The sequence below is a fragment of the Janthinobacterium pasteuri genome, assembly GCF_051380775.1.
GTDB lineage: Bacteria > Pseudomonadota > Gammaproteobacteria > Burkholderiales > Burkholderiaceae_D > Janthinobacterium.
In genome coordinates this window covers 55,067-111,151 of sequence record NZ_JBNYXS010000019.1, presented here as the reverse complement: position 1 = coordinate 111,151, position 56,085 = coordinate 55,067, and the positions used below count along the sequence as shown (strand labels likewise).

The 56,085-nt window shown below is 61.2% G+C and carries 55 protein-coding genes and 1 tRNA gene (2 of these 56 only partly in view); 13 read left to right on the top strand and 43 right to left on the bottom strand.

Annotation, left to right across the window (positions count from 1 at the left end):
• The 23 genes from ACQ4WN_RS18905 to ACQ4WN_RS18795 form a co-directional block, all read right to left on the bottom strand.
• A protein-coding gene (locus ACQ4WN_RS18905) for a 3-hydroxyacyl-CoA dehydrogenase/enoyl-CoA hydratase family protein (RefSeq protein WP_076565389.1) crosses the window boundary here: on the bottom strand, positions 1–1,217 show its 5' portion. It extends 1,183 nt beyond the left edge of the window; the window shows 1,217 of its 2,400 coding nt (coding positions 1–1,217); its start codon is at positions 1,215–1,217; the stop codon falls past the left edge of the window.
• 14 nt (positions 1,218–1,231) lie between these two features.
• Entirely contained in the window at positions 1,232–3,022 is a 1,791-nt protein-coding gene (locus ACQ4WN_RS18900; RefSeq protein ID WP_436552907.1) for an acyl-CoA dehydrogenase C-terminal domain-containing protein, read from the bottom strand.
• An 80-nt stretch (positions 3,023–3,102) separates the two neighbouring features.
• Positions 3,103–3,705 (bottom strand): TetR/AcrR family transcriptional regulator, encoded by a 603-nt coding sequence (locus ACQ4WN_RS18895; protein WP_436552919.1) that lies wholly within the window; start codon positions 3,703–3,705, stop codon positions 3,103–3,105.
• Between the two features lie 257 nt (positions 3,706–3,962).
• The gene (locus ACQ4WN_RS18890) at positions 3,963–4,352 is read right to left on the bottom strand and encodes an RNA-binding S4 domain-containing protein (protein ID WP_077398991.1); all 390 of its coding nucleotides are present in this window, start codon (positions 4,350–4,352) and stop codon (positions 3,963–3,965) included.
• Entirely contained in the window at positions 4,349–5,512 is a 1,164-nt protein-coding gene (clsB, locus tag ACQ4WN_RS18885; protein ID WP_436552906.1) for a cardiolipin synthase ClsB, read from the bottom strand. The genes ACQ4WN_RS18890 and clsB overlap by 4 nt, the downstream gene beginning before the upstream one ends.
• 9 nt (positions 5,513–5,521) lie before the next feature.
• A complete protein-coding gene (locus tag ACQ4WN_RS18880) occupies positions 5,522–6,343 on the bottom strand; it encodes an endonuclease/exonuclease/phosphatase family protein (RefSeq protein ID WP_436552905.1) in 822 nt (273 codons plus the stop codon).
• Positions 6,344–6,414: 71 nt separating this feature from the next.
• Positions 6,415–6,678: a hypothetical protein gene (locus ACQ4WN_RS18875; protein ID WP_133988790.1), complete on the bottom strand. Its 264-nt coding sequence runs from the start codon at positions 6,676–6,678 to the stop codon at positions 6,415–6,417.
• Positions 6,679–6,786: 108 nt separating this feature from the next.
• The gene (locus tag ACQ4WN_RS18870; protein ID WP_436552904.1) at positions 6,787–7,080 is read right to left on the bottom strand and encodes a hypothetical protein; all 294 of its coding nucleotides are present in this window, start codon (positions 7,078–7,080) and stop codon (positions 6,787–6,789) included.
• A 19-nt stretch (positions 7,081–7,099) separates the two neighbouring features.
• Positions 7,100–7,564: a dihydroneopterin triphosphate diphosphatase gene (nudB, locus tag ACQ4WN_RS18865; RefSeq protein WP_436552903.1), complete on the bottom strand. Its 465-nt coding sequence runs from the start codon at positions 7,562–7,564 to the stop codon at positions 7,100–7,102.
• Between the two features lie 85 nt (positions 7,565–7,649).
• Entirely contained in the window at positions 7,650–9,452 is a 1,803-nt protein-coding gene (gene aspS / locus ACQ4WN_RS18860; RefSeq protein WP_436552902.1) for an aspartate--tRNA ligase, read from the bottom strand.
• A 64-nt stretch (positions 9,453–9,516) separates the two neighbouring features.
• Complete coding sequence (locus ACQ4WN_RS18855; protein WP_436552901.1) at positions 9,517–10,158, bottom strand: DUF502 domain-containing protein; 642 nt, start codon at positions 10,156–10,158, stop codon at positions 9,517–9,519.
• 40 nt (positions 10,159–10,198) lie between these two features.
• Positions 10,199–10,507: an FmdB family zinc ribbon protein gene (locus ACQ4WN_RS18850; RefSeq protein ID WP_436552900.1), complete on the bottom strand. Its 309-nt coding sequence runs from the start codon at positions 10,505–10,507 to the stop codon at positions 10,199–10,201.
• Between the two features lie 91 nt (positions 10,508–10,598).
• On the bottom strand, positions 10,599–11,201 hold the full coding sequence (locus ACQ4WN_RS18845; RefSeq protein ID WP_436552899.1) for a methyltransferase: 603 nt from the start codon (positions 11,199–11,201) through the stop codon (positions 10,599–10,601).
• 19 nt (positions 11,202–11,220) lie between these two features.
• Positions 11,221–12,792 carry a ubiquinone biosynthesis regulatory protein kinase UbiB gene (gene ubiB, locus ACQ4WN_RS18840; RefSeq protein WP_436552898.1) on the bottom strand — a complete coding sequence of 524 codons (1,572 nt, stop codon included), beginning with the start codon at positions 12,790–12,792 and terminating at the stop codon, positions 11,221–11,223.
• A complete protein-coding gene (locus ACQ4WN_RS18835; RefSeq protein ID WP_436552897.1) occupies positions 12,789–13,427 on the bottom strand; it encodes a ubiquinone biosynthesis accessory factor UbiJ in 639 nt (212 codons plus the stop codon). The genes ubiB and ACQ4WN_RS18835 overlap by 4 nt, the downstream gene beginning before the upstream one ends.
• A 153-nt stretch (positions 13,428–13,580) precedes the next feature.
• Positions 13,581–14,534, bottom strand: a complete 954-nt coding sequence (locus tag ACQ4WN_RS18830; RefSeq protein ID WP_436552896.1) for a Tim44 domain-containing protein — start codon at positions 14,532–14,534, stop codon at positions 13,581–13,583.
• A gap of 31 nt (positions 14,535–14,565) precedes the next feature.
• Entirely contained in the window at positions 14,566–15,300 is a 735-nt protein-coding gene (gene ubiE, locus ACQ4WN_RS18825; RefSeq protein WP_010394608.1) for a bifunctional demethylmenaquinone methyltransferase/2-methoxy-6-polyprenyl-1,4-benzoquinol methylase UbiE, read from the bottom strand.
• Positions 15,301–15,329: 29 nt separating this feature from the next.
• The gene (locus tag ACQ4WN_RS18820; RefSeq protein WP_436552895.1) at positions 15,330–16,571 is read right to left on the bottom strand and encodes an RNA polymerase sigma factor; all 1,242 of its coding nucleotides are present in this window, start codon (positions 16,569–16,571) and stop codon (positions 15,330–15,332) included.
• A 2-nt stretch (positions 16,572–16,573) separates the two neighbouring features.
• Positions 16,574–16,918 (bottom strand): YciI family protein, encoded by a 345-nt coding sequence (locus ACQ4WN_RS18815; protein WP_436552894.1) that lies wholly within the window; start codon positions 16,916–16,918, stop codon positions 16,574–16,576.
• A gap of 98 nt (positions 16,919–17,016) precedes the next feature.
• Positions 17,017–17,466, bottom strand: a complete 450-nt coding sequence (locus ACQ4WN_RS18810) for a gamma-butyrobetaine hydroxylase family protein (protein WP_436552893.1) — start codon at positions 17,464–17,466, stop codon at positions 17,017–17,019.
• 9 nt (positions 17,467–17,475) lie between these two features.
• Positions 17,476–17,919 (bottom strand): HIT family protein, encoded by a 444-nt coding sequence (locus ACQ4WN_RS18805; RefSeq protein WP_436552892.1) that lies wholly within the window; start codon positions 17,917–17,919, stop codon positions 17,476–17,478.
• Positions 17,916–21,956: a DUF3683 domain-containing protein gene (locus ACQ4WN_RS18800; RefSeq protein WP_436552891.1), complete on the bottom strand. Its 4,041-nt coding sequence runs from the start codon at positions 21,954–21,956 to the stop codon at positions 17,916–17,918. Before ACQ4WN_RS18800 ends, ACQ4WN_RS18805 begins: the two co-directional genes overlap by 4 nt.
• A 268-nt stretch (positions 21,957–22,224) precedes the next feature.
• On the bottom strand, positions 22,225–22,716 hold the full coding sequence (locus ACQ4WN_RS18795; RefSeq protein ID WP_436552890.1) for a YqaA family protein: 492 nt from the start codon (positions 22,714–22,716) through the stop codon (positions 22,225–22,227).
• Between the two features lie 201 nt (positions 22,717–22,917).
• Here ACQ4WN_RS18795 and ilvA point away from each other — a divergent pair, with 201 nt between their 5' ends.
• The 5 genes from ilvA to rapZ all read left to right on the top strand — a co-directional run bounded on the left by ilvA (position 22,918) and on the right by rapZ (position 28,416).
• Positions 22,918–24,453, top strand: a complete 1,536-nt coding sequence (ilvA, locus tag ACQ4WN_RS18790) for a threonine ammonia-lyase, biosynthetic (RefSeq protein ID WP_436552889.1) — start codon at positions 22,918–22,920, stop codon at positions 24,451–24,453.
• A 79-nt stretch (positions 24,454–24,532) separates the two neighbouring features.
• The gene (queF, locus tag ACQ4WN_RS18785; protein WP_436552888.1) at positions 24,533–25,375 is read left to right on the top strand and encodes an NADPH-dependent 7-cyano-7-deazaguanine reductase QueF; all 843 of its coding nucleotides are present in this window, start codon (positions 24,533–24,535) and stop codon (positions 25,373–25,375) included.
• A gap of 333 nt (positions 25,376–25,708) precedes the next feature.
• Complete coding sequence (locus ACQ4WN_RS18780; protein ID WP_034753339.1) at positions 25,709–26,191, top strand: PTS sugar transporter subunit IIA; 483 nt, start codon at positions 25,709–25,711, stop codon at positions 26,189–26,191.
• Between the two features lie 36 nt (positions 26,192–26,227).
• Complete coding sequence (gene hprK, locus ACQ4WN_RS18775) at positions 26,228–27,163, top strand: HPr(Ser) kinase/phosphatase (RefSeq protein WP_034753337.1); 936 nt, start codon at positions 26,228–26,230, stop codon at positions 27,161–27,163.
• Between the two features lie 389 nt (positions 27,164–27,552).
• Positions 27,553–28,416 carry an RNase adapter RapZ gene (rapZ, locus tag ACQ4WN_RS18770; RefSeq protein ID WP_436552887.1) on the top strand — a complete coding sequence of 288 codons (864 nt, stop codon included), beginning with the start codon at positions 27,553–27,555 and terminating at the stop codon, positions 28,414–28,416.
• On the opposite strand, the gene ACQ4WN_RS18765 is transcribed toward rapZ, so the two are convergent.
• The 8 genes from ACQ4WN_RS18765 to ACQ4WN_RS18730 all read right to left on the bottom strand — a co-directional run bounded on the left by ACQ4WN_RS18765 (position 28,417) and on the right by ACQ4WN_RS18730 (position 35,139).
• Positions 28,417–29,502, bottom strand: coding sequence for an enoyl-CoA hydratase/isomerase family protein (locus tag ACQ4WN_RS18765; RefSeq protein ID WP_436552886.1), 1,086 nt, complete (start codon positions 29,500–29,502; stop codon positions 28,417–28,419). It abuts the gene before it with no gap.
• Positions 29,503–29,637: 135 nt separating this feature from the next.
• On the bottom strand, positions 29,638–30,000 hold the full coding sequence (hpf, locus tag ACQ4WN_RS18760) for a ribosome hibernation-promoting factor, HPF/YfiA family (protein ID WP_141171519.1): 363 nt from the start codon (positions 29,998–30,000) through the stop codon (positions 29,638–29,640).
• 69 nt (positions 30,001–30,069) lie between these two features.
• The gene (locus ACQ4WN_RS18755) at positions 30,070–31,548 is read right to left on the bottom strand and encodes an RNA polymerase factor sigma-54 (protein ID WP_436552885.1); all 1,479 of its coding nucleotides are present in this window, start codon (positions 31,546–31,548) and stop codon (positions 30,070–30,072) included.
• Between the two features lie 4 nt (positions 31,549–31,552).
• Positions 31,553–32,308 carry an LPS export ABC transporter ATP-binding protein gene (lptB, locus tag ACQ4WN_RS18750; protein WP_071079722.1) on the bottom strand — a complete coding sequence of 252 codons (756 nt, stop codon included), beginning with the start codon at positions 32,306–32,308 and terminating at the stop codon, positions 31,553–31,555.
• Positions 32,308–32,889, bottom strand: a complete 582-nt coding sequence (lptA, locus tag ACQ4WN_RS18745; RefSeq protein WP_436552884.1) for a lipopolysaccharide transport periplasmic protein LptA — start codon at positions 32,887–32,889, stop codon at positions 32,308–32,310. The genes lptB and lptA overlap by 1 nt, the downstream gene beginning before the upstream one ends.
• 25 nt (positions 32,890–32,914) lie before the next feature.
• Positions 32,915–33,526: an LPS export ABC transporter periplasmic protein LptC gene (lptC, locus tag ACQ4WN_RS18740; RefSeq protein ID WP_436552883.1), complete on the bottom strand. Its 612-nt coding sequence runs from the start codon at positions 33,524–33,526 to the stop codon at positions 32,915–32,917.
• Between the two features lie 45 nt (positions 33,527–33,571).
• Positions 33,572–34,105, bottom strand: coding sequence for a KdsC family phosphatase (locus ACQ4WN_RS18735; RefSeq protein ID WP_436552882.1), 534 nt, complete (start codon positions 34,103–34,105; stop codon positions 33,572–33,574).
• On the bottom strand, positions 34,105–35,139 hold the full coding sequence (locus tag ACQ4WN_RS18730; RefSeq protein ID WP_436552881.1) for a KpsF/GutQ family sugar-phosphate isomerase: 1,035 nt from the start codon (positions 35,137–35,139) through the stop codon (positions 34,105–34,107). Before ACQ4WN_RS18730 ends, ACQ4WN_RS18735 begins: the two co-directional genes overlap by 1 nt.
• Positions 35,140–35,223: 84 nt before the next feature.
• On the opposite strand from ACQ4WN_RS18730, the gene ACQ4WN_RS18725 reads away from it, so the two are divergent.
• Positions 35,224–37,203: a monovalent cation:proton antiporter family protein gene (locus ACQ4WN_RS18725; RefSeq protein ID WP_436552880.1), complete on the top strand. Its 1,980-nt coding sequence runs from the start codon at positions 35,224–35,226 to the stop codon at positions 37,201–37,203.
• Here ACQ4WN_RS18725 and ACQ4WN_RS18720 read toward each other — a convergent pair whose 3' ends face one another.
• From ACQ4WN_RS18720 to ACQ4WN_RS18710, 3 genes are all read right to left on the bottom strand, one after another.
• Entirely contained in the window at positions 37,204–38,364 is a 1,161-nt protein-coding gene (locus ACQ4WN_RS18720) for a GGDEF domain-containing protein (RefSeq protein ID WP_436552879.1), read from the bottom strand.
• 34 nt (positions 38,365–38,398) lie between these two features.
• Positions 38,399–39,250 (bottom strand): MOSC domain-containing protein, encoded by an 852-nt coding sequence (locus ACQ4WN_RS18715; RefSeq protein WP_436552878.1) that lies wholly within the window; start codon positions 39,248–39,250, stop codon positions 38,399–38,401.
• A 128-nt stretch (positions 39,251–39,378) separates the two neighbouring features.
• Positions 39,379–40,473, bottom strand: coding sequence for a type II asparaginase (locus ACQ4WN_RS18710; protein ID WP_436552877.1), 1,095 nt, complete (start codon positions 40,471–40,473; stop codon positions 39,379–39,381).
• A 138-nt stretch (positions 40,474–40,611) separates the two neighbouring features.
• Between ACQ4WN_RS18710 and ACQ4WN_RS18705 the strand changes: the two genes are divergently transcribed.
• The gene (locus ACQ4WN_RS18705) at positions 40,612–41,106 is read left to right on the top strand and encodes a hypothetical protein (RefSeq protein WP_436552876.1); all 495 of its coding nucleotides are present in this window, start codon (positions 40,612–40,614) and stop codon (positions 41,104–41,106) included.
• A 192-nt stretch (positions 41,107–41,298) separates the two neighbouring features.
• Positions 41,299–41,799, top strand: coding sequence for a MipA/OmpV family protein (locus ACQ4WN_RS18700; protein WP_436552875.1), 501 nt, complete (start codon positions 41,299–41,301; stop codon positions 41,797–41,799).
• A 74-nt stretch (positions 41,800–41,873) separates the two neighbouring features.
• Here the strand turns inward: ACQ4WN_RS18700 and ychF are convergent, their stop codons facing one another.
• The 8 genes from ychF to ACQ4WN_RS18660 all read right to left on the bottom strand — a co-directional run bounded on the left by ychF (position 41,874) and on the right by ACQ4WN_RS18660 (position 49,331).
• Entirely contained in the window at positions 41,874–42,965 is a 1,092-nt protein-coding gene (ychF, locus tag ACQ4WN_RS18695; RefSeq protein WP_034778348.1) for a redox-regulated ATPase YchF, read from the bottom strand.
• A 215-nt stretch (positions 42,966–43,180) separates the two neighbouring features.
• Positions 43,181–43,765 (bottom strand): aminoacyl-tRNA hydrolase, encoded by a 585-nt coding sequence (gene pth, locus ACQ4WN_RS18690; RefSeq protein WP_034753275.1) that lies wholly within the window; start codon positions 43,763–43,765, stop codon positions 43,181–43,183.
• Positions 43,766–43,880: 115 nt separating this feature from the next.
• The gene (locus ACQ4WN_RS18685) at positions 43,881–44,492 is read right to left on the bottom strand and encodes a 50S ribosomal protein L25/general stress protein Ctc (RefSeq protein WP_101483612.1); all 612 of its coding nucleotides are present in this window, start codon (positions 44,490–44,492) and stop codon (positions 43,881–43,883) included.
• 168 nt (positions 44,493–44,660) lie between these two features.
• Complete coding sequence (locus ACQ4WN_RS18680) at positions 44,661–45,611, bottom strand: ribose-phosphate pyrophosphokinase (protein WP_034753270.1); 951 nt, start codon at positions 45,609–45,611, stop codon at positions 44,661–44,663.
• Between the two features lie 150 nt (positions 45,612–45,761).
• Positions 45,762–45,838, bottom strand: a tRNA-Gln gene (locus ACQ4WN_RS18675).
• A gap of 88 nt (positions 45,839–45,926) precedes the next feature.
• On the bottom strand, positions 45,927–46,811 hold the full coding sequence (gene ispE / locus ACQ4WN_RS18670; RefSeq protein WP_436552874.1) for a 4-(cytidine 5'-diphospho)-2-C-methyl-D-erythritol kinase: 885 nt from the start codon (positions 46,809–46,811) through the stop codon (positions 45,927–45,929).
• Complete coding sequence (locus tag ACQ4WN_RS18665; RefSeq protein ID WP_436552873.1) at positions 46,808–47,458, bottom strand: outer membrane lipoprotein LolB; 651 nt, start codon at positions 47,456–47,458, stop codon at positions 46,808–46,810. The genes ispE and ACQ4WN_RS18665 overlap by 4 nt, the downstream gene beginning before the upstream one ends.
• Before the next feature lie 82 nt (positions 47,459–47,540).
• Positions 47,541–49,331, bottom strand: coding sequence for a tetratricopeptide repeat protein (locus tag ACQ4WN_RS18660; RefSeq protein WP_436552872.1), 1,791 nt, complete (start codon positions 49,329–49,331; stop codon positions 47,541–47,543).
• Positions 49,332–49,497: 166 nt separating this feature from the next.
• Between ACQ4WN_RS18660 and mutM the strand changes: the two genes are divergently transcribed.
• The 5 genes from mutM to ACQ4WN_RS18635 are packed head-to-tail and all read left to right on the top strand — an operon-like array spanning position 49,498 to position 55,858.
• On the top strand, positions 49,498–50,334 hold the full coding sequence (gene mutM, locus ACQ4WN_RS18655) for a bifunctional DNA-formamidopyrimidine glycosylase/DNA-(apurinic or apyrimidinic site) lyase (protein ID WP_436552871.1): 837 nt from the start codon (positions 49,498–49,500) through the stop codon (positions 50,332–50,334).
• Between the two features lie 35 nt (positions 50,335–50,369).
• Positions 50,370–52,271, top strand: coding sequence for a dynamin family protein (locus tag ACQ4WN_RS18650; RefSeq protein ID WP_436552870.1), 1,902 nt, complete (start codon positions 50,370–50,372; stop codon positions 52,269–52,271).
• Between the two features lie 19 nt (positions 52,272–52,290).
• Positions 52,291–53,454: an A/G-specific adenine glycosylase gene (gene mutY, locus ACQ4WN_RS18645; RefSeq protein ID WP_436552869.1), complete on the top strand. Its 1,164-nt coding sequence runs from the start codon at positions 52,291–52,293 to the stop codon at positions 53,452–53,454.
• Complete coding sequence (locus ACQ4WN_RS18640; protein WP_436552868.1) at positions 53,454–55,247, top strand: sensor histidine kinase; 1,794 nt, start codon at positions 53,454–53,456, stop codon at positions 55,245–55,247. Before mutY ends, ACQ4WN_RS18640 begins: the two co-directional genes overlap by 1 nt.
• Complete coding sequence (locus tag ACQ4WN_RS18635; protein ID WP_436552867.1) at positions 55,244–55,858, top strand: response regulator transcription factor; 615 nt, start codon at positions 55,244–55,246, stop codon at positions 55,856–55,858. The genes ACQ4WN_RS18640 and ACQ4WN_RS18635 overlap by 4 nt, the downstream gene beginning before the upstream one ends.
• Positions 55,859–55,927: 69 nt before the next feature.
• Here ACQ4WN_RS18635 and ACQ4WN_RS18630 read toward each other — a convergent pair whose 3' ends face one another.
• Positions 55,928–56,085, bottom strand: the final stretch of a protein-coding gene (locus tag ACQ4WN_RS18630) for a molybdopterin dinucleotide binding domain-containing protein (RefSeq protein WP_436552866.1). 3,061 nt of this gene lie beyond the right edge of the window; only the last 158 of its 3,219 coding nucleotides appear in the window; the start codon falls outside the window, past its right edge — the gene reads right to left on this strand; it ends in the stop codon at positions 55,928–55,930.

Below are 56,085 nucleotides of genomic sequence, written 5' to 3'. Positions count from 1 at the left end.
ATGTCTTCCTTGACCCAGTTGGCCACTTGCAGCCAGTTCGATGCCTGCCACGTTTCAAACGGACCGACGTTCCAGCCGAAGCCCCAGCGCATGGCGAAGTCGATGTCGCGCGCATTGTCTGCCACGGTGTCTAGGTGGATGGCGATGTAGTGGAAAGCGTCGCGGAAGATCGCCCACAGGAACTGGCCTTGTGGATTCGTCGATTCGCGCAGTGCCTTCATCTTCTTGACCGGATCCTTTTCTTTCAGGATGCGGGCGATGATGTCGGCGGCCTTGGCGCCGCCGGCGACGTATTCACCGGTGGCGAAATCGAGGCGTTGAATCTCCTTGCCGACTTTCTTGTAGAAGCCTGCGCCGCTCTTCTGGCCCAACGCGCCTTTTTCCACCAGTTGCGCCAGCACGGCTGGCGTTTTGTAGACGGCAGCGAACGGATCGTTCGGCAGGTAGTCCTGCATGGTCTTGATGACATGGCCCATGGTGTCCAGGCCGACCACGTCCGCCGTGCGGAAGGTGCCCGACTTGGCGCGGCCCAGCTTGGAGCCCGTCAGGTCATCGACGACGTCCACGGACAGGCCGAATTTCTCGGCTTCGTGCACGATGGCCAGGATGCCGAACACGCCAACGCGGTTGGCGATGAAGTTCGGCGTATCCTTGGCGCGTACCACGCCCTTGCCCAGGGTGGTGGTCAGGAAGCCTTCCAGCTGGTCGGCGATTTCAGGCTTGGTAAACGCGGTCGGGATGATCTCGACCAGGTGCATATAGCGCGGCGGGTTGAAGAAGTGCACGCCGCAGTAGCGCGATTTCAGGTCGGCGTCGAAGCCTTCGGCCAGCTTGGTGATCGACAGGCCCGAAGTGTTCGAGGCGAAGATCGCGTTCGGGCCGATGTGCGGCGCGACCTTTTGATACAGGTCGTGTTTCCAATCCATGCGCTCGGCGATGGCTTCGATGATCAGGTCGCAGCCGGCCAGCAGGTCCAGGTTGTCTTCGTAGTTGGCCACCTGGATCAGCGCGGCGTCATCCTTGTTGCCCAACGGCGCAGGCGACAGCTTTTTCAGGTTCTCGATGGCGCGCAGCACGATGCCATTCTTCGGGCCTTCCTTCGCAGGCAGGTCGAACAGCACGACCGGCACTTTCGCGTTGATGCAATGGGCGGCGATCTGCGCGCCCATCACGCCGGCGCCGAGGACGGCTACTTTTTTAACGATGAAATTGGTCATATTTTCCTCAAGTCTTAGAACAGGTCTGCGTCGAGTGCCATCAGGTTGGCCGAACCGGAACGCGCCTGACGGATCAGGGTTGCCGTTTCAGGCTGCAAGCGGGCGAAGTAGAAACGTGCGGTAGCCAGTTTGGCGGTATAGAACTTGTCGCCGCTGGATTCTTTTTCGAGGGCGATCTTGGCCATCTGCGCGAACAGGTAGCTGTAGATCATGTGACCGACGACGCGCAGGTAAGGCACGCATGCCGCGCCCACTTCGTCAGGATTCTGGAAGGCCTTCATGCCGATTTCCATGGTCAGCTTGGTGACTTTGTCGCCTAGGTCGCCCAGTGGGGTGACGAATTCGCTCATCGCTTCATCGGTGCCGTTGTCTTCGACGAAAGCCTTGATCTTTTCGCCGAGCTTGCGCAGTTTGGCGCCGTTGTCGCCCAGGATCTTGCGGCCCAGCAGGTCCAGCGACTGGATCGTGTTCGTGCCTTCGTAGATCATGTTGATGCGCGCGTCACGCACATACTGTTCCATGCCCCATTCCGAGATGTAGCCATGGCCGCCGAACACTTGCATCGCCTCCGAGGTGGCGATCCAGGCGTTGTCGGTGATGAAAGCCTTGATGACAGGGGTCAGCAGCGCCACTTCGTCGGCCGCTTCCTTGCGCACATCGGCGTCCGGATGATGCAGTTCGCGGTCAATCTGCAGCGCCACGTAGGAAGTGAAAGCGCGCGCGCCTTCGGCGTAAGCTTTGCCCGTCAACAGCATGCGGCGCACGTCAGGGTGCACGATGATGCGGTCGGCCGGCAGTTCCGGGTTCTTGATGCCGGACAGCGAACGCATTTGCGTGCGGTCCTTGGCGTAGATCAGCGCGTTCTGGTAAGCGATTTCCGTCAGGCCCAGCGACTGCATGCCCACGCCCAGGCGGGCCGCGTTCATGAAGACGAACATGGCGTTGAGGCCCTTGTTCGGCTGGCCGATGATCCAGCCTTTTGCGCCGTCCAGGTTCATCTGGCAGGTCGAATTGCCATGGATGCCCATTTTTTCTTCGATGGCGCCACAGGTGATCGGGTTGCGCTCACCGACCGTACCGTCCGCGTTTGGCAGGAATTTTGGCACCAGGAACAGCGAGATGCCTTTCGAGCCTTCCGGTGCGTCCGGCACGCGGGCCAGCACCAGGTGCACGATGTTTTCCGCCATGTCGTGCTCACCGGCCGAGATGAAGATCTTGTTGCCGGTGATGGTCCAGGAGCCGTCTGCTTCAGGCAGCGCTTTCGAGCGCAGCAAGCCAAGGTCAGTGCCACAGTGCGGTTCGGTCAGGCACATGGTGCCTGTCCATTCGCCCGAGACCAGTTTCGGCAGATACACTTCCTTCTGGTGGTCGGTACCGTGTTCCTTCAGGCACTCGTAGGCGCCATGCGACAAGCCCGGGTACATGGACCAGGCCTGGTTCGACGAGTTCAGCATTTCATAGAAGGAGTTGTTCAGCACGACCGGCAAGCCCTGGCCGCCGTATTCCGGATCGCAAGCCAATGCCGCCCAGCCGCCTTCGACGTACTGTTTATACGCTTCCTTGAAACCTTTAGGCGTGGTCACGCTTTTCGTGACAGGATCGTGATGACAGCCTTCGCGGTCGCCGGAGTGATTCAGCGGGAACAAGACTTCGGAAGTGAACTTGCCGCCCTCTTCCAGTACCTGGTTGATGATGTCGGCGTCGACGTCGGCGTACGACGGCATTTGCTTCAGTTCTTCTTCCACTTGCAGGAACTCATGCAGAACGAATTGCATATCCCGGATTGGCGCGACGTATTGACCCATAATTTTTCTCCTGAAGGCGTTTAGCTAAAGTGTTGTACTTGTGAACTGCGTGTGCGTTGTTGCGGATACTGCCTGACGGCTTATTTGCTTGTTACAGAATTCTGGTACGACGCCAGCAAGCGGACAAATCCTGCCTGCGCCCGTTCGATACTGCCTGGCACGCGCAGGAAGCGCGCATCGTGATGCAGGGCCAGGATCAGGCCATACATCTCGTACACCAGTTGCTGGGCGTCCGTGTCCGCTTTCAGGTCGCCCGTGGCGATCGATTGCTCGACACAGCGCAGCAGCGCGCCCTGCCAGGCCTGCACCATGGCCACCAGGGCCTCGCGGATGGGGCCGGGACGGTCGTCATACTCGACGGCGCCGCTGATATAGATGCAGCCGGAAGCGATTTCCACGCTGACCCGCTTGACCCAGCGCGCAAACATCGATTGCAGGCGCTGGATGCCGCGTGGTTCTTTCATGCTGGGGAAAAAGACTTCTTGCTCGAAACGATAGTGGTAGAGCTTCAGCACTTCCATCTGCAAGTCTTCGCGCGAGCCAAAGTGGGCAAACACGCCCGACTTGCTCATGTTCATTTTGTCCGCAAGCAGCCCAATGGTCAGGCCTTCCAGGCCGTCGCGGCTGGACAGGTCCAGCGCCACGTCGAGGATGGCTGCACGGGTCAGTTCGCCCTTGCGCATGAATTTGACTGAAGTATTCAAGATGTCCGTTCTAAATGTGATGTTGCCGATTGGGCGGACTGAAGCGAGGGTAAAAAAAGCACGCTCCGAAAAAATCCGAACGCTCGTACTATTATCCACTACCACGTAAAAGTCAAACGGGAACTTTAGAGCCGGTGTTCTATTGGTGCAGTGCAGCATTTTCAAGCCGCGTGTTTGTATCGATTTCAGGCCGGCAAAAGCGTCGCGCGCCCTTGTCTTACAGCAACAAGCGCCCCTCAGGAAAGGTCGCCTGCCTTGCTCAGTTGACGGCGGTCGCGCTTGGTCGGCCGCCCTTTGATGGTGGTGCCTGGTTCGCGGAACAGCTTGCGCTCCTCGGCCAGTTGCTCGCGGCGCGCGATGCTGGCCGGCGTTTCGCCATACAGCAAGCGCGCCACGGGGGCCGCGCCGCGCTTGTCGGAGAGGCCCAGCACGGCAACTTCCCACGTCTCCGCGCCATTGTCGATGGCCAGCTCGTCGCCCACGCGCAGGCTGCGCGCCGGTTTCACGCGCTCGCCCCCCACTTTCACCTTGCCCGTGTCGACGGCTTCGCTGGCCAGCGAGCGCGTCTTGAAGAAGCGCGCCGCCCACAGCCATTTGTCCAGCCTTACCGTTGTCATCTCGTTCATGCGTACTTGCCTACTGAAAAAATGCGCATCACCAGCCGGTACACGAGGAAGGCGGCTTCGTAGCCGATGCGCCGAAAACGGCCGATGTGCTTGAAATCATCCTGATGAATGACGATGCCGTCCGCCACGCCCTGCTCGATGTGCTGGCGCAGGCTTTGCGCGAAGGCCACGTCCTTGATCACCACGTTCGCTTCCTGGTTCAGGAACAGGCTCAGCGCGTCAATATTGCTCGAACCCACCGTCGCCCAGTCATCGTCGACGACGGCCACCTTGGCGTGCAGCTGCGTCTTGCGGTATTCGACGATTTTCACGCCGGCGGCCAGCAATTTCGGATAAAACGAGTGCGCCACGGCATCTTGCATGCGGAACTCGCCCACGCCGATCAGCAAGACCACGTCGACGCCCCGCTGGGCCGCCTGGGCCAGCGCGTGGCGCAGCTTGTGCCCGGGCGCGAAATACGGGTTGGCCAGCATCACGCTTTTTCGCGCCTGGCCCAGCGCCTGCAGGTAGGCGCGCTGGATGGTGCGGCGGTTGCGCAAGTTGTCGCGCACGACAAAGCCGGCCACGACGGGGTTCTTCGCCAACTCCTTGCTGACGACCCGCATCTTGCGGTACAGCTTGATACGCCGCACCAGATTCATCTTGCCCAAGCGCGCCCACTGGGCCTGCACTTCCTCGTGGATGGCGTCCACCAGCGGGCCCTTCACCTGCACGGCGAAGTCCCAGCGCGGCGCTTCCAGGCTGATACTGTGGTCGTAGTCGCAAAACATGTCATCGTTGATATTGATGCCGCCCACCAGGGCGATCTCGCCATCGGCAACGCAGATCTTGCGGTGCGTGCGCGTGATGCCGCGCCGGAACCACGGATTGAAGATGCGGTGGTGCACGCCGGCCGCTTCCAGCTGCGCATGCATGGCTTTCACGCGGCGGTTGCCCGTGCCGAACCAGTCCGTGATCATGCACACCAGCACGCCGCGCGCGGCAGCACGCTTGAGCGCATCGAGCACCAGGGTGCCCGTGGCGTCGTCGGCAAAGATATACGTTTCGAAATAGACTTCCGAGCGGGCACCATCGATGGCCTTGACCAATGCGGGGAAGTAATCGGTGCCGCAATACAGCAGCTGGATGTCGTTGTGGGCGATGAAATTGACTGTGCGCATGCCGGCAGTCTACGCGAGTTTTAAAGCGGCAACGATCGGCGCGTGGTCCGACAGTTTTGCCCACAAGGTGCCGTGCATCACTTGCGCGCCTTCCACGTGGAAACCGCGCACATAGATGCGGTCCAGACGGAACCACGGCAAGGCGGCGGGAAAGGTGCGCGCCGGCACGGGAACAGGTGTTTTCGTCTGGCGCCGCGCCAACGTGCGCACCAGGTCGCCCAGGGCCGAGTTCGACGCGCGCTGGTCGAACACTTCCACCACGCCCAGCGCATTGCGCAGCTTGTCGCTGAGCGTATTGCGCCAGTCGTTGAAGTCGCCGGCGATGATGACGGGCTCGCCATTCGGCGCCGATTCCATGACGGCGTCGATCAGCGCCTGCGTCTGGCGGCCCCGTCCCGATTCGAACAGGCCCAGGTGAACGACATAACAATGCACATCAGCGTGCGGCGTCTTGAGCACGCAATGCAAAATGCCGCGCTGCTCGTAGGCATGGTCGGACACATCGTGGTTGGTTTGCGAGGCGATGGGAAACTTGCTCAGCAAGGCGTTGCCGTGGTGACCATGGTCGTACACGGCATTCATGCCGTAGGCGGAATGGTGCTCGGCGCCGGCAAAGAATTCATGCTGCGACGCTTCCGGCCAATGCTTGTGGCCGTTTTTCTCTGCGCCATAGCGGGCCGCATTGCGGTCATGCTTGCCTTGCACTTCCTGCAAAAAGACGACATCGGCATTGAACAGGGCGATTGCCTGCTTCAAGGCGTGCACCCTGGGCAAGCCCCGAACGGAGGAGACGCCCTTGTGTATATTATAAGTTGCTACGCGGATTTTCATGCATCGATTCTACTCCCTGACGGGTCTCCTGCGGCGCCAGCATAGGTGCGCGTGCGCACCCAAGGCCCACATTATTTGCCGGCTATCGCTTGCAGCAAACTATCGGCGGCACTGATGCTGCCCACCACAATGCCGATAACCCACAAGCCTTTCACCAGCCTGGGGGCGCTGCTCCAGCTAAAAGCGCCCCGTCCACCGGCAAAGCAACGGGGGTGCAGGAGAAATCCCAGCATCAGCAAGGGCAAGCCTGCCTGCGGCAAGCGCGCATGTGGCTGATCGGGAAAACACACGGCATACAGGGCGCCAAAAATCCAGGACAGGAATATGGCGCCCAAGAGGCGCTGTTGAAAAGAAAGTTGAGCCCAGTTCAGCATGTCAGTCTTGTGCCATCAAGTGAAATTACCATTAAGGCAATAATGCAATATGACAATAGTTGCAGCGGATCAAGCCAGCATGCGCCCCACGCCCGCCGTCACGCTGACGATCGCCGCGGTAATGCCGGCGGCCCAGACGATCTTGACGAGTAAGGGTGCGCCGCGCCAGGCCACGGTGCGCTTGCCCTTGGCAAAGGCGCCCGGATGCAGCAGCCAGCCGATCGCCATCAGCGGCAAGCCGACCGGCGGCGTGCGTTCGGGCGGCGTGTACAGACTGGCCGCCAGAATCACGACCAGGCACAGCGCCAGGCAGAATGTGCCAGCCAGTTTTTGTTGCAGCGATAGATTAAACCAGTTCAACATGGAAGGCTTTCGAATGAGATCAGCTATGGCGCGCCAGGCCCGTCATGGCCGGCAATTGCAAAATCGCTTCCGCGTTGGACGACGAGAAACAGCGGTCGGCCGCCGCCAGATGCGGCAGCCACGCGTATTGCAAGTGTTCGCGGGGACTCAGCGTAATGACCGTGTCGCGCGGCACTTGCACGCTGAACACGTGTTCCGTGTTGCGCGTCACGCCGGGCGCATAGCGGTGGCGCCAGATCGGGTAGATCTCGTACACATTCGACAGCTTCCAGTCGCGCAGCACGATGTCGTGTCCATCGACGACGATGCCGGTCTCCTCGCACAATTCGCGCGCGGCCGTCTGCAGCAGCGGTTCATCGACTGCGTCGACGGAACCGGTCACCGATTGCCAGAAACCGGGCTGGCCCGCGCGCTCGATCAGCAAGACATCCAGATCAGCCGTATGAATGACGACCAGCACGGAAACGGGAATTTTATGAGTCATATCAATAATGAAAAAGGCGCTTCGTCAGCGCCTCTTTTTGCATAGCATTATCAAACAGCGGCCGCCGCAGCGGCCGCATGATGGATTACGCTACTTTTGGCTCGGCGCCGCGCAAACGGATGTGCAGTTCGCGCAATTGCTTCTCGTCCACTTCCGACGGCGCTTGTGTCAACAGACACTGGGCGCGTTGGGTTTTCGGGAAAGCGATTACGTCGCGGATCGAATCGGAACCCGTCATCATGGTCACGATACGATCCAGGCCGAATGCCAGGCCGCCATGCGGTGGCGCGCCGTATTGCAGCGCGTCAAGCAGGAAGCCGAACTTCAGCTGCGCTTCTTCGGCATCGATTTTCAATGCGCGGAAGACCTTGCTTTGCACTTCTTCGCGGTGGATACGGATCGAACCGCCACCCAGTTCCCAGCCGTTCAAGACCATGTCGTAAGCCTTGGCGATGCAGGCGCCCGGATTGGTTTCCAGCATGTCTTCATGGCCGTCTTTCGGCGCCGTGAATGGATGGTGGGTCGCCGTCCAGCGGTCCGCTTCGTCGTCGTGCTCGAACATCGGGAAGTCAACCACCCACAATGGCTTCCAGACGTCCTCGAACAGGCCGGCTTTCTTGCCGAACTCGCTGTGACCGATTTTTACGCGCAGCGCGCCGATGGCGTCGTTGACAACCTTGGCCTTGTCCGCGCCAAAGAAGATCAGGTCGCCGTCTTGCGCGCCCGTCTGCTCGAGGATCGTGGCCAGCACGTCGGCAGGCAGGAACTTGACGATCGGCGATTGCAAGCCTTCAGGCCCCTTGGCTTTCTCGTTGACCTTGATGTAAGCGAGGCCCTTGGCGCCGTAGATGGCGACAAATTGCGTGTAAGCATCGATTTCCGAACGCGGCATGCTGCCGCCTTGCGGCACGCGCAGGGCTACCACGCGGCCACCCTTCATGTTGGCGGCGCCGTTGAAGACCTTGAATTCGACCGACTTCATGACTTCGGTCAAATCCGTGAACGCCAGCTTGACGCGCATGTCCGGCTTGTCGGAACCGTACAGGCCCATCGCTTCGGCGAAATCCATCACCGGGAACGGGTTCGGCAAGTCGATGTTCAAGGTGTTCTTGAAGACGACACGGATCATGTCTTCGAACAGATCGCGGATTTCCTGTTCCGTCAGGAACGAGGTCTCGCAATCGATCTGCGTGAATTCTGGCTGGCGATCAGCGCGCAAGTCTTCGTCGCGGAAGCACTTGGTGATCTGGTAGTAACGGTCGAAGTTGGCGACCATCAACAGTTGCTTGAACAACTGTGGCGATTGCGGCAAGGCGAAGAAGCTGCCTGCGTTCACGCGCGACGGCACCAGGTAATCGCGCGCGCCTTCTGGCGTGGACTTGGTCAGCATCGGCGTTTCGATGTCGATGAAGCCCAGCGCGTCGAGGTACTTGCGCACTTCCATCGTCACCTTGTAGCGCAGGCGCAGGTTGTTTTGCATTTGCGGGCGGCGCAGGTCCAGCACGCGGTGCGTCAGACGCGTCGTTTCCGACAGGTTGTCGTCATCGAGCTGGAACGGCACGGGCACGGACGGGTTCAGCACTTCCAGTTCCGAGCAGACCACTTCGATCTTGCCCGATTTCAGGTTGTTATTGATGGTGCCGTCGATACGGCTGGTCACGACGCCCGTCACGCGCAGGCAGAATTCGTTGCGCACGGCTTCGGCGACTTTGAACATCTCCGCCTGTTCCGGGTTGCAGACGATTTGCACCAGGCCTTCACGGTCGCGCAAGTCGATGAAAATCAGGCTGCCGTGGTCGCGGCGGCGATGCACCCAGCCGCACAGGCTGACGGTTTGTCCCAGCATGGCTTCGGTAACGAGGCCGCAGTATTCAGTACGCATAGACATAAAAATTCTCAGTTCAGGTTAGTGAGTGTTCAATCCGGCCACGTCCCGCGTGGGACGCCTGCCTTTATTCTTTGGCTGCCGGGGCCGGTACAGCAACAACTTCCGCAGGCGCTACCACGCCCATCGAGACGATATATTTGAGCGCCGCATCGACGCTCATGTCGAGCTCGACCACATCGCTGCGCTTCATCATCAGGAAAAAGCCTGACGTCGGGTTGGGCGTGGTCGGCACATACACGCTGACATAGTCACCCACCAGGTGGTTAGCCGCGTCGCCGCCCGGCACGCCGGTCAGGAAAGCGATGGTCCAGGAGTTCTGGTGCGGATACGGCACCAGCACAGCCTTGCGGAAGGCATTGCCCGACGGGGAAAACAAGGTATCGGATACTTGCTTGACGCTTGAATACAGGGAATTGACGATGGGTATGCGTTGCAGCAATTTTTCCCACAGTTTCACCACGTAATTGCCGACCAGGTTATTCGTCAGCAAGCCCGTGAAGAACACGATCAGTACCGTCAATACCGTGCCCAGGCCGGGAATGGTGCTCAGCGCGGGAACCAGGTGGCCGAACCAGACGCTGGGCTTCGTACTGCCGGGCACCAGCAACAGCGACTGGTCCATCGTGCTGATTACCAGATTCAAGACCCAGGCGGTAATGGCCAGGGGCACCAAAATCAGTAATCCGGTAATAAAGTATTTACGCATCGGTTTCTCGGTAATGGATCGTATCGGCGCGGCGCGCTTTTCAGTCCGCTTTCGGCGCAGCAGCAGCCGGGGCGGACGCAGGCGCCGCAGCAGGCGCGCTCTCGGCGGCAGGGGCAGGCTTGGCGTTGTCGGCCGGGCCGGTCGGAATGGCGGTGGTGGGCGCCGTGCCGCCGCGGAAATCGGTCGCGTACCAGCCAGTGCCCTTCAATTGGAAACCGGCGGCCGTCAATTGTTTCTTGAAACTGGGCTTGCCGCACGACAGGCACACCGTCAGTACTGGATCGGAGATCTTTTGCAAGACATCCTTGGCAAAACCACACTCGTCACAACGGTAAGCGTAAATCGGCATCTCTACTCCGAGAAAATCATCAAAAACCCTGAATTATAAAGCTTTTCCGCCATTCCCAGCGGAAAATGCCCGCTCGCTCAGCCTGTCAGGCTCAGTCCGCCCGGCGGCGCCAGCTCATCCAGCGCTCCTTGCCCGCGAAGACGGCAATGGAATCGTCCACGGCTTCATCGGCCAGGCAGTCGAAATGCGGTGCCAGCAAAGCCTGCAATTGCTCACGCGAAATGCCAAATGGCGGCCCCTTGGCATTGTCGTCAAAGAAAAAGTAACCGGCCAGCATGGAGCCCGGCGCCAGCAGCTGCGCCCAGCGGGCCGCCACTTGCGGCCACATGGCGCGCGGCATGGCGCACAGGAAAGCCCGCTCATAGATGAGGTCCAGCGGCGCTTCGGGCTGCCAGGCGAAGAAATCAGCTTCCTCCACCTGCCCTGCCCGCTCGCCTAGCTGCACCCGCGCGGCGGCCACGGCGGCCGGCGAAAAGTCGATGGCCGTGGCATCCCAGCCGTGATCGAGCATGAAGACCAGTTCATAGGCGGAGCCGCAGCCGGGAATCAGGCAGCGCAGCGGCGCCGGGCTGCCGGTAACGAAACTGCGCAGGCGCGCGGGCACGCCGCCCTGGTCCCAGGGCGTAAATTGCTTCTCGAAACGCTCGTCCCAGAAAGCGGGCAAGAGCGGATCGCGGGTTTGAAAGTCAGCCATCACTTACGTCCTCAGCCACTTAAAACGGCAATTGATGCCAGCGCATGAACACTTGCAAGCCCAGCGCGCCGAGCGCGAAGGCGCCCACGAAGTACACGATAAAGCTCAACAAGCGGTTCGTCTGGCGTTGCTCTGCCAGCAAGGTTTTCATCAATTCCACGTCGTTTTCGCGCGGTTCGCCATGCACCGTCAAGGCCTGGTGCAGCAAACGCGGCAGTTGCGGGAAGATATGCGCATAACGGGGCGCCTCGGCGCGCAGGCGCTCCATGAAGCCTTGCGGCCCCACCTGGTTGCTCATCCATTTTTCCAGATAAGGCTTGGCCGTTTGCCACAAGTCCAGTTCCGGGTCCAGCTGGCGGCCCAGGCCCTCGATATTGAGCAGGGTCTTTTGCAATAGCACCAGTTGCGGCTGCACTTCCACGTTGAAGCGGCGCGAGGTCTGGAACAGCCGCAGCAAAACTTGTCCAAAAGAAATATCTTTTAGCGGGCGGTCGAAGATCGGCTCGCAGCAGGCGCGCACGGCCGCTTCCAGTTCATCGACACGCGTGTCTTTCGGCGCCCAGCCCGATTCGATGTGCGCTTCGGCCACGCGCTTGTAGTCGCGGCGGAAGAAGGCGAGGAAGTTTTGCGACAGATAATCCTTGTCGTAGTCATTCAACGTTCCCACGATACCGAAATCGAGCGCGATATAGCGGCCGAACGATTCAGGCGCGATGGAGACGAGAATATTACCCGGGTGCATATCCGCATGAAAAAAGCCATCGCGGAACACTTGTGTAAAGAAAATTTCCACGCCATCGCTGGAGAGCTTGCGCAAGTCGACGCCGGCCGCCACCAGGCGCGCGGTCTGCGACACGGGAATGCCAACCATGCGTTCCATCACGATGACGCTGCTGGAACAGTAATCCCAGTGCATTTCCGGCACCAGCAGCAAGTCCGAGTTGGCGAAGTTGCGGCGCAGCTGGCTGGCGTTGGCCGCTTCGCGCATCAAGTCCAGCTCGTCGTGCAGATATTTGTCGAACTCGCCCACGACTTCGCGCGGCTTGAGGCGCTTGCTGTCGGCCCACAGGCGGCTGGTCCAGTCGGCGGCAATGTGCATCAAGGCCACGTCTTCGTCGATCAGTTTTTTCATGCCTGGGCGCAAGACCTTCACGGCCACTTCACGGCCATCTTTCAGGGTGGCGAAGTGCACCTGGGCAATCGAGGCGGACGCCACCGGCTCGCGCTCGAAGCTGGCAAACAGCTGGTCCGGGTGTGCACCGAGAGACTTGGTGATTTGCGCGATGGCCAGGTCGGAATCGAACGGTGGCACGCGGTCTTGCAGGCGCGCCAGTTCTTCGGCGATGTCGGGCGGCATCAAATCGCGCCGGGTCGACAGCACCTGGCCGAATTTCACGAAAATGGGACCCAGCTCTTCCAGCGCCAGGCGCAGGCGCAAGCCCCGTGGTGACGACAGGTCGCGCCAGAAAATCAGGGTGTCGATCAATTTGGCGGTGCGGGGAACTTGCAGACCAGAAATCGCTATTTCATCCAGACCGTACTTGATGGAAACACGGATGATTTTAAACAGGCGCAGAAATTTCAATATCATGTAGACAAATCCGGTGAGGAGGACTGCGGCTGGACGGCGGCGGCCGCCTTTTCCAGCCGGGCAAGGCGCTTGGCCAGGCGTTCGACATCATCGCGCACGCGCGTCACGCCAGCGGAATACTCTTGCAGAGTAGAAGGACGGATCAGCATGGGCTGTTCGTCGAGAAAATATTCAGCCACGTTTTCCGCCAGCTTTTGCTGGCCCGTGCGTACAAAGGCGGCGGCTTCCTTCGCACCGGAAACAAGGCGCGTAGCCAGCATGGGACCGACTACCTTTTCCAGGTCATGCTCGGCTTCCCAGCGCAAGCCTTTGCTCAGTTGCGAAATCGCATTGGCAAACTCCGCATCGCCTTCGATCTTGACGTAGGAAAACGCCCGCTCGCGGTGTTGCAGGATCAGCGGCACATCGGACAATTTGACGCGGATGGTCACGTTGGCCGGCATGTCGGCCGGCGCCGCTTCCAGCATGCCTGCACTGTCGACGCGCAGGCGCAAGGCCACGGCACCCGTGTCGATGCAGGCCAGTTTGCCGGCATGCACGGCCAGTTGCTGGCGCGCCCACGGCTCCTGCGCCAGCAAATGGTTGATGGTCGCGATGACGGGCGTCATCAGGGAGAGATCGGAAAGTGGTGCCATGTAATATACAGCGCGCCGTGCGCGCCCCTAAAAAGAAAAAACCGCCCGTAAAACAACGTGGGCGGTTTCGATCTTACCAGTTCAGCAGGAAATATCTGTCAAGCATCATGCATTCGGCATGGACTTAAGCCATTATTCAGCAAGTTTTGACAATTAATTCAATTGCTGGATGCCTGCCAAGACCCAGCCGCTATTGCCGCTGACGGGTTTCGACATATTCCACACTTCCGCGAACGGTTCCGCTGCCACACCCGGCGCCGAACGGATCAGGCCCGTAAACTTCACGCTGGCCAGGTAATCGTTGACGCTCGTCTCGATGCCCAGCAATTCGGCATCGATGGTGACGACGTCGGTAAAGTCTGGCTGCGCGCCCCGTTCCTGGATTTGCATGCGCAGTTCCGCATACACTTCCGGCGACGTGAATTCGCGAATATCGTTGACGTCGGCCTTGTCCCAGGCCGCTTGCAGGCGAATGAAATTGCTTTTCGCGTGGCGCAGGAAGGCTTCCTTGTCGAAGTCGCTTGGCACGCCCCATGGCGCGGCGACCGGTGCCGGGACCGGCTTGTCCAGGCCTACGCCGGACGAGACGGGTTGCAGCGGCGGCAACGGTGGGATGCCCGAACCGATGTCAGGCACGTTACCGGCCGGTGCCGGCTGGTTGCCGCCGAAACCGGCGAACGGCGCATTGCCCGCGTTACCGTTGCTGTCGCGCTTGCCGCGCACCATGCGGTAGATGAAGAAGGCCGCACCGGCCAGCAAAGCCACCATCAGCAAGGTGCTGATCATGCTGGCCAGGGCACCGCCCAAGCCGAAATGCGACAGCAGCGCGCCCAGGCCCAGGCCCAGCAAGGCGCCGCCCAGCAAGCCCTTCCAGCGGCTCGGTGCCTTGGCGGCAAGGGCGGGTGCGGGGGCTGGCGCAGGTTGCGCCTGGCGTGGCGTAGCAGCCGGTGCCGGGGTCGGCGCCGGCGCGGGAGCCTGGCGGCCCACGTTTTGCGACTGGCGACCAAACGAACGGCCACCGCCCATCGGACGGGCCAGCGCCTCGCCCAGCATGGATACCGTGGTCGCGGCCAGCATCATGCCAACCATAAATTTCTTCAATTTCATTTCATCTCCTAAAATCACCAACGTTGATGCATTACATCTTGATGCCGGTATGCAAAGCGGCAATGCCTGCCGTCAAATTGTAGTACTGCACGCGCTCCAGGCCCGCCGTTTCCATCATGGTCTTCAGCGTTTCCTGGTCCGGGTGCATGCGGATCGATTCTGCCAGGTAGCGATAGCTTTCCGCGTCGCCGGCGATTTTCTGTCCGAACCACGGCAAGACCGAGAACGAATACAGGTCGTACGGCTTTTGCAGCGGCGCGGCCACCTTGGAAAACTCCAGCACCAGCAGCTTGCCGCCCGGTTTCAGCACGCGGCGCATTTCCGCCAGCGCCACATCCTTGTGCGTCATGTTGCGCAGGCCAAAGGCCACGCTGACACGGTCAAAATAGTTATCGGGGAACGGCAGTTTCTCCGCGTCACACAACAAGGTGGGGGTGAGCAAGCCACGATTCAAGAGGCGGTCGCGGCCCACGCGCAACATCGATTCATTGATATCGGTCAACCAGACTTCGCCGGTAGGACCCGCCTGCCTGGCAAACGCCTTCGACAGGTCGCCCGTGCCGCCGGCGATGTCGAGCACCTTGAAGCCGGGGCGCACGCCCGCGTTGGCAATGGTAAACGTCTTCCACAGACGGTGCAGCCCGCCCGACATCAAGTCGTTCATCACGTCATATTTGGCAGCGACGGAATGGAACACCTTGGCGACTTCGCGCACTTTGTCGTCTTCTGCAACTGTTTTGTATCCGAAATGGGTCGTATTGGTCATGGTAGGCAGTCTGTTTGAACTTGCACGCATTATACAAGCGGCAGGCGCATTTCCCCGTGACGCCGGAGAAGGTATTGCCTTTCCACTGCATTCGCGGCAAGCATTGCCGCCCGCGCGTACGCCGCCAGCGCCCCCTGCCGGTCACCCTGGCGGCGCAGCAAGTCGGCCCTGGCCGCATGCAGATAATGCGATTGCGCCAGGCTGGGCACGGCTTCCAGCCGCGCCAGCCACACCAATCCGTGTTCGGCGCCATGCGCCATCGCACAGGCGATTACGGCATTGAGCAAGATTAATGGCTCCGGCTTGTGCCGCAGCAAGGCGCCATACAGGAAGTGGATCTGGCGCCAGTCCGTCTGGCTGGCCGTGGGAGCTTTGGCGTGCAGGGCGGCAATCGCCGCCTGCAGCTGGTATGGCCCCGGCGAACGCGCCGGCAAAGCCAGCGCCAGCATGGCCAGTCCCTCGGCGATCAAGTCACGCTGCCACAGGCGCCGGTCCTGCTCTTCCAGGGTCAGCAGTTCACCGCCGGGCGAGAGACGGGCCGGGCCGCGTGACGCCTGCAGCAGCAGCAAGGCCAATAGCCCCTGCACTTCCGGCTGACCGGGCAGCAAGGCGTCAAGCAGTCGCCCCAGGCGCAGCGCTTCCGCGCACAGATCCGCGCGCAGCAGGGTGTCGCCGCCGCTGGCGCAATAGCCTTCGCTGAAGACCAGATAGATGACATGCTGCACTTGCGCCAGCCGCTGTGGCCAGTCTTGCGTCCGCGGCAACTCGAAAGCAATGCGCGCTTCGGCGATCTTTCGCCTGGCGCGCAATAAGCGCTGCGACAGGGCCGCTTCCGCCACGCAAAAGGCGCGCGCTATCTCGGCCGTGGACAGGCCACACAGGGTACGCAGGGCCAGCGCTACCTGCGCCTCGGGCGCCAGCGCGGGATGGCAGCAGATGAACAGCAGGCGCAGGCGGTCATCGTCAATGGCGTGCGTTTCTTCCATCGCGGATGCCGGCAGGCGCGACAGCACGGCCTCGGCATCGATGATGCTCTTGCCCGCGCGGCGCACCTGATCGAGGCCGGCATGGCGCGCCACGGCACTGAGCCAGGCGGCAGGATTATCGGGGATGCCCGTGCGCGGCCACAGTTCCAGCGCCTTGCGGCATGCTTCCTGAAACACATCTTCCGCCAGGCCCAGGTCGCCGAAACGCCGCATCAGGCCAGCGAGCACCCTGAGCCGCTCCTGGCGAAAGACCTGCTCGACGGTCGACAGGGCGTCGCCGGCCATGCTCAGGCAGTCACAGGCCGCACTTCGATGGTGCCCAGCGACGCTGCCGGGCAACGCGCGGCCCAGGCCAGCGCCTCGTCCAGGTTGGCGCAGGCTAGCAGATAGTAGCCGCCCAGCTGCTCCTTGGTTTCCGCAAACGGTCCATCCGTGATGACGGGCTTGCCATTGCGCACACGCACGCTGGTAGCGTTGTCCACAGGCGCCAGCTCGGCCCCGCCGCGCAGCACGCCGGCTGCTTCCAGGTCCTGCGTGTAACTGGCAAAGTCCGCCATCAGGCTGGCCATCTGCCCTTCAGGCATTGCGGCATAGCGCGCCTCGTCGGCGTAGATCAGGATCAGGTATTCCATGGTCTCTTCTCCAAAAGAAAAATGCCCGCAAGCGCGGGCATTCATACGACGAACGAACCAGCGGCAATCCGACAAGATTACCGCATTATTTTTTCACCTTAGTGTTTATGCCCGCAGCTCGGACCGTGGACGTGGCCGGAAGATTGCTTGACCGTCATGTCGGCCTTGGCGTCGCGGCCGCTGTCACCGGGGTAGCCAGCTGCCGTCAGTTGGTCAAGGTAGGCTTGCCACAAGGTCGCTTGCTCCGCGCCCAGCTTGTACAGGTAGGCCCAGGTGTACAGGCCGGAATTGTGGCCATCGCTGAAGGTCGGTTGCACGGCGTAGTTGCCGACAGGCTCCAGGCCCGTGATGCCCACCAGGCGCTTGCCTAATTGCAAGGTTTCCTGGCCCTTGCCATGGCCCTGCACTTCAGCCGACGGCGAGTACACGCGCAGGTATTCGAACGGCAACGCGAATGTGCTGCCATCGTCGAAGGCCACGTCGAGCACGCGCGACTGGTTGTGCACGGTCAAGCCGGTCGGTTGGGGTGTTGCTGTTTTTTCAGTCATGACAATACTTTATGCGGATAAACGTTGAATGATGGCGGCGCGCAGGGCCGGCAACAGGGCGCGGCGCGCGGCCAGCACGGCGGGCGCCGTCTCGCGCTGCACCACGGCCCAGCTTGGATTGGGGAAATGCGCATCGTCGCGGTAGCGGGGAATCACGTGCCAGTGCACATGCGGCGTCATGTTACCGAAACTGGCCACATTGACCTTTTCCGGCTGCATCACTTCACGCACGGCCAGCTCGACTTGCCACACGACTTCCATGACGTAATTGCGCTCGCCCGGCGTCAAATCCGTCATTTCTTTCACGTGTTTGTTCCAGATCACGCGGCAAAAGCCGGGATAGGCTGGATCATCAACGGCCACCACGGACAGGCGCTCGCTACGCCACAGCAAGGTTTCACAACCCTGCTTGTTGGCGAAGCTATCGAGCAACTGACATAAATCGCAGGTCACACCAGCACCCGTTCGATGCCGCCGTCATTGGCGCGTTTCACGTATTCCGGCATCCAGTTCTCTCCCAGCAAGTGTTTGGCGATCTCGACGACGATGTAGTCGGCCGTCGTGCCCGAGTCGTCATTGTAGCGCGACAGGCCTTGCAGGCACGACGGGCAGCTGGTGAGGATTTTCACGTCACCAGTAAACCCATCGCCGCGCAGCTTGTCGGCGCCCTTGACCATCTCCTCTTCCTTGCGGAAACGTACTTGCGTGGAAATGTCGGGGCGCGTGACAGCCAGGGAACCCGATTCGCCGCAGCAACGGTCATTTTTCTCGATCTTCACGTTGTCTACCGTGCTGATCAGGGAATTGATGGTCTTGCCCGATTCCTGCAACTTCATCGGATTGTGGCAAGGTTCGTGGTACATATAACGCGTGCCGTTGACGCCTTCCAGCTTGACGTTTTTCTCCAGCAAATACTCATGGATATCCATGATGCGGCAGCCGGGGAAAATCTTTTCAAACTGGTACGTTGCCAGTTGGTCATAGCAAGTGCCGCATGACACGAGCACCGTCTTGATGTCCAGGTAATTGAGCGTGTTGGCCATGCGGTGGAACAAGACGCGGTTATCCGTCATCATTTTCTCGGCCTTGTCGAACTCGCCCGCGCCCCGCTGCGGATAACCGCAGCACAGGTAGCCAGGCGGCAAGACCGTCTGCACGCCCACTTCCCACAGCATCGCTTGCGTGGCCAGGCCCACTTGCGAGAACAACCGTTCCGAACCACAACCGGGGAAGTAAAACACGGCTTCCGTATCGGCCGTGGTCGTCTTCGGATTGCGGATGATCGGGATGACCTTGTCATCTTCGATGTCGAGCAGCGCGCGCGCCGTTTTCTTCGGCAAGTTGCCCGGCATCTTTTTATTGATGAAATGGATCACCTGCGCTTTGACGGGCGGCTTGCCTGTCGATGGCGGCGGCGCCTTGGTTTGCTTCTTGGCAAACTTCTTCAGCAGATCGTGGCCCAGGCGCTGCGCCTTGTAACCCCAGCCGATCATGACCTTGCGCGTGGCGTTGATGGTCACGGGATCGGTGGCGTTGAGGAACAGCATCGTCGCCTTGGTGCCCGGATTAAAGCTCTTCTTGTCCATCTTGCGCAGCAAATTGCGCATGTTCATCGACACGTCGCCGAAGTCGATGTTGACCGGGCAAGGCGTGACGCATTTATGGCACACCGTGCAGTGGTCGGCCACGTCTTCAAACTCTTCCCAATGTTTGATGGAAATACCGCGCCGCGTCTGCTCTTCGTACAGGAAGGCTTCGATCAGGGACGAGGTCGCCAGGATTTTATCGCGCGGCGAGTACAGCAAATTGGCGCGCGGCACGTGGGTCGAGCAGACGGGCTTGCACTTGCCGCAGCGTAAGCAATCCTTGACGCTGTCGGCGATGGCGCCGATATCGCTTTGCTGCATGATCAAGGACTCATGGCCCATCAGGCCGAACGATGGCGTGTAGGCATTACGCAAGTCGGCGCCCATGCCCGGCAGGTTCAGCAATTTGCCCTTGTTGAAACGGCCTTCCGGGTCGATGCGCTGCTTGTAGCTGCGGAATTCGCCGATCTCTTCTTCCGTCAAAAATTCCAGCTTGGTGATGCCGATACCGTGTTCGCCGGAAATGACGCCATTCAGCGAGCGGGCCAGGATCATGATGCGGCCCACGGCCTGGTGGGCGTCCTGCAGCATTTCGTAATTGTCCGAGTTGACGGGCAAGTTTGTATGCACGTTGCCATCGCCCGCATGCATGTGCAGCGCGACAAATACGCGGCTACGCAGGATGCGCGCGTGGATGGCGGTCGCCTCGTCGAGGATCAGTTTAAAAGCCGCGCCATTGAAGATCTGGCGCAGCTGCGCGCGGATCTCTTGCTTCCAGGTCACGCGCACGGTGCGGTCCTGCACCACGTCGAACAGGGTGGCGGTCGGCTGCGTTTCCAGGCGTGCATCGAACACGGGCAGCAAGCGCTCCATGCCCAGCTCGGCCAGCTCACCCTTCACGTCGGCCAGCGGACGGTCCAGTTGGGCCAGCAGATACGTCCAGCGTGCCGTGACTTGCGCCAGCAACTGCTGCGCCTGCTCGGCGCGGTCGCCCAGCATTTCAGCGTCGTCGACCCGATCGTCCGACGCATCGTCGCTCTTGCCAATTGGCAAGTTACCCTTGGCAAAGAATTCACTGAGGGCATCGGCCAGTTGCAGCTTGTTCTTGATCGACAGTTCGATATTGATGCGCTCGATGCCATCCGTGTATTCGCCCATGCGATTCAGGGGAATCACCACGTCTTCATTAATCTTGAACGCATTGGTGTGCTTGGCGATCGCCGCCGTGCGGGCGCGGTCGAGCCAGAATTTCTTGCGTGCTTCGGGGCTGACGGCAACGAAGCCTTCACCCACGCGGGTGTTAGCGATGCGCACCACTTCCGACGCCGCTTGCGCGACGGCATTTTCATCGTCGCCGACGATGTCGCCAAACAGGGCCATCTTCGGCAGCACGCCCCGCTTCGACTTGGTGGCGTAGCCGACGGCGCGCAGGTAGCGCTCGTCCAGATGCTCCAGGCCCGCCAGGCGGATGCTCGTGTATTGCTCGCCCTTGGCGGGCAAGCCATCGAGGTAATCCTTGATTTCCACGATCGACGGGATCGCGTCGCGCGCCTGACCAAAGAATTCCAGGCAGACGGTGCGGGCGAATTTCGGCATCTTGTGCAGAATCCAGCGCGCCGACGTGATGAGACCGTCACAGCCCTCTTTCTGGATGCCCGGCAAACCGGCGAGGAATTTGTCCGTCACATCCTTGCCCAGGCCCTCCTTGCGGAACTTGCGGCCAGGAATTTCCAGGATTTCCGTCTTGAATGGTGCGTTCGGCTTGGTCGCGTCACGCGTGCTCGGGTGACGCCATTCCAACTGGAAACGTGCCAGCGCGATATCGTGGATCTTGCCCAGGTTATGGTCGAGACGCGTGACGTCGAGCCAGTCGCCATTCGGGTCGACCATGCGCCACGAAGCCAGGTTGTCCAGCGCCGTGCCCCACAGCACGGCTTTCTTGCCGCCCGCATTCATGGCGACGTTGCCGCCGATGCAAGAGGCGTGCGCCGAGGTCGGGTCGACGGCAAACACGAAACCGGCCTTTTCGGCCGCTTCCGAGACCTTGTTCGTGATCACGCCCGCGCCCGAATTGATCGTCGCGTATTCGTGGCTCAATCCAGGCAAGACCGTCATTTCGACGGCGCCCAGGGTAATGAGTTTTTCGGTGTTGATGACGGCCGACATCGGCGTCAGGGGAATCGCGCCGCCCGTGTAGCCGGTGCCGCCGCCGCGCGGGATGATGGTCAGCCCCAGCTCGATACAGCCCTTTACCAGGCCGGCCATTTCCTCTTCCGTGTCGGGCGTGAGCACGACGAACGGGTATTCGACGCGCCAGTCGGTGGCGTCGGTCACGTGCGACACGCGCGTCATGCCATCGAAGCGCACATTGTGTTTTTCCGTGTAGCGGCCCAGCACCTTGACCGTGCGCTTGCGCAAATCGTAGGTCTTGCGGAATTCGTCGCCGAAGTCGGCCACAGCCTTGCTGGCTGCTTTCAGCAGCAGCTCGACATTGTTGCTGCGCGTCTGCGCCACTTCCGGCGTTTCGCCACTGACGGCCACATCGCCGCCGGCCGCATCGATGGACAAGCGGCGCTTGTCGACTTCGGCCAGGCGGTGATGCAAGGCATCGATCAAACCCTGGCGGCGCTTCGGGTTATCGAGCAAGTCATCCTGCAGGTAGGGGTTACGGCGCACCACCCAGATGTCGCCCAGCACCTCGTACAGCATGCGGGCCGAACGGCCCGTCTGGCGAGCGCCTCGCAGCTCGTCGAGCAGGCGCCAGGAGTCCTCCCCCAACAGGCGTATGACGATCTCGCGATCGGAAAACGACGTGTAGTTATATGGGATTTCGCGCAGGCGGCTTGCTGCGGGACCATTTGGCGTTTCTGCCAGTAAAGCTTGGAGTTGTGCGGGAGCGTTCATGGAGTGTGGTGACGATGTCGACTGGACCCTAAAGGACCATTTTATCTTATTGCGCCGCAGCATGCGGGAACAGCCTTAGCCCGCCTAAGGTTTAAGCACCTCATCTGCCACCATAGCAAATATGGAAAAGCCTACTTTTGCATGAATAAAAATTCAGTTTTTATGATTTTTTTACGTGGAAATGCCAATAATCAGACTTTGCTTCAAACTATCGAACTGCCCAAAAATAGGGCAAATCGGCGTTGCATTCCGCCCGTTTGCCTGCCGCTTACGCCAGCATTTGTCCAATCCTGTGCCATACGCCATCGGGCACGTACAACAGCAAGCCCGTCATGGTCAGGTAGCGCGCGCACTTGCCGATGGCCATGTAGGCTACGCTGGGCCAGAATGGCAGCTTGAGCCAGCCCGCCAGCGTGCAAAGGGGGTCGCCCACGATGGGCAGCCAGGCCAGCAGCATGGTCTTGGCGCCATAGCGGGCCAGCCAGCGGAACCAGCGCGTGTCGCGTTCCTTGGCGAACGCCTGCTTGGCACGGTAGCCGAGCCAGTAGTCGACGATGCCGCCCAAAGTATTGCCCAGGGTGGCGACGCCGATGGCGGCCCAGAACAGCGCGGGATTGGCCTTGATGACGGCAAACACGGCCGGTTCCGAGCCGAGCGGCAGCAAGGTGGCGGAAATAAAGCTGATCAGAAAGATCGATGTCAGCCCGACTTCCGGTGCTGCGATCAGCTGCAGCAGCCAGGCGATTGCGGATTCGATCATGGAACACTTCGCGATGCAGTAAGGCTCTCCATTATAATGAAGCGCAGCCTGGACGCCGCACAATCCGCGCCGGCCGGCAAAGGCATACCCGCCCGCAGTTCCACAGAGCATGATTGTCGCCAGGCTATCCGCCGCGGCGCCGCCGCTATCGACCGACACGCTCCAGACCCTTTCTGGCCCAGAATCACTTGCTAGCAGACTATGAACATCGACTACCTCAAGAAAATCCTGACCGCCCGCGTCTATGACGTCGCCAACGAAACGCCGCTGGAACTGGCCCCTGCCCTGTCGCAGCGCCTGAACAACCAGATTTACTTCAAACGCGAAGACATGCAAAGCGTGTTCAGCTTCAAGATTCGCGGCGCCTACAACAAGATGGCCCAGCTCAGCGATGCGGAACGCAAGCGCGGCGTCATTTGCGCCTCGGCCGGCAACCATGCCCAGGGCGTGGCCCTGTCAGCCGCGCGCATGGGCTGCCGCGCCGTCATCGTCATGCCTACCACCACGCCCCCCGTCAAGATCGACGCCGTCAAGGCGCGCGGTGGCGTGCATGTGGAAATCGTGCTGCACGGCGAGTCCTACACGGATGCCTATAACCACGCGCTGACCCTGGAAAAAGAACAGAAGCTGACCTTCGTGCACCCGTTCGACGATCCGGACGTGATCGCAGGCCAGGGCACGATCGGCATGGAAATCCTGCGCCAGCATTCCGGCCCCATCCACGCCATCTTCGTGGCCATCGGCGGCGGCGGCCTGATCGCCGGTGTAGCGGCCTACGTGAAACAGATTCGCCCCGACATCAAGATCATCGGCGTGCAAACGGTCGATTCGGACGCCATGGCGCGCTCGCTGAAAGCGGGCGAACGGGTCACCCTGCCCGACGTGGGCCTGTTTTCGGACGGTACGGCCGTACGCCTGGTGGGCGAGGAAACCTTCCGCCTGGCGCAGCAATATGTCGATGACATCATCATCGTCGACACGGACGCCATCTGCGCCGCCATCAAAGATGTGTTTACGGATACGCGCTCCATCCTCGAACCGGCCGGCGCACTGGCCATCGCGGGCGCCAAGGCCTACGTGGAGCGGGCCAGCCTGAGCAAGCACCCCATCGTCAACCAGACGCTGGTCACTATTGCCTGCGGCGCCAACATGAATTTCGACCGTCTGCGCTTCGTCGCCGAGCGTGCCGAGCTGGGCGAGTTCCGCGAAGCCGTGTTTGCCGTCACCATGCGCGAACAGCGGGGCAGCTTCAAGCGCTTCTGCTCGCTCATCGGCGCGCGCAACGTGACGGAATTTAACTACCGCATCAGCGATGAAAAAGCCGCGCACGTGTTCGTCGGCATTCAAATTGCCGACCGGCATGAATCGAGCGTGCTGGCGAAAACTTTCGAGGAACACGAATTCAAGACGCTCGACCTGACCCACGACGAGCTGGCCAAGTCGCACATCCGCCATCTGGTCGGTGGCAAGAGCCGGCTGGCCCAGGATGAGCTGCTGTACCGCTTTGAATTTCCCGAGCGCCCCGGTGCGCTGATGCGCTTCCTCGACAGCATGGCGCCGAACTGGAATATTTCCCTTTGTCATTACCGCAGCCAGGGCGGCGACGTGGGCCGCATCCTGATCGGCTTGCAAGTGCCGCCCGATGAGATGGGAGAATTCGCCCGCTTCCTCGATACCTTGGGCTATCGTTACTGGGATGAAAGCAGTAATCCTGTCTATAAATTGTTTTTAGGGTAAATGGCGAATTCACCCCGGTATTTGCACTGGGGTGAAATAGGCTACCATGCGTGCTTGACTGAATTCACGCCACACGACCATGACCACCACCAACGACCTCGCCGAACTGTCGCCCTTGGGCAAAAGCTCGGCCTACCGCAGCGATTACGCACCGGAACTGCTGTTCCCGATTCCCCGCCAGGGCAAGCGCGATGAACTGGAACTGCACGGCACACTGCCGTTCTTTGGCCTCGATATCTGGAATGCCTACGAACTGTCGTGGCTGAACCAGCGCGGCAAGCCGCAAGTGGCCATTGCCAAGGTCAGCGCGCCGGCCGATTCTCCGAACATCATCGAATCGAAATCGTTCAAGCTGTACCTGAACTCGTTCAACCAGACCAAACTGGACAGCCCGGATGCGCTGCTGGCCCTGCTCAAGCAGGATTTGTCGAACGGCTTTGGCGCGCCCGTACAAGTGGAACTGACCTTGCAGGAAGATTTCGGCAAGCTCAAAATGGGCGAATTCGATGGCGTGCTGCTCGATCGCCTGGACCTGGAAATCACCCAATACTCGCCTTCGCCGCAACTCTTGAAAGCGGCGCTGGACGCAGCACCGGTGGAAGAAAAACTCATCTCGCACCTGTTGAAATCGAATTGCCTGGTGACGGGCCAGCCGGACTGGGGCAGCGTGCAGATCGCGTACGCAGGACCACAGATCGACCAGGAAAGCCTGCTGCGCTACCTGATTGGTTTTCGCGAACACAATGAATTCCACGAACAATGCGTGGAGCGCATCTTTGTCGATATCTTGCGCCAGTGCAAGCCGCAAAAATTGTCCGTGTATGCGCGCTATACGCGCCGCGGCGGACTCGATATCAATCCGTGGCGCAGCAACTACAGCACGGGCGCGATGCCGGGCAATCTGCGTAATGCGCGCCAGTAACACCGCGCAACACCTTGAAAGCATGCCAACAGGAATGTTGGCGTGTTTTAAAACAACGTTACAGTAGTGCTCCAGAGCATGTCAAAGACGCTGAAAAATCGGAAAATCAGCATTCGGCGGCGGAAAAACCGGCGCGCCGCGTGTTTTTAATCAAGAAATAGCCGATACACCCCCAGTGTTGGTATTTTACCAAAACGATGGCGACATGGGCTGTAGCGCCCACTGCGCCCGCAGCGGGCGTATACTGTTGAGAATTGGCGTTACAGGCCGCAGAAACAGGCCTATAATTCGGCTCGCAAGCCCTCTGCGCATTGCACCATTTCATTGAGTGTCATGACTAATCTTAGCAAAATACTATCCCTCGAAAACGTCCTGCTGGACCTGGAAGTCTCCAGTAAAAAGCGCGCCTTCGAGCAAGCCGGCCTGATCTTCGAAAACAATTACGGCATCGCCCGCTCTACCGTCTCGGACAACCTGTTTGCCCGCGAACGCCTGGGCTCGACAGGCCTGGGCCATGGCGTAGCCGTGCCGCATGGCAGAGTCAAGGGCAGCAAAACCCTGAAATCGCCGCTGGGCGCCTTCGTGCGCCTGGCCGAACCGATTCCGTTCGAGTCACCCGATGGCAAGCCCGTCAATCTGCTGTTTTTCCTGCTGATTCCCGATCATGTCACCCAGCAACATCTGGAAATCCTGTCGGAAATCGCCGAAATGTTTTCCGACGATGCCTTCCGCACGGCGCTGGCCACGGATCCGGAACCGAAATCCGTGCATTCGCGCATCGTCAATTGGCAACCCAGTCTGCAAGCGGCGGGTTAAACTTCAGGTATTCCTCCACTCCTGAAGAAGACTGCCATGTTGCAAACGCCGCTGACGATACAACGCCTGTACGACGATAATCGTGAAAGTCTGCAACTGGGCTGGTTCGCCGGCTTCCCCGGCGGCGAGCGCCTGATCTCGGGCGACGTTTCGTCGGCCGCCGACCAGGTGGGCCACTTGAACCTGATCCATCCGGGCCGCATCCAGGTCTTCGGCCACCAGGAAATCAATTACTACCAGCGCCTGAAGGTCAATACGCGCACCCACGTGATTGGTGAACTGATCGCTGGCGGCCCGCCCGCGCTGATCATCGCGCAGGGGCTGGAAACCCCGCCCGACATCCTCGCCATCTGCGACGAGCAAAACATTCCCCTGTTCTCCACCCCGCTGCCTGCTGCGCAAGTGATCGACTTCCTGCGCGTCTACCTGTCGAAAAAGCTGGCGCAGCGCATCATCATGCATGGCGTGTTCATGGACGTGCTGGGCGTCGGCGTGCTGATCACGGGCGATTCCGGCCTGGGCAAGAGCGAGCTGGGCCTGGAACTGATTTCGCGCAGCCACGGCCTGGTGGCCGACGACGCCGTGGAATTCTCGCGCATCGCGCCGAACATGATCGAAGGCCGCTGCCCGCCCCTGCTGCAAAACCTGCTGGAAGTGCGGGGCCTGGGCTTGCTCGATATCAAGGCCATCTTTGGCGAAACGGCTGTGCGCCGCAAGATGCGCTTGAAACTGATCGTGCACCTGGTGCGCCGCAACGCGCTGGAAGAAGAAGTCGAGCGCCTGCCTTTCCTGTTCCCCACGGAAGACGTGCTCGGCTTGCCCGTGCGCAAGGTCGTCATCCCCGTCGCCGCCGGCCGCAACATCGCCGTGCTGCTGGAAGCGGCCGTGCGCAATACCATCTTGCAACTGCGCGGCATCGATACCTTGCAAGAGTTCATGGAACGGCAACGTTTGGCAATGAGCGGCGATTAGCGTTGCAAGGAGTTCACCCATGCATGGGTGAACCGTTACGCAGGCGGAGAGCAAGGCTCTCCGAAACCCCTGCTCCACCAACGACTCGCCATGAGTGGCGATTAATGTTGCCAAGGAGTTCGCCCTTACAAGGGTGAACCGTTACGCAGGCGGAGAGCAAGGCTCTCCGAAACCCCTGCTACACCAGAGATTGGCAATGAGCGGTGACTAGTCTGCAGTGGAGTTCACCCTTGCAAGGGCGAACCGTTGCGCAGGCACGCAGCTGTGCTGCGTGAATTCCCTGCTACACCCAGAATTTTGCTGAACCAGCACTACAGTCAAAATTGCAATAATTTGTAAAGATAGTTGCCTCGGGAGCGTAGCGCCGCTCTTTATTGTATGATCGTGCTATGCATATCGTCCTTATCACCGGAATATCCGGCTCCGGTAAATCCGTCGCGCTCAATGTGCTGGAAGATACCGGCTATTATTGTGTCGACAACCTGCCACCGGCCTTGCTGCCCAGCCTGGTGCAAACCTTGCTCGACGAAGGGGCACCGCAACTGGCCGTCGCCGTCGATGCGCGCAGTGCCGAGTCCCTGACCAGCCTGCCGCACAATGTGGCGCTGCTGCGCGACCAGGGGCACGACGTCAAAGTCATGTTCTTGACGGCGACCACGCATTCACTGGTGGCGCGTTTCTCCGAAACACGGCGCAGCCATCCTCTGTCGCACGAATTGCGTCCGAATCAGAATCCAGCCAGCCGCCGCACCCTGATCGAATGCATCACGGAAGAGCGCGAACGCCTGTCTGCCATCGAACAGCTGGGCCATGTGATCGACACCTCGGAACTGAGCGCCAACAAATTACGCGCCTGGATCAAGGATATCGTCGCCTCCGAACGCGCACCGCTGACCCTGTTCTTCGAATCGTTCGCCTTCAAGCTGGGCGTGCCGCTGGACGCCGATTTCGTCTTCGACGTGCGGGCCTTGCCCAATCCCTATTACGACCTGGCGCTGCGCCCGCTCGACGGACGCGACGCACCCGTCATCGCCTTCCTCGATGCGCAGCCCAGTGCGCTGGAACTGCTGGCCGACATCCGCGCCTTCATCGAGAAATGGTTGCCATCATTTAAGTCCGACAACCGCAGCTACCTGACGGTGGCGCTGGGCTGCACGGGTGGCCAGCACCGCTCCGTGTACATGGCGGAACGGCTGGCGCAGTATTTCAGCCCGAATGAACGGGTCGTGCTACGCCACCGCGAACGTAGCTAGCTAATCCAGATGGCGCAGCGGATGCGCTTGCGCTGGCCAGACGGGGGCAAAGAAGCGCGCCACCATGGCCGCATCGACCTCGTCCAGGCTGGCAGGCTGCCAGCGCGGAGCATTGTCCTTGTCGACCACCAGCGCGCGCACGCCTTCGAGCACTTCGCCATGCTCGAAGTTGTGGCGCACCACGCTGCGCTCCATGCGCAGGCAATCGGCCACGCCCAGATGGGCGCCCCGCTGCAGCAATTCCAGGGTCACCGACATCATCAGCGGCGAACGCAGGCGCATGGCCGCCAGCGCCTTGCCGGCGAACGCGCTGTCGTCCTGCGCCAGCGAAGCCATGATCGCGGCCACGGAGCCGGCGCCGAAATGGCGATCCAGCGCCGCGCGCGCCGTGGCCAGAGGAGAAGCCCCCGCCTCGGCCTGAAACGGTGCAGCCAGGGTCTTGATGGCCACCGGCAAACCCTCACCAGGCGTCGATTCGAACAGGGCCAGCAGCGCCCCCATCTGCGCCTCAGGCAGGTAGACATCGGCCAGGCCCGTGTACAGGGCATCGGCCGCGTTGATCGTCAAGCCCGTCAAGCCCAGGTACAGGCCCAGCTGGCCGGCCAGGCGGGACAGGAAATAACTGCCGCCCACATCGGGAAACAAACCGATATTGACTTCCGGCATGGCCATGCGCGTGCGGCCCGTGACGAGGCGCAGGCGGTTGCCAGGCCCGGCTTGCGCCACGCCCATGCCGCCGCCCATCACCACGCCATCCATCACGGCAATATACGGTTTTGGATAGAAATGAATCAAATGATTTAAGGCGTATTCTTCCGTAAAGAAATCTTCCAGCAATGCACTGCCGCCTTGTGGCGTGGCCAGGCCCGCATCGTAAAAGAAACGGATGTCACCACCGGCACACAGGGCTTTTTCACTACTGGAGCGGATCACCACGGCGTCCACCTGCGGATCGTCGCGCCAGGCCAGCAGGGCCACGCTCAAGGCGCGCACCATCTCCAGCGACAGGGAATTCAAGGCTTTCGGGCGGTCGAGCACGATGTGGCCCGTGCGGTTGCGGATGGAGGTCTGGACGAAATCGCTCATGGCAGGCAGGAAAGAAGTGAAAGTGCGAACATTCTAGCGCCTGCGCGGGGAAGATTGCGCTCAAAAGATCGGGGCGCAAAAAAGGGCGCAAGATGTGCGCCCTTAGTTGATCACAACTGCTGGAAGCGGGTGGCCTTAGACGGCGACGACGGCATCTTCCTCTGAGTTGTCTGGCAGATGCTTGATCGCCTCTTTACCGTGCCCTTGCACTTTGGTTTTGTACTTCATCACTTGCCTGTCCAGTTTGTCGATCAGGATATCGATGGCGGCATACAGGTCGTGCGCCAGACTTTCCACATAGACAGTTTTTCCACTCAGGCGCAAATTGACTTCGGCCTTTTGACGTTTTTCTTTCTCTTTGAGGTTATCCACGGTCAGAATCACGGCAATATCGATGACTTGATCGAAATGACGTTTCACGCGCTCCAGCTTCGTTTGTACGTATTCACGAATGGCTGGTGTGACTTCGAGATGATGTCCGCTGATGGTGAGATTCATACACACTCCTAAAGATGATCGGGTTCGTGCGGTCTATTGACTCCGGCCCGCAGAGGAACCGAAAAAAACTTACAAACACTTACGCAGGCTCACTGGCGGAATTTTCAACGCTTCCCGGTATTTGGCAACAGTACGTCGCGCAATCACCATGCCTTGTTCCCCCAGCATGTCCGCAATCTTACTGTCGGATAAAGGATTTTTAGGGTCTTCTGCTCCTGTTAGTTGCACGATCAATGCCCGTATCGCCGTCGATGACGCTTCGCCCCCCGCTTCGGTGGCGACGTGGCTACCAAAGAAATATTTCAACTCGAACATGCCATGCGGGGTGAGCATGTACTTTTGAGTTGTTACCCGCGAGATAGTACTCTCGTGTAAACCCAGTGTATCAGCTATTTCACGGAGCACAAGGGGACGCATGGCAACGGCCCCATGCGAGAAAAAGTTCTTTTGTCTTTCTACTATCGCCTGCGCCACGCGCAAGATCGTGTCGAAACGCTGGCGCATATTCTTGATCAGCCATTTGGCTTCCTGCAACTGTGCGCCCATGGCGCCCTCGCCTTTGCCCTGCTTCAACAAGTTGGCGTACATGGCATTGACGCGCAGGCGCGGCATGACATCGTTGTTCAGGGTGACTTGCCAGCCATTGCGCGCGCGCTTGACGAGGACGTCGGGCACCACGTAATCGGACACGTCCGAAGCGAAGACGGCACCCGGATGCGGATTGCACTGGCGAATCACGGTCTGCGCTTCGCGCAAGTCTTCATCGTCGCAATCGAGGGCTTTTTTCAGCTTGTTGAAATCGCGTTGGGCAAACCAGGTCAGGTGCTTTTCCACGATAACGAGGGCCATGCGCCGCGTCACCATGGCGATGTGCGGCAAGCGCTTGATTTGCAGCGCCAGGCATTCGGATGCATTGCGCGCGCCCACGCCGGGCGGATCGAAACTTTGCAGCAGGGACAACGCCGTGCGCATCTCGTCGGCGTCGATTTCCAGCTCTTGCGGCAAACGCGCCAGGATGTCGTCGAGCGACTCTTCCAGGTAGCCATTGTCGTCGAGCGCGTCAATGATCAGCTCGACCAGCGCGCGGTCGCGCAATTCGAGCACCGTCACGCGCATCTGCTCCATCAAGTGTTCGCGCAGGGTGCAGTGGTGGGCTTCAAGTTGCGGACGGGAATCTTCGTCGTCGGGCGCCTTGCCGCGGCTCGCCTCGCTCCAGTCGCTGTCGCCGCCATCGGCTGCGGCAGGGCTGTCGCCAGCCTCGCCATCAAAGGTTTCCGCTTCGGCCGGCGCGGCGGGTGCCTCCTGGCCTGGCGGCTGGGGCGGTGCTTCGGCCGGCGCGGCCGTGGAACTCAAGGCGCCGTCGGACAGCAGGCGCAGCGAACGGTCGAGCGGATCGTCGAGGCGCTCAAGCAAGGGATTGTCTGTCAGCAGCTGCTCCAGCTCCTGGTGCAATTCCAGGGTAGACAATTGCAACAGGCGTATCGATTGCTGCAACTGCGGCGTCAGTGCCAGGTGCTGCGAAGTGCGCAGCTGCAATGATTGTTTCATTGGCTCACATACGGAAGTGTTCGCCCAGATAGACCCGGCGTACCGACTCGTTCGCGATGATGTCGTCGGGGCGTCCCGACGCCAGCACCGAGCCCTGGTTGATGATGTAGGCACGGTCACAGATACCCAGCGTCTCGCGCACATTATGATCGGTGATCAGGACGCCGATATTGCGTTCCTTCAAGAAGCGCACGATACGCTGGATCTCGATCACGGCGATAGGGTCGACACCGGCGAACGGCTCGTCGAGCAGCACGAAACGCGGGTCGGTGGCCAGCGCGCGGGCGATTTCCACGCGGCGCCGCTCGCCACCCGACAGGGACAGCGCCTGGTTCTCGCGCAACTTTTCAATCTGCAGGTCGGCCAGCAATTTATCCAGGCGCTCCTCGATCTCGGCCTTCTTCAGGGGACGGCCTTCGACGGTCTGGATTTCCAGTACGGCGCGGATATTGTCCTCCACCGTCAGCTTGCGAAACACGGACGCTTCCTGCGGCAGATACGACAGGCCCATCTGCGCGCGGCGGTGGATGGGCAGGCGGGAAATATCCACGCCGCTGATATCGATGGTGCCGCCGTCCGACGGCACCAGGCCGACGATCATGTAAAACGAGGTGGTCTTGCCGGCGCCGTTCGGGCCCAGCAAACCCACCACTTCGCCGCATTCGACTTGCAGCGAGACATCATGCACGACTTGCCGCTTGCCATAGGTTTTTTGCAGTCCGCGAACGATCAGGGTGCTGCCGCAACGAGTATTGTCCATTATTTATTTCCTGACGCGGGCGTGGCCGGCGCCTTCTCCGCCGCCGGTGCCTTGGGCTTCGGCTGGATCACCATGCGCACGCTGCCGCCATCCGGGGTGCTGGTGCCGCTGTTGGAATTTTCCATCGCAAATTCTTCCTTGCGGCTGTCATACGAGATGAAGGCGCCATTGGCCACGTCGGTCGCTTTCGAGCCTTCCAGGCGCGTCAGCTTGGCCTTGGAAAACAGTTTCACCACTTCCGTCTTGTTGTTGTATTCCACGCGCTCCGCCTCGCCCTCCACCCACAGGTCGCCCGCGCCATCGCGCTTCTGGCGGAAGGTGGCCAGCTTGCCGGGATCGGCCCAGAAGGTAATGAACTGGTAGCCTTGCGGATCTTCCGTGATCAGGGCCCGGCCCGCCTTCATGGTCAAGGTACCCTTGACCAGCACGACGTCGCCCGTCAGCGTACGCACCTGTTTGACGTCATCGACGTGGCCGCTACGTGCCGTGATGACGGCTTCCTTCTCGGAATCGGCCTTCTCGGCATGCGCCACGCCCATCATGGTCAGAGAAAATACGGTCAACAGCAAGATGTTCTTCATAGTATGGTTTCCTTGTTTCATTCTGTCATTTTGCCGCCGCGGCCGGGCGCGGTTTCGGCGGGAGGACCATGCGCAGCGCATTCTGCACTTCCACCACGCCGGTGGCGTTATTGGCCTTCATGCCTATGCCATTCATGCGCGAGGCGCCCGTCAGGATATCGACAGGCACGTCCGTTTCCATTCTTTCCTCATCCGGGAACACCGTCAGCGCTTCCGTCTTGACTGTCAGGTTCTGCGCCTTCGGACTGGCCACGCGGTCAATCACGACTTTGCGGTGCAGTTGCAGCCGGGTATTGTCCTGGTCGATATGCGCCAGTTCCGCATTCATGTTCATCGGCGGCATGCCTGGCGTGAGCTTGCGCACGAACGGCTGGTCGATATCGGATGAATCGTCCAGCGGATAATGCGTGAGCTTGATGCCCGACACGATATAGCTGGGTTTGCCCGTCAAGTCCATGCGCACCAGGCTGAAATTGGTGATGAAATAGTCTGGCTCATCCTGATGCTTGCTGGCCGTGATGTCCTGGGCATTCTTGTTCATCACTTCCAGCAGCCAAAAACTGCCCAGCGCAAAGACGACGGCCCCCAGCACGGTAAAAATCATGCGCCAGCGATGGGCGCCTCCTGGCTTACGCATAGGATTTCACTCTTTCAAATGTCTCTGGCGGCGAGGCGGTACGCATCATTCCAGGAACGGCGCCATGACGCGCGCATAGTTGTCCTGGGCGCGCAGCACGAATTCACAGATCTCGCGCACCGCGCCGCGGCCGCCGCCAGCCTGCGTCACATGGTGCGCCAGGCCCTGCACTTCCGGACGCCCGCCTGGCACGCTGACGGCAAAGCCCACGCGGCGCAGGATGGGCGCATCGATGACATCATCGCCGATATAGCCGCATTGCTCTTCCGTCAAGCCCGTCAGCGCCAGCAATTCGCGAAATGGCGTCAGCTTGTCGTGACCGCCCTGGTGCACATGGGTAATGCCCAGGTCTTGCGCGCGGCGCGCCGTGATGGCCGAGCGGCGCGCACTGATGATGGCCGTCTGCACGCCCGATTCCTGCAGCAGCTTGATGCCCAGGCCATCATACACATTAAACGTTTTCATCATCTCGCCATCGGGGCCGAAATGCAGGCTGCCGTCGGTGAGCACGCCATCGACGTCAAAAATCATCAGTTTGACCTTGGCCGCCCGCGCCAGGTTGTCCGCAACACTGTCCATCAGATCACCTTCGCTTGCGTCAGATCATGGATATGCAGGGCGCCCACCAGCTTGCCGTCGGCATCGACGACCAGCATCTGGTTGATGCGGAACTGCTCCATCACGGCCACGGCGTCCACGGCCAGGCGCTCTGGCGCAATGCTGCGCGGCTGCGCATGCATGACGTCGCGGATCGCCACTTGCGTGAAATCCTGCACGCGCTCAAACATGCGGCGCAAGTCGCCATCGGTAAACACGCCCACGGGGCGGTCATCCGCATCGACGACGGCCGTCATGCCCATGCCTTTCTTCGTCATTTCTTCCAGCGCCTGCAGCAAGGAAGCGTCCACGGCGACCTTGGGCACCCGTTCGCCGCTGCGCATGACGTCATGCACGTGCGTGAGCAGGCGGCGACCCAGGGCGCCGCCCGGGTGTGAGCGGGCGAAATCTTCTTCCTTGAAGCCGCGCAAGTCCAGCAAGGCCACGGCGATCGCATCGCCCAGGGCCAGCGTCACGGTGGTGCTGGCCGTGGGCGCCAGGTTCAGCGGACAGGCTTCTTTCTCAACAGAAATATCCAGGTGCACGTCGGCCAGCTGGGCCAGGCTGGAGTTCGGTTTACCCGTCATGGAAATGAGCACGCCACCCATGCGCTTGACGACGGGCATGATGGCCATCAATTCCGACGATTCGCCGGAGTACGATATGGCAATAAAAGCATCGTCCGAGGTGACCATGCCCAGGTCGCCATGGGCCGCTTCGGCCGGATGCACGAACAGGGCCGGCGTGCCGGTGGAAGCGAGGGTCGCGGCAATCTTGCGCGCGATATGGCCGGACTTGCCGATGCCGGAGACGACGACACGCCCCTTACATTGCAGCAACATCGCCACGGCGCGGCCCACGCTGTCGTCCGTGGCCAGGCGCGCGTGCAGCGCAGCGATGGCGTCGGACTCGATCTGCAAGGTGGTGCGGGCCAGCGCGACAGCGCGCTCGGTCGTCGCTTGCATGTCAATTCGATCAAAAGCTTTCAGCATTGTTTTTTCATGGGTTACACTCATGCCCAAAGTATAAACGAATTAGGAAAGCAAAAAACTTGCCAGTCACAACAAACAACGATTTCCATTGACCGCACCGGGCAACCCATGTTTTCCTCGCTTGAACTGACCCTGATGTTACTCGGCAGCGCCGTGCTGGGCGTTGTCGCTTTCAGAATGTTGCATTTGCCGCCCATGCTGGGCTATCTGGCCGTCGGCATCGTCATCGGTCCCCACGCGCTGGGCCTGGCAGCGGAAAACGAGGCCAGCCACACCCTGGCCGAGTTCGGCGTCGTCTTCCTGATGTTTTCCATCGGGCTCGAATTTTCTCTGCCCAAGTTCCTCGCCATGCGGCGCATCGTCTTCGGCTTAGGGATGGCGCAGGTGGTCACCACCATCGTCGCCACAGTCGTCTTCGGCTGGTTCGTCGGGCGCTACCTGTCCGCCTACATCCACCTGAGCTGGCAAGCCGCGTTCGCCCTGGGCGGCGCGCTAGCCATGTCATCGACGGCCATCGTGTCCAAAATGCTCACGGAACGGCTGGAACTGGAAAGCGAACACGGCCGCAAGATCATCGGCATCCTGCTATTCCAGGACTTGGCCGTGGTGCCCCTGCTGATCCTGATTCCCGCCCTCACGCGCGATTCGGACAACCTGGCCGAAACCCTGGCCTGGGCAGGCGGCAAGGCCCTGATCGTACTCATTTTGCTCTTGTTCATCGGCCAGAAGCTGGTGCGTGGCTGGCTGACCATCGTCGCCAAGCGCCGCTCGCAAGAATTGTTCATGCTCAACCTGCTGCTGATCACGCTGGGCGCGGCCTGGATCACGGAACGGGCCGGGCTGTCGCTGGCCTTGGGGGCTTTTGTTGCCGGCATGCTCATTTCCGAGACGGAATTCAAGCACCAGGTGGAAGAGGATATCAAGCCCTTCCGCGACGTGCTGCTGGGCCTGTTCTTCATCACCGTCGGCATGCTGCTCAATATCCGCGTGGTACTCGACAACTGGTGGCTGGTCTTGCTGCTGCTGTGCGGCCCCGTGCTGCTGAAATTTGCCCTGATCGCGGGACTGGCCCGGCTGTTCGGTTCCAGCAACGGCGTGGCCCTGCGTACGGGGCTGGGACTGGCGCAGGCGGGCGAGTTCGGCTTCGTGCTGCTGAACCTGGCTGGCGGCATCAAGTTGATGGACCCGTTCGTCGTGCAGGTGGTGCTGGCCTCGATGGTGCTGTCGATGCTGGTGGCGCCCTTCCTCATCGCCAAGTCCGACGCCATCGTCATGAAACTGGCCGCCAACGACTGGATGATGCAATCGCTGGCCCTGACGAAGATCGCCACGCGCATCATGGCATCGCAGAAGCACGTACTGATCGCCGGCTTCGGGCGCAGCGGACAAAGCCTGGCCACCCTGCTGGAAGAGGAAAAGATCGAATATCACGCGCTGGACCTGGACCCGGAACGGGTGCAGGAAGCGCAGCTGGCCGGCGCCCACGTCTCGTATGGCGACGCGGGCCGGCGCGAAAGCCTGGTGGCTGCCGGCATCTACCGGGCCAGCACCGTCGTGATTACCTACGCCAACACGCCCTCGGCACTGAAGTTATTGCATTTACTCAAAGAAATGGCGCCGACCTTGCCCGTTATCGTGCGCAGCCATGACGACACCGACCTCGACCAGCTGAAAAGCGCGGGCGCGGCCGAAGTGGTGCCGGAATTGATGGAAGGCAGCCTGATGCTCGCTTCGCACGCGCTGATCATGATGGGCGTCCCCCTGCGCCGCGTGGTGCACCGGGTGCAGGCGGCGCGCGAGGAGCGCTACGCCTCTTTGCGCGGCTATTTCCACGGTTCCAGCGACGCGGGCGACGATGCCGAACTGGAACGCCTGCATACGGTCACCGTCAACGAGGGCGCGCAGTGCGTGGGCTTGCCTTTGAGCACGATCAACATAGCCGGCTGCGGTGCGTTTGTGACGGCCATCCGCCGCGGCCGCAGCCGCCTCGATGTCACGCCCGAGACGCAGCTGGCCAGCGGTGACGTGGTGGTGTTGCGCGGCACAGCCGACGCCGTGGCCAAAGCTGAAACCTTGCTATTGAAATAATTATTCGACCTGCGCCTGCCAGCTGATGACCTTGTTGCGTCCACCCGCCTTGGCCTGGTACAGGGCCTGGTCGGCGTGCGCCACCAGTTGCTGCGCCACCGTTTCGATGGGTAGCAGCGCCGCGTCCGCCTCAAGGCTGGCCACGCCGATCGATACGCTGACCCACGCTTGCGCGCTGCCCGGCAAGTCAAACATGGTGCCGGCGATGCTGGCGCGGATGCGTTCGGCAACGAAGGTCGCGCTGTCGAGGTCGGCGTCGATCAGCAGGACGACAAATTCCTCGCCGCCGAAGCGTCCCAGCGCATCGGAGCGGCGCAATTCCGTGCGGATGCGCGTGGCCACTTCGCGCAGCACTTCATCGCCGCCCTGGTGGCCATAGGTGTCATTGACCAGCTTGAAATGGTCGATGTCGATATACATGCATGAAATACAATAATTCTGGCGCCGTGCGCGGGCGATTTCCTCCAGCAGCCGGCGGTCGATATAGCGGCGGTTATAGACGCCCGTCAGGGAATCGGTCAAGCCGATGTACTTGAGCATTTCATTGCTGATCACGTTTTCCAGACAAATAGCGATGATGGAAGCCATGTGCTTGATGAAATCCGTGCCCAGCGAGGGCGTAAAGCGCGTCACGTCGCCGCTGGCCAGGTTCAGGCTGCCGATCAGGCGCTTGTTGCGCAGCAAGGGCACCAGCGCCACGCTGCGCAGGGGAGCATCGATCTGCGGAAAGCGCGGGCCATGCACGGGTGCATCGAACTGACCCAGCAGCGGCAACGGCGGCAAGGCCGCTTCCCCCTCGGCCACGGACGCCGGCGGAGCAAAACCCAGCTCCGCCACGGCATGCACGAACAGCAACTGCGGAAAGGCGCTGAAATCGACGCCCAGTTTTTCCATCACCAGCACAATATCGTCATCCTCGTCGAGCAGGCTCAGAGTGACGCCGTCGAGGTCGGAAATCACGGGCAAGGTACGAAAAATGGTGCCGATCAATTCGGGAAAGGTGGACGCGCCGACGATTTCCAGGTCAAACGCCTGGTGGCGGCACATGATGTCGTGGTTGCGCTCGACCTGTTCCAGCAGGAAAGCCATGCGCGCGCGCAAGGCCTGGTTTTCGGCTTCGAGGCTGGCAATGCGCGGGTCCGGCGGTATTGCTTGATTCATAGAAACCTTAAACCCTTATGTACGGGCGCCATGCTTAAAATACCAGTTCGAAACCGATGTCCTGCCCTACCACGATACGCTCGTCGCCGCCGTCGGTGACGATGGCGCTCATGCCGAAGCAGATGGCGCCATCGAGCTCGGGCTTGGCACGATAGCCATGCATGACGTCGAGCGGGTCCGGGCCGGGCACGCCCGTAGCCTGGTCCACCGACGGAATCGGGCAGCGCGAGCATGGCTTGACAGGTTTTAATATGGTGGCGCCGAATTGCAGGAACTCGGCGTAGTCTTCCTCAAAGGCTGCAATATCGCCGATGACCAGGTTGGGACGGAAACGATTCATCGGCAGCGCCTCGCGGCCGGCGGCGCGCAACTTGTCATTGACGTCAGCGAGCGAGGCACTGCCGGCGATCAGCACCGGGTAGCCATCGGCAAACATGGTCGAGGCGGCAATTCCATTCGTCCATTCCGTGCTGGTGGCGCGCACCACGTCCGGGTGAAAGCGCACCAGGCGGCACGGCACGCCGATGGCGTTGGAAAACCAGGTGGCCGTGACCTCGTCGCAATCGTAGGCGCGCACGGTATCGTCCCACACCTGCACCTCCAGCATGGGCGCGCGTTGCGGATGCGGCAAGCCCAGCTCGATTTCCAGGCGCAGCATGCCCGGCGCGCGCAACTCCAGCGTGGTGGCCTTGATGGACGGCACGATCAGTGCCATGCGCGGATGTTCGCGCTGGGTCAGGAAGCGGCCTTGCACGTCCACCACCATCCATTCGCGGTCAAACACGTGCTCGCTCATCAGCCCGGAATGCGTGAGCACAGCCTCCTGCAAGTGGATGCCGGCGCACGATTTGATCGGATACAGGATGATGTCGGACAGGATAGCCATGGACAAGGGACAAGGAACAGTGTTGCTGCTTCTGCCAGGAAGTTATTCAGAGGCGAAGTATGGCAGCAAAGCGGGCAAGCGTAAATCAGCCAGGCTCAACCAATGAGGCTGGCCTGGCGCGACAAGGATCAATACGTGTAGAAAATACGCTGGATTTCTTGCGTACTGTTGGTCTTGGTCAAGGCCAGCATCAGCAGGATGCGGGCTTTTTGCGGGTTCAGGGTGTCGGACACGACACTATCGAGTTCATCGTCGTTGGCTTCGCCATTGCGCGCCACGATGCCCTGGCCGACGCGGCTGGAACGCACGATCAGCACGCCCTTCTGGCGCGCTTCCACCAGGGCCGGCTTCATTTGTGCGGCCACGCTGCCATCGCCCACGCCCGCGTGGATGATGCCCTTGGCACCGGCGGCAATGAAAGCGTCCATGCCGACCCGGTTCATATTGGCGTAACCATACACGATGTCTACTTGCGGCAGAGCATCGAGCTTGCTGATATCAAATTCCGATTCCAGCGTGTGCTTGCGCGTCGACTGGCGGTAAAAGAAGGCCTTGCTGCCCTGGATGTAGCCGAGCATGCCCAGTTCCGGCGACTTGAAGGTGTCGGTCGTCGAAGTGTTCGTTTTGGTGACTTCGCGCGCGGCGTTGATCTGGTCATTCAATGCCACCAGCACGCCCTTGCCCACGGCTTCCTTGCTGCCGGCCAGCATCACGGCGTTGTACAGGTTGATGGGGCCGTCAGCCGAGATGGCGGTCGACGGACGCATGGCGCCCACCACCACCACCGGTTTATGGCTTTTCACGGTCAGATTCAGGAAATACGCCGTTTCCTCGATGGTGTCGGTGCCGTGCGTGACGACCACGCCATCGACATCGTTCGAGGCCAGCAGCACGTTGATGCGCTTGGCCAGGGCCAGCCAGTGGCTATTGCCCATGCTCTCACTGGCGATCTGGAACACTTGCTCGCCTTTCACATTCGCCACTTTCTTCAGTTCCGGCACGGCCGCGATCAGGCGCTCGACACCCACGGTGGCCGAGGTGTAGCCCACGGTAGTGGTGCTGTCAGCGCCGCTGCCGGCGATGGTGCCGCCCGTGGCCAGGATCACCACATTCGGCAATTTGACGGCCGCTTGCTGCGCGCGCGCCGGTGAAGCGGCGATAAAGCCCATCAGCAAGGTAGCCAGCATCAGCTGTGCATAAGAATGGAATTTGTATGAAAACATGATGCTCCCGTGAGGTGTACTGTCAAAAATAACAAAGTCGTGTGCAAATTATATGTCATCCATGCCCGGGGAATATCCATTTCATGCGTAGCGCGCAAACGTGCGCGCCTGCGCATGCGCATGCGCTACAGTAGCGCCATGCCCACATTGCCCCCCCTCCGCTCTTGCCTCATCCTGCCGCTAGTCTTATTGGCGCTCAACGCCTGCTCCACGCAGATCGAACTGCGCACGGCGGCGCAGCAGGAACAGTTCGCGCGGGAAGCGGCCAGCCAGGGCGACTGGACGCAAGCCATGCGCAGCTACGAGGCAGCCGTCGAAAATGTAGAACTGGGCCGTGGCGACCTCGCCTGGCAGGAGCGGCTGCATCACCAGGCGGGACGCGCCGCCAGCGCGGCCTGCCGCTACGACGCGGCCGAATTTCATTTCCGCGAAGCCATTGCGCTGGCAAAGCGCAGCAAAACATCGAGCGCCCTCAGCTACAGGGCGCTAATCGACCAGTATGAACGCCAGGGCAAGAGGGCGGAAGCGGAAGCCGTGCGCGATGAACTGGGCTGGCACAGGAGGGGGCTGATGGCCTTCGTTGCTGAGTTCGAATCGCTGCCGGTGGGCAAGCCTTGCGGAGTTCCTCGATAAACCTCGCACGCACCTTGCTGGCCGCCTGCGCCCTCTGCGCCGCCATGGCACCGGCGCGCGCCGTCGAACCACCGCTGCCATCATGAAAAGCTGGCGTGTTTGGCGGCACCGCCGTCACGCCCGCCTATCCCGGCGCCAGCGAACGCTCGACGCGCCGCCGGCCCTTCCCTATCTGATTTAGCGTGGCAAAGGATGACGCGCCGACCGCTCCGGCGTGGGCGCGCGCCTGCTCGACACGGAGCGATTCGATGTCGATATCGGTTTTGCGCAGTCCTTGCCGGCCATGGCGCCACGTTCGAGCCACGCCTCGTGTATGCGCTGCAAGGCGAACAGCAGGCATGGCATGTCGATGCCAGCGCCGGTGCCGTACTGGGCAATGCCGCCATCAACGATGACTTTTATGGCGTCAGCCCCGCATTTGCCACCGGTCAGCGCCCGGCGTATGCGGCGAAGAGCGGGCTGATGCTCACGTGCCTGGGCCTGGGCGGTTCCTACCGGCTGCAGCCGGACTGGCGCGCCTTTGCTTTTTTGCGCTATGACAACTACACAGGCGCCGCCAACAGCGCCACCACCCTGCTGCGCCAGAACAGTGGCACCTCGGCCGGCATCGGTCTGCTGTGGACGTGGCAACGCTCGGACAACCTGCCAGACATGCTGGCTATCCGGGCAATAAAAAACCCTGCTAATCAATGATTTGCAGGGTTTTTTGACACTCCATGCCCAGCCATGGGCATGGGCATGGGCATGCGAATAGCGTCGGGAGGAGCTTAGACGTTGAACAAGAAGTTCAGCACGTCGCCATCTTTAACCACGTATTCCTTGCCTTCGGCGCGCATCTTGCCCGCTTCCTTGGCGCCCGCTTCACCCTTGTAGGCGATGAAGTCGTCATAGGCGATGGTTTGCGCGCGGATGAAGCCGCGTTCGAAGTCGGTGTGGATCACGCCGGCCGCTTGCGGTGCCGTGTCGCCCACATGGATGGTCCAGGCGCGTACTTCCTTCACGCCAGCGGTGAAGTAAGTTTGCAGACCCAGCAGCTTGTAGGCGCCGCGGATCAGGCGGTCCAGGCCCGGCTCTTCCATGCCCATGTCTGCCAGGAAAGCGCCCTTGTCGGCATCGTCCAGGTCGGCGATTTCCGCTTCCAGCGCCGCGCAGATGGCGACGATAGGGGCATTTTGCGATTGCGCGTAGGCCGTCAGCTGGTCCAGCAACGGGTTGTTGGTAAAGCCCGTGTCCGACACGTTGGCGACGAACATGGCTGGCTTGGCCGTGATCAGGCACAAAGGCTTGATCAGTTCCATTTCGTCGGCATCGAGGCCCATGGCGCGCACCGGCTTGGCATCGTTCAGGTAAGGCATCATGCGTTCCATGATGGCCAGCAGCTTGGCCGCGTCCTTGTCGCCCGAGCGGGCTTTCTTGTTTTCGCGGTGGATGGCTTTTTCCACGGTGCCCATGTCGGCCAGCGCCAGTTCGGTCTGGATGACTTCGATATCGTCGAGCGGGTTGATCTTGCCGGCCACGTGGATGACGTTGTCATCTTCAAAACAGCGCACAACGTTGACGATGGCGTCCGTTTCGCGGATATGCGACAGGAACTGGTTGCCCAGGCCCTCACCCTTCGACGCGCCCGCCACCAGGCCGGCGATGTCGACGAATTCCACGATGGCATTGACCATGCGTTCCGGCTTGACGATGGCGGCCAGCGCATCCATGCGTGGATCCGGCACTTCAACGACACCGACGTTCGGCTCGATGGTGCAGAACGGATAGTTCTCAGCCGGGATGCCGGCTTTCGTCAGTGCATTGAACAGGGTGGACTTGCCGACGTTCGGCAAGCCGACGATACCGCATTGGAGACTCATGGAAAACCTTTAATAATCAAAGCACATGGCGCCGTCTATCGGCGTGCTTGCCGTGCTGTTAGGGAAAACGGAGCGATGATTCGCCATTTTCCGGGGATAGTGCGTGTGCTGCATTTCAAGGGGTCAATTGTACCCGTGTCGCGCGCGCTTCAAAAGCCCGATGATGGGTAAATGACGCCAAAACAGCCGTATCGTGACGCCATCAGGCCCTACTCTCAAGCCGTATGCAACTTCATCGTCGCTGCCTCGAACTTGCCTTCGACGATCTGCGGCATCACCTGCAAGGATTTGTCGATGGCTTGCTCGATCAGCTCCTGGTCTTCGCGGCGCGGACGGTGCAGCACGAAGTCGGCCACCTGCTGCTGCAGGCTGAGGGTGCGCGGGTGGCCGATGCCCAGGCGCAAGCGCCAGTAATCCTGCGTGCCCAGCGCGGCCGTGATGTCTTTCAAGCCATTGTGGCCACCGGCCGAGCCACCTTTTTTCAGGCGCGCAATACCGGGCATCAGATCGAGCTCGTCGTGCACCACCAGCACTTCATCGGCGGCGATCTTGAAGAAGCGCGCCAGCGCGCCCACGGACTGGCCCGAGCGGTTCATGAAGGTCAGCGGTTCGAGCAGCCAGACTTCGTTGCCGCCGATGGAAGTCTTAGCCAGCATGGCGTTGTAGCGCGAATCGCGCTGCAAGCGCGTGCCGGGCAAGCTGTTGGCAAGATTATCCACCAGCCAGAAACCGGCATTGTGACGGGTTTGTTCGTATTCGGGTCCCGGGTTGCCGAGGCCGACGATCAGGCGTATGGGCATGGCTGTGTCTGCAGTGAAAAAGAAAACATTATCGGTGAAAACAGGCAGAAAAAAACCCGCGCGGCGAACCTGGCGGGTTTTTCCTTGCAACTACCGCATTGCTGCGGCGGCAAAATTACTTCTTGTCGGCGTCAACAGCAGCGGCTGCTTCAGCTTCAGCAGCAACGTGGCCAGCCGGTACCGAAGCGGTAGCGATGGTCAGGTTGGCGCCGTGGGTGACAGCGGTCACGCCAGCTGGCAGGACCAGGTCGCCGATGTGCAACGAGTGACCGACGTCGATGTTCGACAGGTCAACGTTGATGAATTCTGGCAGTTGGCCTGGCAGGCACGAAACTTCGATTTCGTTGGCTACGTGGCTGATGGTCGCGCCATGCAGTTTGACTGCTGGGGAAACGTCAGCGTTGATGAAGTGCAGAGCAACTTTCACGTGGATAGCTTGCTTAGCGTCAACGCGCTGGAAGTCAGCGTGCAGAACCAGTTGTTTGTATGCGTGGACTTGGAAGTCGCGCAACAGAACTTGCTGGGAAACGCCGTCGATTTCCAGGTCCAGGATCGACGAGTGGAACACTTCTTTTTTCAACGCGTGGTACAGGGCGTTGTGATCCAGCGAGATCAGCACAGGGGCTTCAGCGCCACCGTAGACGATACCAGGGGTTTGGCCGGAAATGCGCAGGCGGCGGCTCGCTCCGGAACCTTGCAATTCGCGTTTAAATGCGATAACTTTCATGTGAAACTCCAAGAAGAACAAGGCTTGCGCCTTGTGTTATGAAGATTCCCGCGACCAGGAATCTTCGGAAATGGGCGCAAATGCACCCCGAAAACTAAAACACTGCGGCGCAACAGGCAAAAAGCCGGTCGCGCCGCAGGCATTACGTCTGTTGCTGCTTTTACCGAATTAATCGATGAACAGCGAGATGACGGAGTCACCCTTGATGATGCGCTTGAACGTCTCGGCCAGCAGCGGCGCGCACGTCAGTTGACGGATCTTGCCGCAGGCCAGGGCCGCTTCGGACAGGGGGATCGTGTCAGTCACGACCAGCTCATCGAGTGGCGAAGCCGAAATACGGTCGATCGCCGGGCCGGACAGTACCGCGTGCGTGCAATACGCCACGACTTTTTTCGCGCCGCGTTCTTTGAGCACTTCGGCAGCCTTGGTCAGGGTGCCAGCCGTGTCGACCATGTCATCCATGATCACGCAGTTGCGGCCTTCGACTTCACCGATGATGTTCATCACTTCGGACACGTTCGCTTTTGGACGACGCTTGTCGATGATGGCCAGGTCGCAGCCCAGGCGTTTTGCCAGGGCGCGCGCACGTACCACACCGCCGACGTCCGGCGACACCACCAGCAAATCCTGGTAGTTTTTCTTTTGCAGGTCACCCAGCAAAATTGGCGAAGCGTAAATATTGTCGACTGGGATATCGAAGAAACCTTGAATCTGGTCAGCGTGCAAGTCCATGATCAGGACGCGCTCGACACCGGCTTCTTCCAGCATGTTCGCCACCACCTTGGCCGAAATCGCCACACGCGCGGAGCGCGGACGACGATCTTGGCGGGCGTAGCCGAAGTAAGGAATCGCGGCGGTGATGCGGCCAGCGGAAGCACGTTTCAAGGCATCAACCATCAGCATGATTTCCATCAGGCTGTCGTTGGTTGGAGCACAGGTGGATTGCAAAACAAAAACATCCTTGCCGCGCACGTTTTCGTTAATCTCGACCATTACTTCGCCGTCGGAGAATTTCGAAACGTTTGCTTTACCGAGAGGAATGCCGAGGTTTTTTGCGACCCCCTCTGCCAACGCTGGATTCGCGTTGCCGGTAAAAACCATCAGGTTTTCGTAAGCCATGGGAGTCCCAAGAGGTGATATAGAAGTCTTGAAAAGCACTAACCGGGCATAGGCCCGGTCAGTCATTGTTTAGAATATGCCGCGTGGCGACATATCTGCTTTTTCCCGCACTGGACGCTGACTTCGCATCGACAGACTACGGTGAAATGGTGGCAGGGGAAGAAGGATTCGAACCTTCGCATGCTGGAATCAAAATCCAGTGCCTTAACCAGCTTGGCGATTCCCCTACGTTACTGACTGCTTGCCGTCATGTTGGCCAGTATTATACCGACTATTTGACGCGAAGCAAAATCTTTTTTTGCTGCTTACTTTGCTTTACAACACCGTGAACATTGGGTGCCGATTCAGCGCTTTTGCCTTCCAGGCGATCCAGACTGGTGGCACATTGCTGAGCACCGCATCCGCTTCTTCCTGACTGCCAAACGCACTAAAAACACAAGCACCGGAACCAGTCATCCTGGCCTCACCGTAAGCACTCAGCCATTCTACCGCATCTGCTACCGGCTTGAAAAGACTGCATGCTACTTGCTGTAAATCATTCTTACCAAACCCGCCCGCATCGTTTCCTTCTGCGAGGTGCCTGGAAAAGTCCGCTATTGTGACGGGTTCGGTATTTCTCGTCAAGCCTTCCGCGCAAAAAATTGCAGCGGTGGGCACTTGCACGCCCGGCTCGATCACCACATACCAGCATTCTGGCGTGGCGACGGGCTGCAAGGCCTCTCCCACGCCTTCGGCAAAGGCATTCTCGCCAAAGATGAAAAACGGGATATCGGCGCCCAGCGGCAAGCCCAGCGCCATCAATTCCTCGCGCGTCAGCCCCGCTTGCCACAAACGGTTCAGCGCCATCAGCGCCGTGGCCGCGTCGGACGAACCGCCTCCCAGGCCACCGCCCATGGGCAACACCTTGTCGATGGCGATATCGACGCCGCGCGGCAAGGCGCCCGTGCGGCGCAGCACTTCGGCCTGCAGCAGCCTGGCGGCGCGGATGATCAGGTCCTGCTCTTCCGGCACGCCGGCCAGCGCCGTCACGCGGACAATCGCCGTATCGTCGCGCAGCGCGAAGTGCAAGGTGTCGCCATGGTCGAGCAATTGGAATACCGTCTGCAGCAGATGATAGCCATCCGCGCGGCGGCCGTTGACGTGTAGAAATAAGTTCAGCTTGGCCGGGGCCGAGCAATGGTTCAGAGTCGTCAGTGTCATGGTGCAGGTGCGGAAGGGGCAGGATCGAGCACGATGCGCAGCGATACGGCATCGGCCTGCGCGCTGGCATTGCGTTCGGCATCGATACGCCGCGGTTGGGGCAAGGCGCCCGGTGTATTTTCGCCCGCATTTTGCCCTACTTCTTGCCACGACACATAGCGCAAACGCCAGCCGTCTTTGGTGGTCACGCTGTCGTTGGCGGGCGAAGCGACGAAGCGCTTGCCATCGGTGCCCACGGCATAGCCTTGCAGCCAGTCGCGCAAGCCCGACACAGGCAAGGACCAGCCCAGCATCTGCGCGCTCAGGGTATCGACATCGGGCGCGCTGCGCGGCGCCTTGCCGCTTTGCGTCAATACGGCCTGCTGCGGCGTGACGACGATCGTGGCCAGGGTGCTGCCGACGGGCGAATACAGCGTCACATCCGTGCGCGCGGCCGTCTGCTGCCAGTTGAAATTGACGGTCGCCGATTCAGGCTTGTCATCCTTCTGGTACACGACGTTCAAGCGCCCCGTCAGCTCCACCTGTTCGCGGTACGGGGCGACGGCAGCGCCCGATGGCGCGGCGCCGGAAGAAAAGGGGGAAGTCAGGGTCGAGCAGGCCGAGAGGGCCAGGCAGACGAGCGTGAGGGGGAAGAGTTTTTTTAACATGGTAATTTTTATAAACCCAACGGCAGATGCTGGGGTCAGTCCCTGCGGGATCTGACCCCGGTATTTGCCCTTGGGTTAACATTCATAGACTGACATTCAGGCGCGCCAGGGTGCTTTTCAGCGCCTCGTTTTTCGGGTCCTTGCTTTGCGCATCGCGCCACAGTTTTTGCGCTTCATCCTTGTCGCCCTTCTGCCACAACACTTCGCCCAGGTGGACGGCGATTTCCGGATCACTGCGCACGGCATAGGCGCGACGGAGCGCGTTTTCCGCGGCGGCCAGGTCGCCCATGCGGAACTGCACCCAGCCCATGCTGTCCATGATGAACGGGTCGCCCGGCGCCATCTGCAAGGCTTTTTCGATCAGCGCATGGGCTTCCTGCAGGCGAATGCCCCGTTCGGCCAGCGAGTAGCCCAGGGCGTTATACGCATGCTGATTGTCGGGCGCCAGCGCCATCACGCGGCGCAGGCTGGCCTCCATCAGTTCGAGTTTATCCAGGCGCTCGGCCAGCAAGGCGTAGTCGTACAGCAGTTCCGGATTGTCGGGGAAGCGCAGCAGCGCGTTTTCCAGCACCGTATAGGCGCTTTGCACATAGCCGGCGTCGCGCAGGAATTGTGCGTCGACCAGCAGCACCTGCGCCTGGCTTGCCGGATCGTCCGTTTCGATTTCCGTCAGCGCCTTGCGGGCCGCATCGAGATTGCCGCCACGGGCGATCAGCTGGGCGCGGCGCAAGCGCGCCTCGACATAGCCGCTTGATGCACTGTTGTCGACCTTGTCCAGCCAGGCGATAGCGCCGGCCGTATCGCCGCGCGTCTCGGCGATCTGCGACAAAATCATCAGTGCCTTAAACGGATCGCGCGTGTCGCCAGGGGATTTTTCGAGCACGGCCAGGAAGCGCTTGAAGTACTGCTCGGCGCCCTTCGTGTCTTCCAGCTGCAGCGCCACGATGCCCAGCGCATACAGGCCGCCCACGTTATCGGGCTGGCTTTTCAGCAGCAGCAGGAATTGATCGCGCGCCGGCTCCAGTTGTTTTTGCTCGACCAGCAGGCGCGCATACGCGCCGCGCACTTCGACGGCGTCCGGATTCTTTTGCAGGAAAGTGGCCAGCACCTTGCCTGCCGCTTCGGGTTCGCCCGTCACCTGCGCCAGGGTCAGCGCGGCCAGCTCGGAGTTCGGCTTGATCGCCAGCGCCTTGTTCGCTTCGCCGATGGCGCGCTCACGCTCGCCGATCGACAGGGCGCCCTGCGCCAGCACCAGGTGCGCTTCGAACATATCCAGGTAAGGCTGCACCAGACGCGTCACCATCGAGTAGGCATACAGCTTGTCATTCGAGCGCGACAGGATCTGCTGCATCTGGAACAGGGCCACGCCGCGCGCGCCGCCTGGCGCATTAGCCAGGCGCTCGGCGAAGATCGGTTCCGCTTCTTCGATCTTGTCCGTCAACACGACGAAGCCGAGGAAGAACTGCGTCGCCTCGTCCGAGTCGGGCGCCAGCTCGCGCCACAGGCGGATGGCCGCCAGTGCTTCGCCGCCCTGCTTGGCAGCCAGCGCCATTTCGGAAGCGCGGCGCGCCAGGCGCGGGTCGCGCGTCTGCTGCGCCGCCACCATCATCGTCACGTACGGCCCCTGCCACTGGCCGCTCTTGAATTCCATTTCAGCCTTGGTCAGCTTGTACAGCAAGTCGCTGCTCAATTCGACCTTCGGCAGCTCGTCGCCGCCGGCCCCCTCCTTGGAGGTGGCGTCCGGCTCCTGCGGCGCGGCGGGCGCGGCCGTGGAGGCGCCGGCCGCGGCATTAGCGGGGGCGACAGGCGTCTGTGCCATGGCATGCGTGGCCATCAGGGCGGACAAGGTTACAATGGCGAAAGCGTTTTTCAAAGGCTGATCCTGGCTAAACGGCAAAGTTTGATTCTACGCCCAACGCGGCTATCGCGTACTTCACGTATGTAACGAAATATATACGTCGTGGCGGCATGGCGTGCCCGGGCCAGCCATCCGTCGGCAAGCTGCCAGTTTTTACCCGCTTTTCAACCATTCGAGTCCTATGCCAGAATTGCCAGAAGTCGAAGTCACACGGCGCGGTGTCGCGCCCCACATCGAGGGCCGCGCCGTGCGCGCCGTCGTGCTGCGCCGCGACGGCCTGCGCTGGCCCTTCCCCCCGGCACTGGGCGAACAATTGTCGGGGCAAACCATCGGCCTGACGGGGCGGCGCGGTAAATACCTGCTGATCCACTTCCGCCACGGCACGCTGATCATCCACTTGGGCATGTCGGGCCATTTGCGCGTGCTGCCGACGGGGACGGAGGCGCAAAAGCACGATCATTTCGACCTTGTCGTGGAAGATGCGGACGGCGGCAGCCAGGTGCTGCGCATGACGGACCCGCGCCGCTTCGGCGCCGTGCTGTGGCACGACGAGGCCGACGGCCCGCTGGATGGCCACGCGCTGCTGCGCGGCCTGGGTACGGAACCGCTGGAAGGCGGCTTCACGGGCCAGCTGCTGTTCGAAAAAACACGCAACAAGGGCACCAATATCAAGCAGGTACTGATGGCGGGCGACATCGTCGTCGGCGTGGGCAATATCTATTGTTCCGAGAGCCTGTTTCGGGCGGGGATCAACCCGAAGACGCCGGCCCGACGCATCGGCCTGGCGCGCTATGAGAAACTGGCACAGGCGATCCGCGACGTACTGGCCGAAGCCATCGTGCAAGGCGGCAGCACCTTGCGCGACTTCATCGGCGTAAACGGCCAGTCCGGCTACTTCCAGCAGACGTATTTCACGTACAACCGCACGGGCAAGCCATGTCGCGTATGCGGCGCGCCGATCCGGCAAATCGTGCAGGGACAGCGTTCCACGTTTTACTGCGTGAATTGCCAAAAATAGCTGTCAAAAGTAAGCACACTCACCGAGGGAGTCAGATGGTCAGGGACCTGGAACAATACAGCGCATGGCGCCAGGATGTGCTGGCGGCCTTGCAGGCATACCGGCAAGCCGCCAGCGCGGCGGGCCTGGTCGACGGCGCTTCCGCGCTGCGCCTGGCGCGCTGTGTGTCCCGCCTGACTGACGACCGCCTGTCCGTGGCCTTCGTGGCGGAATTCTCGCGCGGCAAATCCGAGCTGATCAACGCCATCTTCTTTGCCGGTTACGGCCAGCGCATCCTGCCCTCGGGCGCGGGCCGCACCACCATGTGCCCCACCGAGCTGCTGTACGACGCCACCTGGCAGCCATCGATCCGGCTGCTGCCCATCGAGACGCGCGCGCAGAACCTGTCGACCAGCGACTACCGCGAGCTGCCCGCCGCCTGGACCGTCCTGCCCCTGAACATCGATGCGGGCGGCGACATGCAGGAAGCCCTGCGCCAGGTCAGCCTGACGAAAAAAGTCAGCGTGGAAGAAGCAGCGCGCTACGGCCTGTACGACGCCGAAGACGCGGATGCCCCCGCCATGCTCGACGAGGACGGCCAGGTGGAAATCTCCATGTGGCGCCACGCCATCATCAACTTCCCCCATCCGCTGCTGAAACAGGGCCTCGTCATCCTCGACACGCCGGGCCTGAACGCCATCGGCACGGAACCGGAACTGACCTTGAACCTGATTCCGAATGCGCACGCGGTGCTGTTCATCCTGGCCGCCGACACGGGTGTCACGCGCAGCGACATCGAGGTTTGGCGCAACCATATCGGCGCGGGCGCCGGCCGCCTGGTGGTGCTCAACAAGATCGACAGCATGTGGGATGAATTGCGCGGCGACCTGGAGGTGGCGCAGGCGATCGAGCGCCAGCAGGCCAGCGTGGCGCATCTCCTGGCCCTGGACGCTGGCCAGGTGTTTCCCGTGTCGGCGCAAAAGGCCCTGGTGGGCAAGATCAACCACGATGCGGCGCTGCTGGAAAAAAGCCGCCTGCAGGCGCTGGAGACGGCCCTGTTCGAGGAGCTGATCCCCGCGCGCAAGGACATCATCCGGCGCCAGCTGGCGTTCGACCTGGACGCCATCGAAGCGGCGCAGCAGGTGCAGGCGGCGGCCCGCGCGCGCGGCATCGCCGAGCAGCTGCACGAGTTGCACAGCCTGCGCGGCAAGAACCAGAGCGTGATCGCCCACATGATGCGGCGCATCGATATCGAAAAGAAGGAATTCGACAGCAGCCTGTTCAAGCTGCAGGCGACGCGCGCCGTATTTACCCGCCTGTCGACGGAACTCTATACGAGCCTGGGCATGGACATCGTGCGCGACGATATCGATGACGTGCGCGCCGCCATGCAGCGCAGCCGCTTTTTCACGGGCCTGCGCGAAGCCGTGCGCCAGTATTTCGAACGCATCGCCCAGAACCTGGACCGCTCGGAAGGCAAGACGGCCGAGATCACGGAGATGATGAATGTGATGTACCGCAAATTCGCCACCGAACATGGCCTGGCGCTGGCCTTGCCGATGCCTTTTTCACTGGCCCGCTACCGCCAGGAGATCGCCGATATCGAAGCCGTCTACCATAAACAGTTCGGCACGGCGACCCTGCTGACCACCAGCCGGGTCGTGCTGATGGAGAAATTCTTCGACACCATCGCCTCGCGCGTGCGCCGCAGTTTCACCAACGCCAACGACGACGCCAGCGCCTGGCTGAAAGTCATCATGGCGCCGCTCGAAGCGCAGATCGTCGAGTACAAGGAACAGCTGAAACTGCGCTTTGCCTCGATCCAGCGCATCCACGACGCCACCGGCAGCCTGGAACAGAAGATCGCCGGCTTCGAAGCCAGCCTGGCGGCGCTCGAACGCGACAAGGCGCAACTGGCGCAATTGCTGGCTGCCTTGCGCATCGCCAGCGCAACATAACACCACACTGGAATCCTGCATGAAACGTCTGCTGCATCCGCTCTCGCCCGCCCCGGGCGCGGCACCTTTGGAAGACTATATCGACCCGACTTTTTCCGCCACCGTCATCGCCTGGCAAAAGCAGCATGGCCGCCACGCGCTGCCATGGCAAAACACGCGCGACGCCTACCTGATCTGGCTGTCCGAAATCATGCTGCAGCAAACGCAGGTGACGGCCGTGCTGGGCTACTACGCGCGCTTCCTCGAACGCTTCCCCACCCTGCGCGATTTGGCGGAAGCACCGGTGGAAGACGTGATGGCGCAATGGAGCGGCCTCGGTTACTACACGCGGGCGCGCAACCTGCACAAATGCGCGCAGCGCGTGGTGGCCGAATACGACGGCGTCTTCCCCAGCGACCCGGCCCTGCTGGCCGAGCTGCCCGGCATCGGCCGCTCGACGGCCGCCGCCATCTCCGCGTTTTCCAGCGGCACGCGGGCGGCCATCATGGACGGCAACGTCAAGCGCGTCTTCGCGCGCACCTTCGGCATCGATGCCTATCCCGGCGAAAAGCGGGTCGAGGAAGCCATGTGGCGCCGCGCCGAAGCGCTACTCCCGGAGACTGGCATCGAAGCTTACACGCAGGGCTTGATGGACTTCGGCGCCACCCTGTGCACGCGCAGCAGCCCCGATTGCGGCCGCTGCCCGCTGCAACCGCGCTGCGTGGCTTACGCCACGGGCCGCACCAAGGATTTACCGGTGCGAAAACCGAAGAAAACCAGCCCGGAAAAGCACGCCGTCATGCTGCTCATCGTCGACAACGGCCAGGTGCTGCTGGAACAGCGCCCGGGCTCCGGCATCTGGGGTGGCTTGCTGTCGCTGCCCGAACTCGATGGCCATGTACTGGCCGGTGAAGGCTCACCGCGAGAGATAGACCAGCAGGCGCTGGCACGCGTCGTGGCGCCGTTCGGCGAGATCGAGACGCAGGAACGGCTGCTGCCCATCGTGCATGTATTTACCCACTACAAACTGCACATCGTCCCCTGCCGGATCACCCTGGCGCGCCGCCTGGCGCTGGCCGGGGAAGCCACCCACGTCTGGTACGACGGCGCGAAAATTGCAAACGCACCGCTGCCCGCACCCATCAAGAAACTGCTGCTGGACCTGTTCGGCGATGCGCGCGCAGCGCAGCGCAGCATGTTCTAGTGCGCAGGCTGGTCGCATTGACGCTGGCGGCGCTGTGCCTGCACGGCGCGCAAGCGGCTGACGAGCTGCCAGAGGTCCGCATTGGCGTGCTGGCCTACAAGGGCAGCGACGCCGTGCAGCAGGACTGGTCATACGTGACGCGCCACCTGCAAGCCAGCGTTCCCGGCATCCGCTTCGTGCTGGCCGACTACGACCAGGCGGGCCTGACGCGCGCCGTGCAGTCGCAATCGATCGCCTTTGCCATCACCAGCAGCGGTCATTACGTGGCGCTGGAACACAGCGATGGTGCTAGCCGCATCGCCACGCTCGAATCGCCATGGACGGACTCGCCGCGCCAGGCCATCGGCTCGGCCATCGTCGTGCGCAATGCATCGCCGCTGCACGACCTGGCCGACCTGGCGGGCAAGAACGTGATGGCGGTGGCGCCCGATGCGTTTGGCGGCTACCAGATCGCCGCGCGCGAACTGCTGGAAGCGGGTATCGATCCCGCGCACGATTTTGCCAGCCTGCGCTATAGCGGTTTCCCGTCGCAGCAAATCGTCGAAGCCGTGCGGTCCGGGCGCATGGATGCCGGCATCGTGCGCACCTGTTTGCTGGAACAGATGGTGGCGCGCGGGGAAGTGCGCGCCGAGGAACTGCGCGTGATCACCACGCGCCCGATTCCCGGTTTTCGCTGTGCCAGCTCGTCGCGGCTGTATCCGGACTGGCCCTTCGTGGCCCTGCGCCAGACGCCGCCGGCGCTGGCGAAAAAAGTGGCGCTGGCCCTGCTGGCCATGCCGCGCACCAGTGGGGGCTACAGCTGGACGGTGCCAAGCGATTACCAGATCGTCGATGAGCTGTTCCGCGAATTGCGCATCGGCCCCTACGCCTACCTGAACAAACTGACATTCGAGACGGCACTGCGCCGCTACTGGGGCTGGATGCTGCTGGTACTGGCCTTGCTGGTGGCCTGGGCCGTGCATACGGTGCGCGTGGAATACCTGGTCAGCCGGCGCACGGAGCAACTACGTGCCGCCCAGCACCAGCAGCGCGCACTGGAAGAACAGGTGCGCCAGCGCCAGGCCACGCTCGACCACACGGCGCGCCTGGCCATCCTGGGCGAGATGGCCAGCGCCATCGCGCACGAATTGAACCAGCCGCTGGCGGCCATCGGCAATTTCGCGCGCGGCATGGCGCGCCGCATCGCAGCGGGCCGGCTGGACGCGGCGCCACTGCTCGACGGCGCGCAGGAAATCGCCACGCAGAGCGAGCGCGCGGGAGCCATCATCCGCCACATTCGCGCGATGGCGCAAAAGCGTCCCGCACACAGCACCCCCTTCGCCCTGGCCGACGCCGTGGAGCAAGCCGTGGCGCTGTTCCGCGCGGCCCATCCGCAAGCCAATATCAGCTGGCGCCACGACGCTGGCAGTCCGGACCCTCGCGTGCTGGCCGACCCGCAGCAAGTGCAGCAGGTGCTCCTGAATTTGCTCAAGAATGCGCTCGATGCGCAGGTGGAGAACGACAATCCCGGGCACGCCATCGGCGTGCTACTGCACCGGGAAAACGGCGCCTGCACGGTCGCCGTGCGCGACGCCGGCTGCGGCCTGCAAGCAGCGCAGATGGCACGCCTGTTCGAACCTTTTTTTACCACCAAGGCAGAAGGCCTGGGCCTGGGCATGTCGCTCAGTAAAAGCATCATCGAATCGTTCGGCGGCAGCCTGTCGGCGCACGCCAATGCCGATGCGCCGGGCTTGACGGTCTGGTTCCGCCTGCCCGAAGATACCGGCATAAAAGCAAACAAGGAAACACCATGAATGAAAGCGATGCGATTATCTTTGTCGTCGACGACGACGCCGCCATGCGCCGCTCGCTGGCCTATCTGTTCGATTCGGCCGGCTGGCAAGTGGAGACGTTTGAATCGGCGCGCGATTTCCTGCAGCGCTATGATGGCCATGCACCGGGCTGCTTGCTGCTCGACGTGCGCATGCCCCTGATGAGCGGACTGGAGCTGCAGCAGGAACTGTCGCGTCACGCCATCTCCCTGCCCGTGATCTTCCTCAGTGGCCACGGCGACCTGGCCATGGCCGTGCAAACGATGAAAGCCGGCGCCTGCGATTTTCTGGAAAAGCCCTGCAAAGACCAGGTGCTGCTGGACGCCGTCTCGCGCGCCGTGGCCCGCAGCGTGGAAGAAAGCCGCAGCGCCGCGAGCGCGAATACGGCGCAATCGGCGCTGGCCAGGCTCACTGCGCGCGAGCACGAAGTGGCGCTGCTGATGGCCGAAGGCAAAGCCTCGAAAGTCATCGCCCGCGAGCTGGGCATCAGCGACAAGACGGTGCAGGTGCACCGCCATAACACGATGGAAAAACTGGGCCTGCATTCAGCAGCCGAGGTAGCCCGGCTGCTGATGGCCAGCGGGGAGATTTAGCCGGGGTCAGACCCGCCGGGTCTGACCCCAGCCGTTACGACCTTGGGGTAAAAGGTTCGAGTCTGCTTCTCAACGAATAATCCGCGCCGGCAGTCCTTGCCGCACCGACGTGCCCGAGACGGGATCGACAAACACGTTCTTGTCACCGCGGCTCGGGTCCGTCAATCCCAGGTCGTTCAAGTTGATGCCCGCGCCGATGGCCGGCTCGTCGGGCTGGCGCGACTTGC

What these genes read in the sequence shown, in the direction of transcription:
- ACQ4WN_RS18815 (WP_436552894.1), bottom strand. Translation starts at nt 16,918, where the DNA reads ATGGAATACCTGATCCTGATCTACGCCGACGAGGCGCGCTATGCCGCA.
- ACQ4WN_RS18880 (WP_436552905.1), bottom strand. Translation starts at nt 6,343, where the DNA reads ATGAAAATCCGCGTAGCAACTTATAATATACACAAGGGCGTCTCCTCC.
- lptB (WP_071079722.1), bottom strand. Translation starts at nt 32,308, where the DNA reads ATGGACAATACTCGTTGCGGCAGCACCCTGATCGTTCGCGGACTGCAA.
- lptA (WP_436552884.1), bottom strand. Translation starts at nt 32,889, where the DNA reads ATGAAGAACATCTTGCTGTTGACCGTATTTTCTCTGACCATGATGGGC.
- ACQ4WN_RS18765 (WP_436552886.1), bottom strand. Translation starts at nt 29,502, where the DNA reads ATGAGCGATTTCGTCCAGACCTCCATCCGCAACCGCACGGGCCACATC.
- aspS (WP_436552902.1), bottom strand. Translation starts at nt 9,452, where the DNA reads ATGTCTATGCGTACTGAATACTGCGGCCTCGTTACCGAAGCCATGCTG.
- ACQ4WN_RS18725 (WP_436552880.1), top strand. Translation starts at nt 35,224, where the DNA reads ATGTTTTCCTCGCTTGAACTGACCCTGATGTTACTCGGCAGCGCCGTG.
- ACQ4WN_RS18735 (WP_436552882.1), bottom strand. Translation starts at nt 34,105, where the DNA reads ATGGACAGTGTTGCGGACAACCTGGCGCGGGCGGCCAAGGTCAAACTG.
- ACQ4WN_RS18705 (WP_436552876.1), top strand. Translation starts at nt 40,612, where the DNA reads ATGCCCACATTGCCCCCCCTCCGCTCTTGCCTCATCCTGCCGCTAGTC.
- lptC (WP_436552883.1), bottom strand. Translation starts at nt 33,526, where the DNA reads ATGCGTAAGCCAGGAGGCGCCCATCGCTGGCGCATGATTTTTACCGTG.
- ACQ4WN_RS18650 (WP_436552870.1), top strand. Translation starts at nt 50,370, where the DNA reads ATGGTCAGGGACCTGGAACAATACAGCGCATGGCGCCAGGATGTGCTG.
- ACQ4WN_RS18820 (WP_436552895.1), bottom strand. Translation starts at nt 16,571, where the DNA reads ATGGCCGGCGACGCCCTGTCGACCGTCGAGCAGGTCTTTCGCCAGGAG.
- ychF (WP_034778348.1), bottom strand. Translation starts at nt 42,965, where the DNA reads ATGAGTCTCCAATGCGGTATCGTCGGCTTGCCGAACGTCGGCAAGTCC.
- rapZ (WP_436552887.1), top strand. Translation starts at nt 27,553, where the DNA reads ATGCATATCGTCCTTATCACCGGAATATCCGGCTCCGGTAAATCCGTC.
- ubiB (WP_436552898.1), bottom strand. Translation starts at nt 12,792, where the DNA reads ATGATATTGAAATTTCTGCGCCTGTTTAAAATCATCCGTGTTTCCATC.
- ACQ4WN_RS18855 (WP_436552901.1), bottom strand. Translation starts at nt 10,158, where the DNA reads ATGCGTAAATACTTTATTACCGGATTACTGATTTTGGTGCCCCTGGCC.
- ACQ4WN_RS18870 (WP_436552904.1), bottom strand. Translation starts at nt 7,080, where the DNA reads ATGTTGAACTGGTTTAATCTATCGCTGCAACAAAAACTGGCTGGCACA.
- hpf (WP_141171519.1), bottom strand. Translation starts at nt 30,000, where the DNA reads ATGAATCTCACCATCAGCGGACATCATCTCGAAGTCACACCAGCCATT.
- ispE (WP_436552874.1), bottom strand. Translation starts at nt 46,811, where the DNA reads ATGACACTGACGACTCTGAACCATTGCTCGGCCCCGGCCAAGCTGAAC.
- ACQ4WN_RS18890 (WP_077398991.1), bottom strand. Translation starts at nt 4,352, where the DNA reads ATGAACGAGATGACAACGGTAAGGCTGGACAAATGGCTGTGGGCGGCG.
- ACQ4WN_RS18835 (WP_436552897.1), bottom strand. Translation starts at nt 13,427, where the DNA reads ATGGCACCACTTTCCGATCTCTCCCTGATGACGCCCGTCATCGCGACC.
- ACQ4WN_RS18720 (WP_436552879.1), bottom strand. Translation starts at nt 38,364, where the DNA reads ATGAATCAAGCAATACCGCCGGACCCGCGCATTGCCAGCCTCGAAGCC.
- ACQ4WN_RS18895 (WP_436552919.1), bottom strand. Translation starts at nt 3,705, where the DNA reads ATGCGCAAGGGCGAACTGACCCGTGCAGCCATCCTCGACGTGGCGCTG.
- ACQ4WN_RS18845 (WP_436552899.1), bottom strand. Translation starts at nt 11,201, where the DNA reads ATGGCTGACTTTCAAACCCGCGATCCGCTCTTGCCCGCTTTCTGGGAC.
- hprK (WP_034753337.1), top strand. Translation starts at nt 26,228, where the DNA reads ATGTTGCAAACGCCGCTGACGATACAACGCCTGTACGACGATAATCGT.
- ACQ4WN_RS18780 (WP_034753339.1), top strand. Translation starts at nt 25,709, where the DNA reads ATGACTAATCTTAGCAAAATACTATCCCTCGAAAACGTCCTGCTGGAC.
- ACQ4WN_RS18830 (WP_436552896.1), bottom strand. Translation starts at nt 14,534, where the DNA reads ATGAAATTGAAGAAATTTATGGTTGGCATGATGCTGGCCGCGACCACG.
- ACQ4WN_RS18700 (WP_436552875.1), top strand. Translation starts at nt 41,299, where the DNA reads ATGACGCGCCGACCGCTCCGGCGTGGGCGCGCGCCTGCTCGACACGGA.
- ACQ4WN_RS18665 (WP_436552873.1), bottom strand. Translation starts at nt 47,458, where the DNA reads ATGTTAAAAAAACTCTTCCCCCTCACGCTCGTCTGCCTGGCCCTCTCG.
- ACQ4WN_RS18710 (WP_436552877.1), bottom strand. Translation starts at nt 40,473, where the DNA reads ATGTTTTCATACAAATTCCATTCTTATGCACAGCTGATGCTGGCTACC.
- clsB (WP_436552906.1), bottom strand. Translation starts at nt 5,512, where the DNA reads ATGCGCACAGTCAATTTCATCGCCCACAACGACATCCAGCTGCTGTAT.
- ACQ4WN_RS18810 (WP_436552893.1), bottom strand. Translation starts at nt 17,466, where the DNA reads ATGACTGAAAAAACAGCAACACCCCAACCGACCGGCTTGACCGTGCAC.
- ilvA (WP_436552889.1), top strand. Translation starts at nt 22,918, where the DNA reads ATGAACATCGACTACCTCAAGAAAATCCTGACCGCCCGCGTCTATGAC.
- mutM (WP_436552871.1), top strand. Translation starts at nt 49,498, where the DNA reads ATGCCAGAATTGCCAGAAGTCGAAGTCACACGGCGCGGTGTCGCGCCC.
- ACQ4WN_RS18755 (WP_436552885.1), bottom strand. Translation starts at nt 31,548, where the DNA reads ATGAAACAATCATTGCAGCTGCGCACTTCGCAGCACCTGGCACTGACG.
- ACQ4WN_RS18850 (WP_436552900.1), bottom strand. Translation starts at nt 10,507, where the DNA reads ATGCCGATTTACGCTTACCGTTGTGACGAGTGTGGTTTTGCCAAGGAT.
- mutY (WP_436552869.1), top strand. Translation starts at nt 52,291, where the DNA reads ATGAAACGTCTGCTGCATCCGCTCTCGCCCGCCCCGGGCGCGGCACCT.
- nudB (WP_436552903.1), bottom strand. Translation starts at nt 7,564, where the DNA reads ATGACTCATAAAATTCCCGTTTCCGTGCTGGTCGTCATTCATACGGCT.
- ACQ4WN_RS18800 (WP_436552891.1), bottom strand. Translation starts at nt 21,956, where the DNA reads ATGAACGCTCCCGCACAACTCCAAGCTTTACTGGCAGAAACGCCAAAT.
- queF (WP_436552888.1), top strand. Translation starts at nt 24,533, where the DNA reads ATGACCACCACCAACGACCTCGCCGAACTGTCGCCCTTGGGCAAAAGC.
- ACQ4WN_RS18680 (WP_034753270.1), bottom strand. Translation starts at nt 45,611, where the DNA reads ATGGCTTACGAAAACCTGATGGTTTTTACCGGCAACGCGAATCCAGCG.
- ACQ4WN_RS18795 (WP_436552890.1), bottom strand. Translation starts at nt 22,716, where the DNA reads ATGATCGAATCCGCAATCGCCTGGCTGCTGCAGCTGATCGCAGCACCG.
- ACQ4WN_RS18635 (WP_436552867.1), top strand. Translation starts at nt 55,244, where the DNA reads ATGAATGAAAGCGATGCGATTATCTTTGTCGTCGACGACGACGCCGCC.
- ubiE (WP_010394608.1), bottom strand. Translation starts at nt 15,300, where the DNA reads ATGACCAATACGACCCATTTCGGATACAAAACAGTTGCAGAAGACGAC.
- pth (WP_034753275.1), bottom strand. Translation starts at nt 43,765, where the DNA reads ATGCCCATACGCCTGATCGTCGGCCTCGGCAACCCGGGACCCGAATAC.
- ACQ4WN_RS18900 (WP_436552907.1), bottom strand. Translation starts at nt 3,022, where the DNA reads ATGGGTCAATACGTCGCGCCAATCCGGGATATGCAATTCGTTCTGCAT.
- ACQ4WN_RS18715 (WP_436552878.1), bottom strand. Translation starts at nt 39,250, where the DNA reads ATGGCTATCCTGTCCGACATCATCCTGTATCCGATCAAATCGTGCGCC.
- ACQ4WN_RS18685 (WP_101483612.1), bottom strand. Translation starts at nt 44,492, where the DNA reads ATGAAAGTTATCGCATTTAAACGCGAATTGCAAGGTTCCGGAGCGAGC.
- ACQ4WN_RS18730 (WP_436552881.1), bottom strand. Translation starts at nt 35,139, where the DNA reads ATGAGTGTAACCCATGAAAAAACAATGCTGAAAGCTTTTGATCGAATT.